Source organism: Leclercia sp. LSNIH8 (genome assembly GCF_002920195.1).
Lineage (GTDB): Bacteria > Pseudomonadota > Gammaproteobacteria > Enterobacterales > Enterobacteriaceae > Enterobacter.
In genome coordinates this window covers 1-56,978 of the sequence record NZ_PQJY01000001.1, presented here as the reverse complement: position 1 = coordinate 56,978, position 56,978 = coordinate 1, and the positions used below count along the sequence as shown (strand labels likewise).

52 protein-coding genes, 3 tRNA genes, 1 rRNA gene and 1 pseudogene (1 of these 57 running past the window's edge) are annotated in these 56,978 nt (G+C 54.7%); 27 read left to right on the top strand and 30 right to left on the bottom strand.

All coding sequences use genetic code 11. From position 1 onward, the window contains the following. Nucleotides 1–617, bottom strand: the start of a protein-coding gene (gene mmuP, locus C3406_RS00285; RefSeq protein WP_103823977.1) for an S-methylmethionine permease. It extends 781 nt beyond the left edge of the window; only the first 617 of its 1,398 coding nucleotides appear in the window; the start codon lies at nt 615–617; its stop codon lies off the left edge, out of view. 477 nt (nt 618–1,094) lie between these two features. Between mmuP and C3406_RS00280 the strand changes: the two genes are divergently transcribed. From C3406_RS00280 to C3406_RS00270, 3 genes are all read left to right on the top strand, one after another. After that, nucleotides 1,095–2,204, top strand: a complete 1,110-nt coding sequence (locus C3406_RS00280) for an AI-2E family transporter (protein WP_103823976.1) — start codon at nt 1,095–1,097, stop codon at nt 2,202–2,204. A gap of 14 nt (nt 2,205–2,218) precedes the next feature. Beyond that, entirely contained in the window at nt 2,219–4,003 is a 1,785-nt protein-coding gene (locus C3406_RS00275) for a diguanylate cyclase (RefSeq protein ID WP_103823975.1), read from the top strand. Nucleotides 4,004–4,173: 170 nt separating this feature from the next. Beyond that, nucleotides 4,174–5,859, top strand: a complete 1,686-nt coding sequence (locus C3406_RS00270; RefSeq protein WP_103823974.1) for a DUF262 domain-containing protein — start codon at nt 4,174–4,176, stop codon at nt 5,857–5,859. 109 nt (nt 5,860–5,968) lie between these two features. Here the strand turns inward: C3406_RS00270 and C3406_RS00265 are convergent, their stop codons facing one another. Continuing rightward, complete coding sequence (locus C3406_RS00265) at nt 5,969–6,244, bottom strand: hypothetical protein (RefSeq protein WP_103823973.1); 276 nt, start codon at nt 6,242–6,244, stop codon at nt 5,969–5,971. A gap of 446 nt (nt 6,245–6,690) precedes the next feature. Between C3406_RS00265 and C3406_RS00260 the strand changes: the two genes are divergently transcribed. Together C3406_RS00260 and C3406_RS00255 are read left to right on the top strand one after the other, a co-directional pair. After that, complete coding sequence (locus C3406_RS00260) at nt 6,691–7,029, top strand: DUF1294 domain-containing protein (protein ID WP_103823971.1); 339 nt, start codon at nt 6,691–6,693, stop codon at nt 7,027–7,029. 141 nt (nt 7,030–7,170) lie between these two features. Continuing rightward, nucleotides 7,171–8,994, top strand: a complete 1,824-nt coding sequence (locus tag C3406_RS00255; protein ID WP_103823970.1) for a glycoside hydrolase family 15 protein — start codon at nt 7,171–7,173, stop codon at nt 8,992–8,994. A gap of 72 nt (nt 8,995–9,066) precedes the next feature. Here the strand turns inward: C3406_RS00255 and C3406_RS00250 are convergent, their stop codons facing one another. Beyond that, nucleotides 9,067–9,333, bottom strand: a complete 267-nt coding sequence (locus C3406_RS00250) for a DNA repair protein (RefSeq protein WP_103823969.1) — start codon at nt 9,331–9,333, stop codon at nt 9,067–9,069. Between the two features lie 310 nt (nt 9,334–9,643). On the opposite strand from C3406_RS00250, the gene paoA reads away from it, so the two are divergent. The 4 genes from paoA to C3406_RS00230 are packed head-to-tail and all read left to right on the top strand — an operon-like array spanning nt 9,644 to nt 14,402. After that, nucleotides 9,644–10,333, top strand: a complete 690-nt coding sequence (paoA, locus tag C3406_RS00245; RefSeq protein ID WP_103823968.1) for an aldehyde dehydrogenase iron-sulfur subunit PaoA — start codon at nt 9,644–9,646, stop codon at nt 10,331–10,333. After that, nucleotides 10,330–11,286, top strand: a complete 957-nt coding sequence (locus tag C3406_RS00240; RefSeq protein WP_103823967.1) for an FAD binding domain-containing protein — start codon at nt 10,330–10,332, stop codon at nt 11,284–11,286. The genes paoA and C3406_RS00240 overlap by 4 nt, the downstream gene beginning before the upstream one ends. Continuing rightward, complete coding sequence (gene paoC / locus C3406_RS00235; protein ID WP_103823966.1) at nt 11,283–13,481, top strand: aldehyde oxidoreductase molybdenum-binding subunit PaoC; 2,199 nt, start codon at nt 11,283–11,285, stop codon at nt 13,479–13,481. Before C3406_RS00240 ends, paoC begins: the two co-directional genes overlap by 4 nt. A gap of 9 nt (nt 13,482–13,490) precedes the next feature. Continuing rightward, on the top strand, nt 13,491–14,402 hold the full coding sequence (locus C3406_RS00230) for an XdhC family protein (RefSeq protein WP_103823965.1): 912 nt from the start codon (nt 13,491–13,493) through the stop codon (nt 14,400–14,402). A gap of 141 nt (nt 14,403–14,543) precedes the next feature. Here the strand turns inward: C3406_RS00230 and C3406_RS00225 are convergent, their stop codons facing one another. Then, a complete protein-coding gene (locus C3406_RS00225) occupies nt 14,544–15,596 on the bottom strand; it encodes a LacI family DNA-binding transcriptional regulator (RefSeq protein ID WP_103823964.1) in 1,053 nt (350 codons plus the stop codon). 222 nt (nt 15,597–15,818) lie between these two features. On the opposite strand from C3406_RS00225, the gene C3406_RS00220 reads away from it, so the two are divergent. The 7 genes from C3406_RS00220 (at nt 15,819) to C3406_RS00190 (ending at nt 20,723) form a co-directional block, all read left to right on the top strand. Beyond that, nucleotides 15,819–16,259, top strand: a complete 441-nt coding sequence (locus C3406_RS00220; protein ID WP_103823963.1) for a PTS sugar transporter subunit IIA — start codon at nt 15,819–15,821, stop codon at nt 16,257–16,259. Nucleotides 16,260–16,269: 10 nt separating this feature from the next. Then, complete coding sequence (locus tag C3406_RS00215) at nt 16,270–16,536, top strand: PTS sugar transporter subunit IIB (RefSeq protein WP_103823962.1); 267 nt, start codon at nt 16,270–16,272, stop codon at nt 16,534–16,536. Nucleotides 16,537–16,567: 31 nt separating this feature from the next. Next, a complete protein-coding gene (locus C3406_RS00210; RefSeq protein ID WP_103178395.1) occupies nt 16,568–17,830 on the top strand; it encodes a PTS ascorbate transporter subunit IIC in 1,263 nt (420 codons plus the stop codon). Nucleotides 17,831–17,851: 21 nt separating this feature from the next. Beyond that, complete coding sequence (gene alsE / locus C3406_RS00205) at nt 17,852–18,529, top strand: D-allulose 6-phosphate 3-epimerase (protein ID WP_103823961.1); 678 nt, start codon at nt 17,852–17,854, stop codon at nt 18,527–18,529. A 192-nt stretch (nt 18,530–18,721) separates the two neighbouring features. Beyond that, nucleotides 18,722–19,192 carry a PTS sugar transporter subunit IIA gene (locus C3406_RS00200; protein ID WP_103823960.1) on the top strand — a complete coding sequence of 157 codons (471 nt, stop codon included), beginning with the start codon at nt 18,722–18,724 and terminating at the stop codon, nt 19,190–19,192. Between the two features lie 71 nt (nt 19,193–19,263). Then, nucleotides 19,264–19,575 (top strand): PTS fructose transporter subunit IIB, encoded by a 312-nt coding sequence (locus C3406_RS00195; protein ID WP_103823959.1) that lies wholly within the window; start codon nt 19,264–19,266, stop codon nt 19,573–19,575. 41 nt (nt 19,576–19,616) lie between these two features. Further along, entirely contained in the window at nt 19,617–20,723 is a 1,107-nt protein-coding gene (locus tag C3406_RS00190; RefSeq protein ID WP_103823958.1) for a PTS fructose transporter subunit IIC, read from the top strand. Between the two features lie 215 nt (nt 20,724–20,938). Here C3406_RS00190 and C3406_RS00185 read toward each other — a convergent pair. Beyond that, nucleotides 20,939–21,014, bottom strand: a tRNA-Thr gene (locus tag C3406_RS00185). Between the two features lie 296 nt (nt 21,015–21,310). Here C3406_RS00185 and C3406_RS00180 point away from each other — a divergent pair. Continuing rightward, nucleotides 21,311–23,959 carry a bifunctional diguanylate cyclase/phosphodiesterase gene (locus tag C3406_RS00180; protein ID WP_476629920.1) on the top strand — a complete coding sequence of 883 codons (2,649 nt, stop codon included), beginning with the start codon at nt 21,311–21,313 and terminating at the stop codon, nt 23,957–23,959. Between the two features lie 18 nt (nt 23,960–23,977). Here the strand turns inward: C3406_RS00180 and proA are convergent, their stop codons facing one another. Together proA and proB are read right to left on the bottom strand one after the other, a co-directional pair. Next, the gene (gene proA / locus C3406_RS00175) at nt 23,978–25,231 is read right to left on the bottom strand and encodes a glutamate-5-semialdehyde dehydrogenase (RefSeq protein ID WP_103823957.1); all 1,254 of its coding nucleotides are present in this window, start codon (nt 25,229–25,231) and stop codon (nt 23,978–23,980) included. A 10-nt stretch (nt 25,232–25,241) separates the two neighbouring features. Beyond that, entirely contained in the window at nt 25,242–26,345 is a 1,104-nt protein-coding gene (gene proB / locus C3406_RS00170) for a glutamate 5-kinase (protein WP_103823956.1), read from the bottom strand. A 304-nt stretch (nt 26,346–26,649) separates the two neighbouring features. On the opposite strand from proB, the gene phoE reads away from it, so the two are divergent. Further along, the gene (gene phoE, locus C3406_RS00165) at nt 26,650–27,702 is read left to right on the top strand and encodes a phosphoporin PhoE (RefSeq protein ID WP_103823955.1); all 1,053 of its coding nucleotides are present in this window, start codon (nt 26,650–26,652) and stop codon (nt 27,700–27,702) included. A gap of 62 nt (nt 27,703–27,764) precedes the next feature. On the opposite strand, the gene crl is transcribed toward phoE, so the two are convergent. The 3 genes from crl to gpt all read right to left on the bottom strand — a co-directional run bounded on the left by crl (nt 27,765) and on the right by gpt (nt 30,025). Then, on the bottom strand, nt 27,765–28,166 hold the full coding sequence (gene crl / locus C3406_RS00160) for a sigma factor-binding protein Crl (RefSeq protein WP_103823954.1): 402 nt from the start codon (nt 28,164–28,166) through the stop codon (nt 27,765–27,767). 57 nt (nt 28,167–28,223) lie between these two features. After that, nucleotides 28,224–29,468, bottom strand: a complete 1,245-nt coding sequence (frsA, locus tag C3406_RS00155; protein WP_103823953.1) for an esterase FrsA — start codon at nt 29,466–29,468, stop codon at nt 28,224–28,226. 98 nt (nt 29,469–29,566) lie between these two features. Beyond that, nucleotides 29,567–30,025, bottom strand: coding sequence for a xanthine phosphoribosyltransferase (gpt, locus tag C3406_RS00150; RefSeq protein WP_032616685.1), 459 nt, complete (start codon nt 30,023–30,025; stop codon nt 29,567–29,569). Between the two features lie 260 nt (nt 30,026–30,285). Here gpt and pepD point away from each other — a divergent pair, with 260 nt between their 5' ends. Then, nucleotides 30,286–31,743 (top strand): cytosol nonspecific dipeptidase, encoded by a 1,458-nt coding sequence (gene pepD / locus C3406_RS00145; protein ID WP_103178385.1) that lies wholly within the window; start codon nt 30,286–30,288, stop codon nt 31,741–31,743. A 139-nt stretch (nt 31,744–31,882) separates the two neighbouring features. Here pepD and dinB read toward each other — a convergent pair whose 3' ends face one another. Further along, complete coding sequence (gene dinB, locus C3406_RS00140; protein ID WP_103823952.1) at nt 31,883–32,941, bottom strand: DNA polymerase IV; 1,059 nt, start codon at nt 32,939–32,941, stop codon at nt 31,883–31,885. Between the two features lie 159 nt (nt 32,942–33,100). Here dinB and C3406_RS00135 point away from each other — a divergent pair, with 159 nt between their 5' ends. After that, entirely contained in the window at nt 33,101–33,946 is an 846-nt protein-coding gene (locus C3406_RS00135; protein ID WP_103823951.1) for a glycerophosphodiester phosphodiesterase family protein, read from the top strand. A 30-nt stretch (nt 33,947–33,976) separates the two neighbouring features. On the opposite strand, the gene nqrM is transcribed toward C3406_RS00135, so the two are convergent. Genes nqrM through C3406_RS00100 form a run of 7 tightly spaced genes read right to left on the bottom strand, consistent with a single transcriptional unit; the run spans nt 33,977 to nt 40,033 of the window. Beyond that, the gene (gene nqrM, locus C3406_RS00130) at nt 33,977–34,192 is read right to left on the bottom strand and encodes a (Na+)-NQR maturation NqrM (protein ID WP_199182738.1); all 216 of its coding nucleotides are present in this window, start codon (nt 34,190–34,192) and stop codon (nt 33,977–33,979) included. Next, complete coding sequence (nqrF, locus tag C3406_RS00125; RefSeq protein WP_103823949.1) at nt 34,192–35,415, bottom strand: NADH:ubiquinone reductase (Na(+)-transporting) subunit F; 1,224 nt, start codon at nt 35,413–35,415, stop codon at nt 34,192–34,194. The genes nqrM and nqrF overlap by 1 nt, the downstream gene beginning before the upstream one ends. An 11-nt stretch (nt 35,416–35,426) precedes the next feature. Further along, nucleotides 35,427–36,023, bottom strand: coding sequence for an NADH:ubiquinone reductase (Na(+)-transporting) subunit E (nqrE, locus tag C3406_RS00120; protein ID WP_103823948.1), 597 nt, complete (start codon nt 36,021–36,023; stop codon nt 35,427–35,429). A gap of 6 nt (nt 36,024–36,029) precedes the next feature. Beyond that, on the bottom strand, nt 36,030–36,668 hold the full coding sequence (locus tag C3406_RS00115; protein ID WP_103823947.1) for an NADH:ubiquinone reductase (Na(+)-transporting) subunit D: 639 nt from the start codon (nt 36,666–36,668) through the stop codon (nt 36,030–36,032). Beyond that, on the bottom strand, nt 36,661–37,455 hold the full coding sequence (locus C3406_RS00110; protein ID WP_103823946.1) for a Na(+)-translocating NADH-quinone reductase subunit C: 795 nt from the start codon (nt 37,453–37,455) through the stop codon (nt 36,661–36,663). The genes C3406_RS00115 and C3406_RS00110 overlap by 8 nt, the downstream gene beginning before the upstream one ends. Continuing rightward, nucleotides 37,448–38,686, bottom strand: coding sequence for an NADH:ubiquinone reductase (Na(+)-transporting) subunit B (locus tag C3406_RS00105; protein WP_103823945.1), 1,239 nt, complete (start codon nt 38,684–38,686; stop codon nt 37,448–37,450). The genes C3406_RS00110 and C3406_RS00105 overlap by 8 nt, the downstream gene beginning before the upstream one ends. 3 nt (nt 38,687–38,689) lie before the next feature. Further along, nucleotides 38,690–40,033, bottom strand: coding sequence for a Na(+)-translocating NADH-quinone reductase subunit A (locus tag C3406_RS00100; protein WP_103823944.1), 1,344 nt, complete (start codon nt 40,031–40,033; stop codon nt 38,690–38,692). A 424-nt stretch (nt 40,034–40,457) separates the two neighbouring features. Between C3406_RS00100 and dpaA the strand changes: the two genes are divergently transcribed. Further along, the gene (gene dpaA, locus C3406_RS00095; protein ID WP_103178375.1) at nt 40,458–41,198 is read left to right on the top strand and encodes a peptidoglycan meso-diaminopimelic acid protein amidase; all 741 of its coding nucleotides are present in this window, start codon (nt 40,458–40,460) and stop codon (nt 41,196–41,198) included. Here dpaA and C3406_RS00090 read toward each other — a convergent pair. Both C3406_RS00090 and lpcA read right to left on the bottom strand, forming a co-directional pair. After that, a complete protein-coding gene (locus tag C3406_RS00090) occupies nt 41,169–41,936 on the bottom strand; it encodes a class II glutamine amidotransferase (protein ID WP_103823943.1) in 768 nt (255 codons plus the stop codon). The genes dpaA and C3406_RS00090 overlap by 30 nt on opposite strands. A 46-nt stretch (nt 41,937–41,982) precedes the next feature. Next, on the bottom strand, nt 41,983–42,561 hold the full coding sequence (lpcA, locus tag C3406_RS00085; RefSeq protein ID WP_103178373.1) for a D-sedoheptulose 7-phosphate isomerase: 579 nt from the start codon (nt 42,559–42,561) through the stop codon (nt 41,983–41,985). Between the two features lie 238 nt (nt 42,562–42,799). Here lpcA and fadE point away from each other — a divergent pair, with 238 nt between their 5' ends. Together fadE and C3406_RS00075 are read left to right on the top strand one after the other, a co-directional pair. Beyond that, the gene (fadE, locus tag C3406_RS00080; RefSeq protein WP_103823942.1) at nt 42,800–45,244 is read left to right on the top strand and encodes an acyl-CoA dehydrogenase FadE; all 2,445 of its coding nucleotides are present in this window, start codon (nt 42,800–42,802) and stop codon (nt 45,242–45,244) included. 110 nt (nt 45,245–45,354) lie between these two features. Continuing rightward, the gene (locus tag C3406_RS00075; protein WP_103823941.1) at nt 45,355–46,125 is read left to right on the top strand and encodes an amidohydrolase; all 771 of its coding nucleotides are present in this window, start codon (nt 45,355–45,357) and stop codon (nt 46,123–46,125) included. Between the two features lie 110 nt (nt 46,126–46,235). Here C3406_RS00075 and C3406_RS00070 read toward each other — a convergent pair whose 3' ends face one another. The 3 genes from C3406_RS00070 to dnaQ all read right to left on the bottom strand — a co-directional run bounded on the left by C3406_RS00070 (nt 46,236) and on the right by dnaQ (nt 48,122). Beyond that, a complete protein-coding gene (locus C3406_RS00070) occupies nt 46,236–46,763 on the bottom strand; it encodes a cytochrome b (protein ID WP_103823940.1) in 528 nt (175 codons plus the stop codon). Nucleotides 46,764–47,171: 408 nt separating this feature from the next. After that, nucleotides 47,172–47,248 (bottom strand) — tRNA-Asp (locus C3406_RS00065). Nucleotides 47,249–47,378: 130 nt separating this feature from the next. Further along, on the bottom strand, nt 47,379–48,122 hold the full coding sequence (gene dnaQ / locus C3406_RS00060; protein ID WP_103823939.1) for a DNA polymerase III subunit epsilon: 744 nt from the start codon (nt 48,120–48,122) through the stop codon (nt 47,379–47,381). 145 nt (nt 48,123–48,267) lie between these two features. On the opposite strand from dnaQ, the gene rnhA reads away from it, so the two are divergent. Beyond that, on the top strand, nt 48,268–48,735 hold the full coding sequence (rnhA, locus tag C3406_RS00055; protein WP_103178368.1) for a ribonuclease HI: 468 nt from the start codon (nt 48,268–48,270) through the stop codon (nt 48,733–48,735). Here rnhA and C3406_RS00050 read toward each other — a convergent pair whose 3' ends face one another. Continuing rightward, a complete protein-coding gene (locus C3406_RS00050) occupies nt 48,736–49,452 on the bottom strand; it encodes a class I SAM-dependent methyltransferase (RefSeq protein WP_103823938.1) in 717 nt (238 codons plus the stop codon). A gap of 32 nt (nt 49,453–49,484) precedes the next feature. Between C3406_RS00050 and gloB the strand changes: the two genes are divergently transcribed. Together gloB and mltD are read left to right on the top strand one after the other, a co-directional pair. Further along, nucleotides 49,485–50,240 carry a hydroxyacylglutathione hydrolase gene (gloB, locus tag C3406_RS00045; RefSeq protein ID WP_103823937.1) on the top strand — a complete coding sequence of 252 codons (756 nt, stop codon included), beginning with the start codon at nt 49,485–49,487 and terminating at the stop codon, nt 50,238–50,240. Between the two features lie 71 nt (nt 50,241–50,311). After that, nucleotides 50,312–51,679 (top strand): murein transglycosylase D, encoded by a 1,368-nt coding sequence (gene mltD, locus C3406_RS00040; RefSeq protein ID WP_103823936.1) that lies wholly within the window; start codon nt 50,312–50,314, stop codon nt 51,677–51,679. Between the two features lie 52 nt (nt 51,680–51,731). Here mltD and C3406_RS00035 read toward each other — a convergent pair whose 3' ends face one another. The 3 genes from C3406_RS00035 to C3406_RS00025 all read right to left on the bottom strand — a co-directional run bounded on the left by C3406_RS00035 (nt 51,732) and on the right by C3406_RS00025 (nt 54,713). Further along, a complete protein-coding gene (locus C3406_RS00035) occupies nt 51,732–52,502 on the bottom strand; it encodes a class I SAM-dependent methyltransferase (protein WP_103823935.1) in 771 nt (256 codons plus the stop codon). A 76-nt stretch (nt 52,503–52,578) separates the two neighbouring features. Continuing rightward, nucleotides 52,579–53,379 carry an endonuclease/exonuclease/phosphatase family protein gene (locus C3406_RS00030; RefSeq protein ID WP_039032074.1) on the bottom strand — a complete coding sequence of 267 codons (801 nt, stop codon included), beginning with the start codon at nt 53,377–53,379 and terminating at the stop codon, nt 52,579–52,581. Between the two features lie 158 nt (nt 53,380–53,537). Further along, on the bottom strand, nt 53,538–54,713 hold the full coding sequence (locus C3406_RS00025; protein ID WP_103823934.1) for an MFS transporter: 1,176 nt from the start codon (nt 54,711–54,713) through the stop codon (nt 53,538–53,540). Between the two features lie 104 nt (nt 54,714–54,817). On the opposite strand from C3406_RS00025, the pseudogene yafC reads away from it, so the two are divergent. After that, nucleotides 54,818–55,749, top strand: a pseudogene (gene yafC, locus C3406_RS00020) (DNA-binding transcriptional regulator YafC). A gap of 1 nt (nt 55,750) precedes the next feature. Here yafC and dkgB read toward each other — a convergent pair. The 3 genes from dkgB to rrf form a co-directional block, all read right to left on the bottom strand. After that, the gene (dkgB, locus tag C3406_RS00015; protein WP_103823932.1) at nt 55,751–56,554 is read right to left on the bottom strand and encodes a 2,5-didehydrogluconate reductase DkgB; all 804 of its coding nucleotides are present in this window, start codon (nt 56,552–56,554) and stop codon (nt 55,751–55,753) included. Between the two features lie 164 nt (nt 56,555–56,718). Continuing rightward, a tRNA-Asp gene (locus C3406_RS00010) sits at nt 56,719–56,795 on the bottom strand. 55 nt (nt 56,796–56,850) lie between these two features. After that, nucleotides 56,851–56,966: ribosomal RNA gene (gene rrf / locus C3406_RS00005) — 5S ribosomal RNA — on the bottom strand. Nucleotides 56,967–56,978: the final 12 nt, after the last annotated feature.

The following is a 56,978-nucleotide window of genomic DNA, read 5'->3' as shown; positions in this document are numbered from 1 at the left end:
AGGATCGGCAGCCCGCCATGCGGGAACCAGCCTTCGGCGGTGATATTCGTCAGCCCCGGCGCGGGAGAACCGTCCTGCATCGGGATAAAGCCGAAGATGGCCGCGCCGCCCAGAACAATAAAGGCGATGATGGTGATGACCTTCACCAGCGAGAACCAGAACTCCCCTTCGGCAAAGAAGCGGGTCGAGATGACGTTGAGGGCAAAAATGACCGCGCAGAAGATCACGCACCACACCCAGACCGGTACCTGCGGGAACCAGTACTGCATGCAGAATCCGGCGGCGGTAAAGCTCGATCCCAGCGCTACCGTCCAGGTGAGCCAGTAGAGCCACGCCACGGTATAGCCGGTTGCCGGGCCGAGATAGCGTGCGGCATAGACGTGAAAGGCGCCGGTCTCCGGCATCGCCACAGAGAGTTCGCCGAGGCACTGCATCACCAGCCAGACCACCAGCGCGCCAATCAGATAGGCCAGCAGCGTGCCCGCCGCCCCGGTGGTGGAAATAATGTAACCCGTATTAAAAAAGAGCCCTGTGCCAATCACGCCGCCAAGCGACAGCATGATCAGATGGCGAGTCTTCATGGTGCGCTGTAGCTGCCCGTTTTGTTCTGTTTGCATATCACCTTCTATACGTATGGACATCTAAACATCCAAAAGAAGGTATGTTTATACCGCGATTGTTAACAAATTGCTAGCCATGCACCAGACGAAGACGCGCGCGACGGGCGCTCAGCCGGGGCCGCACCGTGTAAATCACGTAGAGATAGGGTCGCCATGCCATAGGACACCTCCTGCAAACCGGTACTTACAGCATGTACCGCGCCGGGCCCCGCGTCGGTCAGGCGAAAGTGGGATCTGTTTTTCACGCGCTAAACTGGTGGGCTGTGCGGCCTGATGCCCGGCGGCGCTGCGCTTGCACGGGCCTACGGACTGGCGGGTGGTGCGGCCTGTTGCCCGGCGGCGCTGCGCTTGCGCGGGCCTACTTATCCACGTAGGCCGGGTAAGGCGCAGCCGCCACCCGGCAGCAGACCGCAATATGTTAAATTACGCAAAACACTCTATAGTCGTAGTGTTTCATTAAAAAAGGATGAGCTGATGCGATTTAACGGACTGACCAAAGGTTTCTTCATACTGATACTGCTGATGGTCTCATGGGCGTTTTTTGATGTGCTGTCGCCCTACTTCTCGGCCATTCTGTGGGCTGCTATCCTGGCGGTGATTTTCTATCCGGTCAAAAACACCCTGCGTATCAAGCTGGGGGATCGCAACGGGCTGGCGGCGCTGCTGAGCGTACTGCTTATCTGCCTCATCGTCTTTATTCCGCTGATGGTGATCTTTTCCTCGTTAGCCTTTGAACTCAATATTGTTTACACGCGCCTGCAGCAGAACGACACCCAATTTTCCGGGGTGCTCGCTGGTCTCTTCTCTCATCTGCCCGACTGGCTGCGTGCGCTGATGATCGAACACGATCTGGATACCGCCGCGCAGATCCAGCAAAAGCTCTCTGAAGCGGCGTTACGCGGCGGGCAATACCTTGCCGGCAGCGCCTTCCTGATTGGTAAAGGCACCTTTGGCTTCGCCATCAGCTTTGGCGTGATGGTCTATCTGCTGTTTTTCCTGTTGAAAGATGGCCCGTGGCTGGTGCGCCAGATCCTCGACAGCCTGCCGCTGTCGAATTTCGCCAAACAGCATCTGTTTGCCAAATTTGCCGGCGTCGCCCGAGCAACGGTAAAAGGCACGGCCGTGGTGGCCCTGGTCCAGGGTGTGCTGGGCGGTATCGCCTTTTGGATAGTCGATATTAATGGCAGCATCTTGTGGGGCGCGCTGATTGCGTTCCTGTCGCTGATCCCGGCGGTCGGCTCGGCCATCGTCTGGGTACCGGCAGCCATTTTCCTCTTCGCCACCCATCAGCTATGGCAGGGGCTGTTTATCGTCGGCTTCTTTGTGCTGGTGGTGGGGCTGGTGGATAACCTGCTGCGTCCGCTGCTGGTGGGTAAAGACACCAAAATGCCCGATTATCTTATCCTCATCACCACTCTCGGCGGGATGGAGATTTACGGTATCAACGGCTTTGTGATTGGTCCGTTGATCGCCGCGCTGTTTATCGCCTGCTGGAATCTGCTTTCGGGTCGCGATCATGCCGGTAATGCCGAAGAGATTGACGATGCGATTATCGAGGAAGGGAAAAATTCGCCTGATCTATGAAGAAGGAATAAACCGTGCGCATCGCCACTATTACTAACTGGGCATACGGTGCCACGGTTTGTCTGACTATCGCTTCCGGCGTGGCTATGTTGATGGCCTCCAGCGCCGAAAGCGTTGAGCGGCAGGCCGTTGAACAGCGCTACGTCTTCGATCAGCTCACCGAAGAGGTGGAAGTTGACGCCTGGGCGCTCTCCGACCTGGCGCGGTTGTACGTCATTAAACAGGATCCCGCGGTGGCAGAGGAGTACCGCCAGAAAGCGGAAACGATGGTCAGAATTGAGCATCGCCTGCAAAAGCTGAAAGACGCAGGTGCCAGTGAGGAAGAGCTGGCGCTGCTGCACGAAGGTTTGCAGGTGGCCGATGCGCTGCAGGATGAGCAACAGAGCGCCATCGCCAGCGCCGGGCGCGGGCAGCAGCCTCAGGCCATTGAGCTGCTTTATGGCGAGCGTTATGAAAATGAGCTGGAGCAGGTCCAGAACCAGCTCGACCATTTTCGTCAGATGCTGGACAGGCGTACCGACGCGGCCATTGACGATGCCACGGTAAAATCCCGCGGGCTGCGTACCCTCTCCGAAGTGATGGTCGGCCTGACTGCGCTGATGTTTTTATTTGTGCTCGGTTTTATCCTCAAACGCCGGGTGCTGCGCCCGGTGGTGCGCCTGAGCGACGTAGTCAACCGGCTGGCCTCCCAGGATTATGGGGTCGAAGCCCCGGACTATCGCCAGATCGATGAGATTGGCGATATGGCCCAGGCGATTCGGATCTTCCGCGAGAACGGCCTGGCACGGCAGCGGCTGGAAAAAGAGCGTGATGCCGACTGGGCGATCCGCGAGCTGCTGGCGCGAATGACCCAGCGCCTGCAGGGGTGCGAGTCCATTGAGGATGTGCTGAACGTGGCGCGGCTGTTCGCCCCCAGCATTGCGCCGGGTATCGCCGGGCGGATCTGGCTGCTTGAGCACGATCCGTGGCAGATGCGCTGTGTCGCCGAGTGGCTCGATCCGCAGGGGGACGCCGATCCCTTCCATCCGGACCAGTGCTGGGCGGTGCGCCGCGGGCAGAGCCATCCGCCGGTCAACGGCGAGCCGGATATCGCCTGCTACCATCTGCCGGACAACAGCGCCCCTCACGCGCTCTGTGTGCCATTGATTGCCCAGGGTGAAGCCATCGGTTTGCTCTCGTTCCAGAACCTGACCCCGGAGATGGCGCCGTCCCGCGCCTATCTGGAGTTGATGGCCGAGGCGCTCGGTCTAGCGCTGGCTAACCAGCGGCTGCGCGATGCCCTGCTGGAAAAAGCGCTGTTCGATCCGCTGACCGGCCTGCGCAACCGCCATCATCTGGAAGATGCTCTGCGCACCCAGATGAACCAGGCGATGCACAGCGGTACGCCGTTAAGCTGCCTGATGATCGATATCGATTACTTTAAAGCCATCAACGACAGACTGGGTCACGATGCGGGCGACCAGGTGATTAAAAGCGTGGCGGCTATTGTCCAGCGTGCAGTAAGCGACAAGGGCATGGCGTTCCGCTATGGCGGCGAGGAGTTTCTGGCCCTGCTGCCGGGGGCGGATGAAGAGACGGCGTTTACCTGCGCCAGTGAAATTCATACCGCTGTGCATAACCTGACGCTGCGTTATGAGCTCTCGGAGATCGGCCCGGTTGATGTATCGATCGGCATTGCCAGCTATCCGCAGCATGCTCAGGGCGATAACCTGCTGCGCGCCGCCGACGTGGCGCTCTACCGGGCGAAAGAGCTGGGGCGTTCAAGGATCGTCAGCTTTGGGATGCTGGAAGGGGGTTAATGCTTTATCAGCAGGAAATGATGGGGATAAATTATATCCGCCCAGTAACCTGGAGAACCTTTTTCCGCTTTCATGCTAAGTATTTTCTTGCCGCTGCCGATAATCCCCCTTGATACCCTTAAGCCAAATTCAATGCCGCACTTGTGCGCGCAACGACAAGGAAAAGTGCAATGCCCAGTAAATCAATCAAGGCGATGATTCAGGAAATTAATAATAACGAGGCCGACGGTGGCGGGCTTTGGTTGCCAAACATTCAGCGGCAGTTTGTCTGGAATACCGATCAAATAGCCCGCCTGTTCGACTCAGTTATGCGGCAATATCCCCTTTCCTCCCTGCTGTTCTGGAAAACCCGTGATGAAATTAAGCACCGTAAATTTATAGAGAACTTCAACGACGGCAAGGTCGATTTAAAAGATCACTATCATCACGGTAAAACCAGATCGAAATGGTTGGTGCTGGACGGCCAGCAACGCTTACAAAGTTTTTATCTGGCGCTAAAAGGCAGCATTGACGGCAAAGTGCTTCATTTTAATGTGCTGAGCGGTACAACGACAAGCAACGAAGAAATTCGCTATCAGTTTGAATTTCAGGATGCCGCCACCAGTTCCTGGCCGTGGATGGCCATGTCGGACATTATCTACACAAAAAAATTACCCGAACAGATTCTCAGCCATCGCATTGAAGAAGAAGAGCTGGAATTAAGCGCGAAAGAGCGCGAACAGGCGACCATCAACATCAGTCGTGCAGGTAAAGAGTTTAGCAATGAAGGTAAGTTACTTTATCACGTGATTGACAGCAGTGAAGACGACAGCGAACTGAATTTTGATGATGTGGTTGAGGTCTTTATTCGGGCGAACTCAGGCGGTACAAGGTTAAGCAAATCAGATCTGATGTTTACGCTGCTCTCCACCGAGTGGTCTGACGCTGATGTTATCTTTGAGGACTTTCTGGAGAAGATTAATGATAATGGCCGCTTCAACTTCTCCCGCGATTTTCTGATTAAACTTAGCACCACGCTGCTGGGCTTTGGTGCCAAATATGATGTGGATAAACTGCGTGATGATAATGTGCGTAACCAGATCAGTGAAAACTGGCCGGCTATCGCCAAAGCGCTTATGTTTGTGAAAGATGAGATTGTCAGTAAAACCTATATTCGATCCGGCAAAGCACTCACCTCTTATAATGCGCTGATTCCTTTAGTATATCTGCAATATCGCTTCCCGGGGAAATTAGCGAGATCGCAAGCATTAAAGCAGTATCTGTTGCCTGCTCTGCTGAATGGTGTCTTTTCTGGTCAGCCAGATGGCATTATCGATAAGCTGGTAAAAGTGATCGACGACCAAGAGAGCTTCGATCTGAAAAAGATCCGTGCGGCGATCTTTTCGGCCAATCGTAACCTGCATTTAACCGAAGAGCGCCTCTTCGGTTGGTGCGGCTACGGTAGCGGGCACATCCACCTGCTGTTTAACTTGTGGTATGGCGGAGAATACAAATCTTCAGGCTTTCAGCATGAACCGCAGATTGACCACATTTTTGCCCGTAGCCTGTTAAAAGAAGAGAAGATTTTAAACGAAGAAACTGGCCGTATGGTACGCGTCTACGAAAACTGGGAAATCGACCAGCTGGCGAACTGCATGCTGTTACCTGCCCATCAGAATGGCGCAGGCGATAAAGGCGCCCAGTCGCTCGATACATGGCTAAGAGATCAATCCCCGGAATTTTTGGATCTGCACTGTATTCCCAGCAGCCCCAAGACTTTATGGAAGCTGGAAAATTACCGGCGCTTTATTGAGAAACGCAAACAGTTGATCCAAGCGCGTATCGCCGAAATGGGATTACTGGAGAACGAAGAGTAAGCCGTGTGAAACGCGGTGGCATAGTGCCACCGCCATTTCAGTTTAAGGGAAAAGGGCATTCGAATATCTAAGCGTATCAGGGACAGTTATTTAAATTCCGGAAGCAACGTTAGATCTGATTTTGTTCACGCCATCGCTTAACCATATCGGCAGTGACTTCTTTTTCGTAGCAAATCGGTGAATACCCTCCTGCTTTGCTCCACGCACTGCGTCTGCCGCATGCACTTCCATTTCTCGTCTGATTAAAAGGGCAGGCACATACCCCAGGATACGAAGCGATTGATTCAGCGATAATCTTTTTTTTAACCGAAGCATCAGAGATCGCATTATCTTTTGCTACTGCATGAGCCGCCATAAAAAAAGCACATGCAGTAAACATCATCATTAGTAATTTTTTATTTTTCATATTATTCAAGTAGCGATTGTGTATTTAGCTAAAAATAATTCACACTTATTTCAAAGAGTTTGATTTAAAGCAAGATCATGTATAAATAAAATGACGTTGTTGCAAATGAGATATTCTCATCACAAATTAAATTTTCCTGTGCTCATACACAGCCAGACGGTGTACTCGTCGAACCTACTACCGCTCCTGCAAAATGATAACAATAGAAAAATCCTGCATGCCTCTACCGACTCTAAGACGCTCATTGAACAGATCTCCGCGGAGCTTGGGGCGATACCGGCGACAGCGGAAAAAGCCACTTCGGCCCGTACGTCAGGCGTTAAGAGGCGATTTGATTTGCCAAACGGTTAACCGGCTAGCCCGGTTACACTCCCGGCAGGATCGCGTATCATCGCCCTTCGGCTTGATGACTGATACTGCCTCCCATGAACCTCAATTTCCTCTGTTATCTCCTTCTGGCCCTGGCCGCTGCGGGCAGCGCCTTGTCCCCTCACCCTTTTGCGATGTGGTTTCTGCTCGCCAGCGCGCTGACGTTTATGATCTACGGCGCCGACAAAATGGCGGCCCGCAAAGCCTGGCGCCGGGTTCCGGAGTCGACCTTGCTGGTCTGCGGGGTAGTCGGCGGGTGGCCGGGCGCCATCTTCGGCCAGCAGCTGTTTCGCCATAAAACCCAAAAACAGCCTTTCAAAACGTATTTTATGGTCAGCGTGATCCTTAACCTCGTGGTGCTGATCCTGGCGGCATGGCGCCTCCACAATTATTAAAATAATGATAAATGCGGGTGGCAATAGATCAGCCTTTGTGAAAGAGGTGCATGCGAAGAGAGACATACAGCATTGGTGAAAGCGCGATATTCATCGCATTATGCCAGGCTTTATGTTCATCAAAGAAAAGGGATCACTCATTTGAAAAATGCGAAATACGATATGCCGATGCGTGATAACGGGTTCGTTGGCCTCGGGGACTATGCTGCTATCGGTGAAGGACGCTCGGTAGCGCTTATCGCCCCGGATGGCTCAATCGACTGGTGGGGCGCGCCCAATCTCGATTCCCCGCCCCTCTTCGATCGGCTACTGGATCCCAACATTGGCGGTTTTTTCAGCCTGACACCTGCGGATGAATACACCGTCTCGCGCGCCTATCGCGATGACAGCAACATTCTGGAAACCCGCTATGAGACAAAAGCCGGCACAGTTCTGTTAACCGAATCCATTAACAGTACCCTGGCAGGCCGCCTGCCCTGGAGTGAGCTGGCACGCCGTCTGGAGGGCCTGCGCGGCACCGTGACGTTCAGGCTTCATCTGCGATTCGGAACGATGATCGAAACGCGCTCGCCCTGGCGTTCAGATACCTTCAAAGGCAGCGTTTATCATATTGGCGATCTGATGGCGATGCTGCACACCAGCGAAAACGTGGTCATTACCCATGCGGATGATGAAGAGGTCGAGGCGGAGATCGTCCTGAAGAAAGGGAGCCGGGAGGTGGTTGCTCTGCTGGTGACGCAGAGTGAGCCGCTGGCGGTGCCCGATATCGAGGCGATTGATAACCGCATTGAGACCAGCCACACCGCGTGGCAGGACTGGGTGAAGGGGCTGAAATACGATGGCCTGTATAAAGATCACGTTATCCGCTCCGCGCTGGCCCTGAAGTTCCTCTGGTATTCGCCTACCGGCGCGCTGGCGGCGGCGGCCACCACCTCTCTGCCGGAGGGGCCCGGTGGCAGCAAAAACTATGATTACCGATTTGCCTGGGTGCGCGATGCCTGCCTGATTATCAAAGCCTTTACCTATCTTGGCCCCCTTGAAGAGTGTAAGGCGGCCTTCTCCTGGCTGTCGAAAACCATCATCAAACACGGCCCGGAGATGCGGGCCTGCTATACCCTCGACGGTGAGCTGGTGCCGGAAGAGAAGTACGCCGAGCTCCAGGGCTACCGGGATTCGCAGCCGGTACGTCTGGGTAATAATGCCCGCACCCAGCGCCAGCTGAGCATGTATGGCGATATGCTGGGAGTGGCAAAACTGTTCGTCGAGGCGGGCCATATTCTGGATACGGGCACGTCGCGCTTTTTAGGCCATCTTGCCAATCAGTGCGCCGACCGCTGGCGCATGAAGGATTCCGGCATCTGGGAGCTGCCGGAAGAGCGGCACTATACCCACTCAAAAATGTCCTGCTGGCTGGCGCTGGACTGCGCCGTGGTACTGGCGGAGGGCAGCCATATCGAACCCACATGGAAGGCTCGCTGGGCGCGGGAGCGGGACAGGATCCGCGACTGGATTGAAGAGCACTGCTGGTCTGAAACCCATCAGGCTTACTGCTTTTACAGCGGCGATGGCGGGCTGCTGGATGCCTCGCTCACCCTGGTGTCACGCTACGGTGTGAAGGTGAACCCAAAGCGCATGAAGCTCACCTATCAGGCAATCTATCGCGAGCTGGGCCATAACAGCGCAATGATCTACCGCTACAGCGGCGTTGAACAGGAGGAGAGCACCTTTATCGCCTGCGCCTTCTGGCTGGCTGAGGCCTGGGCCTCCATGGGCGAACCGGCGCAGGCGGAAGCGAACATGGATGAAATTCTCAACACACTGTGCCACCGCGGCAATGTCGAAACCTTCAATGAGATGTTCGATACCCGCACCGGCGAATGGGTCGGCAATATGCCCCAGGGGTTAAGCCATCTGGCGCTGATCTGCGCGGCGCAGGCCATCAGCGATCACCGGCAGGATAAATAGCGCGGGCCGACGAAGCGCAAAGCAATATTGCCTGCCTGACGGACCATCAGGCAGGCATAAAGGCAAGCAGAATCAATGCAGAATGGCTTTCAGCCGTTGCAGCGCCATTAAAGGCCGCAGGGTTCGCTGCTGGAAGGGTTTAACGCCGGTGATGGAGCAGGCGTTCAGATAGCTATCCAGCGCATCCCGGGCGGCAACTTTCAGCTCTTTGACATTGCTCGCCATAAAGCGGGCTTCACTTTTGGTATTCAGAAATACGCCACGGAACATATCAACCACCGGATCGTAGGTCACCCGGGCTTTATGTCCGTCGATTAAGAGTGTATTTGAACGGCTCATCCTTGAGAATCATCCTAATCAACTTAATTGTTATGGATATTACGCTCCATAAATCAAATTAAAAAGTAGTTTTGAAGTTAAAAAAATTTTTGAATATGGCCAGGTAGCTTTACGGTTTGTAAGGGCATACGGCCAGGTCAGAGACGATCCCTCTGTTCGCAAAATCACTTATTAAACCGCCTCATAACTGCATTCACCTTTTGAGAATAATCCCACCGACATCGCCGTCTATGCTTAACGTTTAAAAACAGACGACAACGTCGCGCCCTCTTTGAACGTTATTTCCCCCTTTGCATACCGGAGGCCTGGCATGAGCAACCAAGGCGAATACCCCGAAGATGGTGAGTTCGGGAAGCACGAACAACAAGATTTTAGCCTATCCCGACGGGCCCTTTTAAAAGCCAGCGCCGCAGCGGCGGCGACCGCGGCGGTCTATCCCTGTTCCGCCCTGGCCGAGGGCGAACCCGCCGTCACCCCTGCACCGGAGAAGATGCCGGTAACGTTTCGCGTTAACGGCGAGGAGCAGCAGCTGGAGGTGGATACCCGCACCACCCTGCTGGATGCCCTGCGCGAGAACCTGCACCTGACCGGCACCAAGAAAGGCTGCGACCACGGACAGTGCGGCGCCTGCACCGTCATCGTTGACGGGCGCAGGATCAATTCCTGCCTCACCCTGGCCGTGATGCACCAGAACGCCGATATCACTACCATCGAGGGGCTGGGCACTCCTGACAATCTGCACCCTATGCAGGCCGCGTTTGTTAAACACGATAGCTATCAGTGCGGCTACTGTACGCCGGGGCAAATTTGCTCCTCGGTGGCGGTGCTGAAAGAGATTGAAGAGGGCATCCCCAGCCATGTGACCCTCGATCTGGTCTCCCCTCCCGAAATGAATGCGCAGGAGATCCGCGAGCGCATGAGCGGCAACATCTGCCGCTGCGGCGCGTACGCCAATATTCTCGCTGCCATTGAGGATGTCGCCGGAGGGCAAAAATCATGAAAGCCTTCACCTATGAGCGGGTAAAAACCCCGGCTGAAGCCGCCGCCAGCGCCCAGCGTACGCCTGGCGCCAAATTTATCGCGGGCGGCACCAATCTGCTGGATCTGATGAAGCTGGAAATCGAGACTCCAGGGCATCTGATCGACGTGAACGGTCTGGGGCTGGATAAGATTGACGCCACTGACGAAGGCGGGCTGCGCATCGGCGCCCTGGTGCGTAACACCGATCTGGCCGCAGATGAGCGCGTGCGCCGTGACTATGCCGTGCTTTCCAGAGCACTGCTGGCCGGGGCGTCTGGTCAGTTGCGCAACCAGGCCACCACAGCGGGCAATCTTCTGCAGCGCACACGATGCCCCTATTTTTACGATACGAACCAGCCCTGCAATAAGCGTCTGCCCGGCAGCGGTTGCGCGGCGCTGGAAGGTTTTAGTCGTCAGCATGCGGTCGTCGGGGGGAGCGAAGCCTGTATTGCCACCCACCCGGGCGACATGCCCGTCGCGATGCAGCTGCTGGACGCGGTGGTAGAAACCATCGCCGCGGACGGAAAGACGCGCAACATCCCCCTCGCCGACTTCTATCGTGCGCCGGGAAAAACGCCCCATATTGAGACCGTCCTGACGCCGGGAGAGCTGATTACCGCCGTCACCCTGCCGCCGCCGGTGGGTGGGCAACACATCTACCGTAAGGTTCGCGATCGCGCCTCCTACGCCTTTGCGCTGGTCTCGGTGGCGGCGATTGTCCAGCCCGATGGCACCGGTCGCGTCGCGCTGGGCGGCGTCGCCCATAAACCCTGGCGGATGGCGCAGGCCGATGCGCAACTCCCCCAGGGCGCACAGGCGGTGTATAACGCGTTGTTTGCCGACGCGCATCCGACGGCTGAAAACAGGTTCAAACTTACCCTGGCGAAGCGAACGCTTGCCTCCGTGCTGACAGAAGCGAGGGCTCAGGTATGAAATTTGAGAAACCGGCAGGGGAAAACCCAATCGATCGGTTACAGGTGGTTGGACAGCCCCATGACCGTATCGACGGCCCGTTAAAAACCACCGGCAAGGCGCACTATGCCTACGAATGGCACGACACCGCACCCAACGCGGCCTATGGCTATGTAGTCGGTGCGGCGATTGCCAAAGGCGAGATTGCCGCCATCGACACCCAGGCCGCGAAAAACGCGCCGGGCGTGCTAACGGTCGTGACGGCCAGCAGTGCCGGCGAGCTCGGCAAAGGCGAGCGAAACGCGGCCACCCTGCTGGGCGGCCCGAAAATAGAGCACTACCATCAGGCCGTTGCGCTGGTGGTGGCAGAGACGTTCGAACAGGCCCGGGCCGCGGCGTCGCTGGTGCAGGTCCAGTACCGGCGTGAAAAGGGTGCCTGGTCGCTGGCGGAGGAAAAACCCGCCGTCAACCAGCCCCCGGAGAAGACCCCTGACAAAAACGTCGGCGATTTTGACGCGGCCTTTGCCGCCGCCGAGGTGAAGATAGATGTGACCTATACCACCCCCGATCAGAGCCATATGGCGATGGAGCCGCATGCCTCTATGGCGGTCTGGGACGGCGACAAGGTGACCGTCTGGACCTCCAATCAGATGGTCGCCTGGTGCCGCACCGATCTGGCGGCGACGCTGAAGATCCCCGAGGAGAACGTGCGCATCATCTCCCCGTATATCGGCGGAGGCTTTGGCGGCAAGCTGTTCCTTAGGAGCGATGCGCTGCTGGCCGCGCTGGCGGCCCGCACTCTGAAGCGCCCTGTAAAGGTCATGCTGTCGCGCCCGACCATCCCCAACAACACCACCCACCGCCCGGCTACCATTCAGCATATTCGCATCGGGACCGACAAGGCAGGCAAAATTACCGCCATCGCCCATGACAGCTGGTCCGGTAATCTGCCCGGCGGCACGCCGGAGACGGCGGTGCAGCAGACCGAACTGCTTTATGCGGGCGCCAATCGTCATACCGGCCTGCGGCTGGCAAAACTGGATCTGCCCGAGGGCAACGCCATGCGCGCCCCCGGCGAAGCGCCGGGCATGATGGCGCTTGAGATCGCCATTGATGAGATGGCGGAGAAAGCGGGCATCGATCCTGTCGAATTTCGCATTCTCAATGATACTCAGGTCGATCCGGCCGATCCCAACCGCCCTTTCTCCCGCCGTCAGCTTATCGAGTGCCTGCGTACCGGCGCCGAGACGTTCGGCTGGAAGCAGCGCAACGCAACGCCCGGCCAGGTTCGCGACGGGCGCTGGCTGGTGGGCTACGGCATGGCGGCCGGTTTTCGCAATAACCTGTTAGAAAAATCTGGCGCCCGGGTGCATCTGGACGCGGACGGAAACGTGACGGTAGAAACCGACATGACGGACATCGGCACCGGGAGCTATACCATCATTGCCCAGACGGCGGCGGAGATGCTGGGCGTGCCGCTGGACAAGGTGACGGTGCATCTCGGTGATTCGAACTTCCCGGTATCGGCCGGTTCAGGCGGCCAGTGGGGGGCGAACACCTCCACGTCGGGGGTTTACGCCGCCTGCGTGAAGTTACGCCAGACCATTGCCACGAACCTCGGTTTTGATCCGGACCAGGCGCAGTTTAGCGACGGGAAGATCACCCTTGATACCCGCAGCGTGGACATTCGCGAGGCCGCAGCCAACGGCACGCTGACCGCTGAAGACAATATCGAGTTTGGCGATCTGGATAAGCAGTATCAGCAGTCGACCTTTGCCGGTCACTTTATCGAAGTGGCGGTAGATAGGGCGACAGGTGAAGTCCGGGTCCGCCGCATGCTGGCGGTCTGCGCCGCAGGCCGGATCCTGAACCCGAAAACTGCCCGCAGCCAGGTAATCGGCGCGATGACCATGGGACTCGGCGCGGCGCTGATGGAAGAGCTGGCGGTGGATACCCGCCTGGGCTACTTCGTCAATCATGATATGGCGGCGTATGAAGTGCCGGTTCATGCCGATATCCCGGAACAGAAGGTGATTTTCCTCGACGATACCGACCCCATCTCCTCGCCGATGAAGGCCAAAGGGGTGGGTGAACTGGGGCTGTGCGGCGTCGGGGCGGCCATCGCCAATGCGATCTATAACGCCACGGGGGTGCGGGTGCGGGAGTATCCCATCACCCTGGATAAACTGATCGATGCCCTACCCGATGTGGTGTAAGGAGAGAGCATGCTGCAAGGCGCTGCGCTAAGTGAACAGATTATCCCCGAGCAGGCTTTTGCTACCGACGACAGCGTGGCGGTGCTGCGCTTCGCGGCAGAGGCGTTTACGGCAGGCATGGCGGTAGCGCTGGTGACCCTGGTGGAGATCCGCGGCGGGGCCGCCAGGCCGCTGGGGGCGCAGATGGCCGTTCGCGAGGACGGCCTCTATTGCGGCTATGTCTCCGGAGGCTGCGTGGAGGCCGCTGCCGCGTATGAGGCGCTGGAGACCCTCGCCTGCGGCACGGACCGTCAGGTGAAGTATGGCGAGGGATCGCCGTGGTTCGATATTGTACTCCCCTGCGGCGGCGGGATTACGCTGAACATCCATAAAGTGCGCACGGTACAGCCGCTGCTGGCGGTGCTGAACAGCCTCGCCCAGCGCAAACCGGTGGGACTGAGCTATCACACCTCCTTCCAATCCTTGCAGTCGGCGCCCTGGTCACTCAGGACAGGCTGGAAGAACGATCGCTTCGAGCAGGGTTATCGTCCCTGCCCGCGGCTACTGATCTATGGCGGGTCGGTGGAGGCGCAGGCGACAGCCAATGTAGCGCAGGCGGCGGGATACGAGGTGCATTGCAATCCCCCCACGGTTGAGCTGATGGATGCGGACACGGCGGTAATTTTGCTCTGGCACGATCAGCACAAGGAGCTGCCGGTGTTACAGGCCGCGCTGGAAGCGGCACCGTTTTATATCGGTGCCCTCGGCAGCCAGCGCACCCACCAGCGGCGGGTGGACAAACTGCGTGAGCTGGGCTGGAAGGATGCGGATATCGCGCGGATTAAGGCCCCGATTGGGATCTTCCCCAAGGCGCGGGATGCCAACACGCTGGCGCTGTCGGTAGTGGCGGACGTGGCGGCGGTAAGGGCCCACACAGCTTGATCCTCTACGGGCATCTGGCGTCAGATGCTGCTGGCGTGTACGCCTGGTAATGTTCGTGAGTGGCGAGTAAGCATGGCGGGAATGTCAGTGACCAACAGTTACCCTGCCGTATGCGGCGGCATAATCAATTTTGTGCCGACCCTAATGCTTTCTGGTGCTGGCGCGAACTTGTAACGTTGAGGGTAATTCAATGACTTTATCTGTCGATTTATCCGCCAGCAGATCAAGCAGCGTTTTTCCTGCCACCGTTCCCGTTTCACTCCAGGGGAATTCGACCGCCGTCAGCGCCGGGGAGCAAACTGCTGCAAGGGTTCCTCCACTCAAACTTGCCAGTGCCAGTGCGTCGGGCACTTTTTGCCCCGCACCGTTGCAGGCCATAATGCAGCCGCAGGCAATTTCATCAGAGGTGCAAATCAGCGCATCCAGCTCTGGCCAGGTGATACGAATATCGCCCAGCAGGTTTAAACCGGTCGTAATACCTGCGGGCAGGTGAGAGGTCACCACGCGATGGGGAGAGTGGTTTACGGAGAGCATGGCGCTGTTCCAGCCGCTCAGTACCTGGCGAAACATAATGTTATTGGACGCCGTGCAAAGCAGGCCGATATTCTTATATCCGGCCTGTACAAGCGATGTGACCAGCTTTTTGATGGCGGCAGCGTAGTCAACGCCAATACTGACCCAGCCTGCATCGCGATTGATAGCGCCAATCTCAACCACCGGCACCCCGGTGTTACTGATCATTTGCGAACAGCTGCTGATGTTATCAATGTTGAACTGAACAATCGCCGCCGGGTTATAGGCGAGCATTTGCGCAAAAGCGCGCTCTTCGCTCTGCCCTCCCTGACCGGACTCAATAAACATCATGCTGTAGCCCTGAGTCGCGAGCACGGTCTGCAGGGTTTCGGAGACGGCAAGAAAGCCCGGAGAAGAAAATGTGGGCACCACGCCCATCACCAGGCTGGAGTCAGCAGAGGCGAGGCTACGTGCCTGGAGATTGGGTACATAGCCCAGCTCACTCACTGCCGCTTCGATGCGGTTACGTAGTTCAGGATTCACTTTTTCAGGCATACGTAACGCGCGCGACACGGTCATCGTGCTAACGCCGACCAGTTTTGCAACTTCAGCGAGCGTAATTTTACCGGTGTTTTTCCTGCGTTTTTCTCTCGCGCTATCGTCCGCTTCTAACGTCTGCACTGATCTCCTCCTTTCGCCTGACTGGGCAACCATTGTAAATGATGTTTAGCGTTTTTCGCATTGCCCAACTGCAAAGTAATTACAAGTATCGATAATAAAGTTAGCGGTAACAAGGATTTTAACATTATTGCCGTGTTAGCGCTAACTTTGCGATACAGATCACGGTAAGCCGCGAAGTCATTCCACTATAGTAAGTTCACTTTCAACGCTATCGGGGTATTTATGATTACGACCTGGCTACCTGCAGAAAATATCCAGATTGTGGATTCAGTCAGCGACTGGAAACAGGCCATTAGGTTATCGGCTCAGCCCTTATTAGCGAAAGAGACGATTACTGAAGAGTATATTGAAGCCATTTTTAACAGCCATCAGGAGCTGGGTCCTTATTATGTATTAGCTCCCGGCCTGGCGATGCCACATGCTCGCCCGGAGCAAGGGGCAATTAAAAACGGGCTGTCGCTTTTACATATTAAACAAGGGGTTTCTTTTAACGCCGAAGAGAATGACCCTATTTACGTTGTGATGATGTTGTGCGCGCTTTCAGGAGACGAGCACATCAATATGATTACCGCCCTGGCGGAGATTTTTAGCGATGATGAACGACTCTCAGCACTGCTGAAAGCATCAACAATGGAAACAATTCAAACTGTTATCAACGGATAAAGAGGTGAAGATGAAAAAGGTTCTGATTGTTTGCGGTAACGGTTTAGGCAGCAGTTTTATCGTCGAAATGAACGTAAAAAAAATAATTAAAGAGCTGAATAAAGAAGCAGAAGTTTCTCATACCGATCTGACTTCGGCAAAAAGTGAAACTGCCGATATTGTTCTTAGCGCCAGGGATATTGCCGAACATCTCTCCAGCCATTCTGCCCAGGTCTTTGGCTTATCTAACCTGCTGGATAACAATAAAATCAAAGAAATTCTTTCCGAAAATCTCTGATTAATTATTTGCGGCCTTACGGAGTTATTCTATGCTGCAGTTTATTATTCATGATGTGTTGGGCACACCAGCAATACTGGTCGGTCTGTTTTCCCTGATCGGCTTATTATTGCAGAAAAAAGCGTTTTCCGATGTTATTTCCGGAACCCTCAAAACCATTATGGGTTTTGTGATATTAACATCCGGGGCGGCGATTATCGCCACGACATTAACGACCTTTAGCCAGCTGTTTGAGCACTCATTCCATATTCAGGGGGTAGTGCCTAATACGGATGCTATGGCGGCGCTGGCCCAGAAAAACTACGGTACCGCAACGGCAATGATTATGGTCCTGGGGATGTTGTTTAACATTGTCCTGGCCCGTATTACGCCGCTGAAGTACATCTTCCTGACGGGGCACCACACGCTCTATATGTCGGCGATGCTGGCCGTTATCCTCTCAGTCGGCGGTCTGTCACCCTTGTGGGTGGTGCTGGTGGGAGCGGTGATCCTCGGCATCATGATGGTGGTCTCTCCGGCCATTCTGCAGCCGTTCACACGCAAAATAACTGGTACTGATGACCTGGCACTGGGCCACTTTGGTTCAACCGGCTATCTGCTGTCGGCGCTGGTGGGAAAAGCGATCGGTAAAGGCAGCCCGTCGATTGAAGAGCTGAAGGTACCGAAGTCACTGAACTTCCTGCGTGACTCCTCGGTCGCCATCTCACTGACGATGATGATCCTGTTCGTGATTCTGGTGCTGGTAGCAGGCAAAGAATTTGTCGAAACCAGTATCAGCGGCGGTCAGAACTTTATCATCTTCGCCATTATCCAGTCGCTGACCTTCGCGGCAGGCGTGTGGATCATCCTGGCGGGCGTACGCATGATTATTGCCGAAATTGTTCCGGCCTTTAAAGGCATCGCCGACAAACTGGTGAAAGACGCCAAACCGGCACTCGACTGCCCTACCGTCTTTCCATTCGCTCCAAACGCGGTGATCGTCGGATTCCTGTCAAGCTTTGCCGCCGGTCTGGTGAGTATGTTCCTGTGCCCGCTCTTTGGTTTAAGCGTCATCGTTCCAGGCCTGGTGCCGCACTTCTTCTGCGGGGCGACGGCGGGCGTTTACGGCAACATCTGCGGAGGTCGCCGCGGCGCGGTGGTGGGTGCATTTGCTCACGGTCTGCTGATTTCGTTTTTGCCTGCAATTTTACTGCCTCTGATGGGCGACCTTGGCTTTGCATCCACCACCTTTGGCGATGCGGACTTCGGGGTGGTGGGCATCATTCTTGGGCATGTCGTATCACTGTTTAACTAATTGATTCTTTTGGAGGTAAGTATGGCGGCTAAATTTTCGCCCTCGTTAATGTGTATGGATTTAACGCAATTCAGAGAACAAATTACGGCAATGAACGGACGCGCTGATTTTTATCACGTTGATATTATGGACGGCAGCTATGTGAAAAATATTACGCTGTCACCGTTCTTTATCGAAAACCTGAAGAAAATCACCGATGTGCCAATTGATGTGCACCTCATGGTGAACCACCCGGAAGATATTATTCCGATGTGCATTGATGCAGGGGCCGATATTATCAGTTTCCACCCGGAGACGGCGAATAACAAAATATTCCGTCTGCTGAACCAGATTAAAGATGCGGGCCGTCGCTGTGGCGTGGTATTGAACCCTGCTACCCCGGCTGATGCCATTAAAGAGTACGCGCATCTGCTGGATAAAGTGACCGTCATGTCGGTTGACCCAGGCTACGCCGGGCAGAAGTTTATTCCGGAATCACTCAACAAAATCAGACAATTGATTGCGATGCGTGAAGCGCATGGTTACCACTATCTGACCGAGATTGACGGCTCCTGCAATGAGAAAACCTTTAATGTGATCGCTCAGTCCGGAGTTGACGTCTTTATTGTAGGGACCTCTGGCCTGTTCTCCCTGGCGGATAATGTCAGCGATGCCTGGGATAAAATGGTCGATATTTACCAGCGCGAAGTCGCTGCCTGAAAATTGCAGTGCGCTCAGCCGTATTAAGCCATCGCGCAGGGTAAAGGTCTATTTAACCGGTCTGTCTCTTTATCCACGCTCTTGATTAGTACGGTTGAGGGCGCTGTAACCTTCTTAGCGCGTAGTTGCCAATGCAAGAAGCATTTTTTATCCCCTCTTATTTCAGTGCTTGTTTATTATCGAAGGTGAATTATGGATATTTCGGAAGTTCTTAACGTAAAAAATATCAAGTTAAACATGAGTGCGAAAAGTAAGGAAGAAGCCATTGAAGAGTTAACGGACTTATTGGTGCAGGATGGCGCGGTCATTAATAAAGATGAATTTATTCGGGATGTCTGGTTGCGCGAGGAGCAGGGATCAACGGGATTCGAAAATCATATTGCAATCCCGCACGGTAAATCCTCGGGTGTCGCCCATACGGCATTGGCCATTGGACGTACCCAACACGACATTCCCTGGGAAACGATGGATGGTAGCGATGTCCGCTGTATTATTTTATTTGCCGTTCGTCTGGCAGATCAGAATACAACTCACATCCGTTTATTATCACATGTCTCAGGCTCATTAGCCGACGAGGATATTATCGCTAAGTTGCTGGTAGAAACTCATCCTCAAAGAATCATTGAACTATTAAACTCAGAAGCTGAAGACCAGACCGTTTAATTCCGGAAATTATTACCTCTTTTATTATCTGATAAGTTTGAACATCTCAAAGTAAATTATGGAGAGCACCCATGAATATCGTTGGAATTACAGCCTGTACTGTAGGCATTGCACATACATACATTGCGCAAAAGAAAATTGAAACAGCAGCAAAAAAGGCAGGTCACAATGTCAAAATTGAAACACAAGGCACTATTGGTATCGAGAACGCCTTAACCGCTGATGAAATTGCACAGGCCGATATTGTCCTGCTTGCCGCCGATGTTAAGGTATCTGGAGAAGAACGTTTCGCCGGAAAGAGAGTAGTTAAAGTTCCAACAGAAATGGCGGTTAAATCTCCTAATAAGCTTATTGAAAAGCTCAGTGAATTAGTGAATTCATAACTTTTACCTGTGCGTATCCTATAAATTAAAGGGCGTAATTTATGAATATAAAAGAAATATGGAAAGCAGCCAACCCTAAAGGCCATCTGCTTACTGCTATCTCGTTCTTAATTCCCATTGTCTGTGGTGCTGGATTTATTATTGCCATCGGCATGGGCCTGGGGGGTACGGTTCAGGACGCTTTAGTGCCGGGCCAGTTTGATCTGTGGCAGGCCTTAGCAACAATGGGCGCAAAGGCCCTCGGACTTTTGCCCGTCGTTATCGCTATCGGGATTTCCGGCTCGATCGCTGGCAAACCCGGTATTGCCCCGGGTTTTATTGTGGGCCTGGCGGCTAATGCTATTGGTGCAGGTTTCATCGGCGGCATGATCGGCGGCTACATTTCCGGGTATATTGCGCTTGCCATCATTAAAAATGTGAAGGTTCCTGGCTGGGCTCGTGGCTTAATGCCTACACTGATTGTGCCGTTTTTTGCCTCTATTATCAGCGCCCTGATCATGGTCTATATCATCGGTACGCCTATCGGTATTTTTACCGATGCTCTCACCTCTTTCCTGAGAAGTATGGGTACCTCCTCTAATTTAGTCTTAGGTGCTGTGATTGGCGCATTGTGTATTGTTGATTTTGGCGGGCCGATCAATAAAACCTGCTTCGCATTCGTCTTAACGCTCCAGGCGCAGGGTATAAATGAGCCCATTACTGCACTTCAGTTAGTTAATACCGCAACCCCTATCGGCCTGGGACTGGCATTTTTTATCGCCAAACTTCTTCGCAAGAACATCTATAACAACGAAGAGATCGAGATGTTGAAATCTGCGGTGCCTATGGGGGTGGTGAACATCGTCGAAGGTTCTATACCGATCGTGATGAATGATATCATTCGCGGCATTACCGCTGCTGCAATCGGTGGCGCCTGTGGTGGTGCAGTTACCATGGTATATGGTGCTGACGCAACCGTACCTTTCGGCGGCGTGTTGATGATTCCAACCATGTCACACCCCATGGCGGGTATTATGGCGTTACTGGTAAATATATTCGTTACGGCAACTGTCTATGCCGTCATCAAAAAGGATGTTCCTCGCGACGTGGTTATAAACCACGATGATGAAGAGGAAGATATTAATCTGGATGACATCAAAATAAGCTAAGCCTGGACGAATAAAACGCAGGTTAGATTGGCAACATTCTATGTTTCGCTGGGCGGTATCCAGGCTACTGGTGCCGCCCGGACACTTCTCAGGCCTATGTAAGCGGTCCAGGCTAAAAATGTTCGCATCGCTTATGGAACGAGTATGTTCTGTTGATGATACCTGGAACTCACATCCCTGAAGGGTGAATTTTAGAGTTAACGCGTTGATTTAGATGGTGCCGATAATAGGAGTCGAACCTACGACCTTCGCATTACGAATGCGCTGCTCTACCAACTGAGCTATATCGGCTTTCAGGAGAGGTACTGCGGTGTAAAAGGGTAAGAAAAAGAGCCCACCTCGTCAACCCCTCCTCTTTTAGTCGTTGATTTTTACACCAACCCGCGCAAAAACCATTCAATTTAAAGGGCCATTTTCGCCTTTCTTCACATTTTGCGGCTATTTGCCCCCATCGGAAATGCCATCTTTCCCCGTTTCCCTTCAGAATCGGCTATCTTGAGTTTTACATTTTGACATCAAGCCCCGCCAGAACAGGTCGATACTAATTCTAATCGGAACACAGAAATGCCTGAGAGAGTGGGTACATAATGAATAAATTTTTTGTCACCGATGACATAGGCGGCACGGCCCTTGAGCCGAGAAGAACCGCCAGCTTTATCAAGCGCGCCCTGCTGCTGATGTTTTCCCTGCTGGCAATGCTGTTTATTATCGCCATCATCGCGTTGCTGACGATCGTGCGAAATATCAATGAAGACAGCGATAAGCACAGCGCCATGCTGCTGCAAAAGGCCATCCATAACCGCGTCGATACCCTCACGACCCACATCAAAGATTACGCCTGGTGGGGCGAAGCCTACCAGCATCTGCACCCGAAGGTGGATACCGACTGGGCGTACACCCGTCAGAATATGGGCGCGACCCTCTGGCGCGATTTTGAGTACGAAGGGGTGTTCGTACTGGATAGCAGTGGGCAGACCCGCTACAGCGTCATCAACGGCAAGCTGGGGACCCGCTCTCTGCAAGCCTGGCTGGGAGACGATCCCCTGCCCGAGCTGATGCAGAAAATAAACAAGCCGGACGCTATGCCCGTGTCCAGTACGGTGGTGATGAAAGGAGGCTATCCGGCGCTGGTGGCGGCGGCAAACATCACTACGGGTGACGACTCAAGCATCTCTGCTGCCCCTGGTCCGGCCTCGGTGCTGGTGTTTGTGGACGTGCTGGATGAGCACAAGCTCGCCGCGCTGGGTGAAGAGTACGGTATCGCCCAGACTCGCGTGCAGCATACGGGCGCCCCAAAGCTGGAAGGACGACGCGGGGTAGCCACCCTTCCTGTTGATGGTCAGCAGGTTACATTTGAATGGAAAAGCGAAAATCCGGGGCGGGAACTGCTGCGCTATATTCTGCCGCTGCAGATCCTGCTGGCGCTCTGCACCGCGATTCCCGGCGTGATGCTGGGACGTAACGCGCTCAAAAAGGCGCGCATGTATGATGAAAACACCTATCTGCTGGCGCAGAACCGTCTGGCGCTCACTGCCAGCGAACGGCGTTTTCGTGATGTTGCCGAGGCGACCACGGACTGGATCTGGGAGACGGACACCGAGCTGCGCTTTACCTGGCTTTCGGAACGTTTTCCGGGGATCACCGGGCACAGCATATCGGCCTGGATTGGCCGCCCGCTCAGCGAGCTGATGGAGGCCGAAAACCAGTCGCTGGCGGATTGGATCACCCTTCCCGGCCAGACGGGCCATCGCCGCCTGCTGCACTGCCGTTATCTTTCGGCGATGGGCCACCAGCGCTACTGCCATATTGCCATTAAACCGGTTATCGCGCCGGAAGGGATCACCGGCTACCGCGGCACCGCCACGGATGTCACTCTCGAAGTGGAGGCCCAGGCGCGCGTGGAGTACCTCTCCCGGCACGACGATCTCACCGGACTGCCCAACCGGGTGCGGATGCGCGAGTTCCTGGAGGGCAAGCTGCGGGCGCAGCCTACGCAGATGCATCCGCTGGCGATGCTCAGCCTCGATCTCGATAAGTTCAAACCGGTCAACGATCTGTTTGGTCACAGTGCCGGCGATAGCGTACTGCATGAAGTCTCGACCAGGCTACGGGCCTGTATCCGCGATTACGATCTGGTGGCGCGCCAGGGCGGAGACGAGTTTATCCTCATTATCTCCGACATTCGTGACAGGAAGTACATTGATACCCTGTGCGAACGTATCATTGCCGAGATTACGCGACCCTTCCTGATCAACGGGCATGAGATTGTCATCGGCGCCAGTATTGGCGTGGCTATCGCACCGCACGATGCTGTCGACGCGAGCGAGCTTCTGCGCTTCTCAGACATCGCATTGTACAAAGCGAAAAGCACCGGGCGTAGCAAGTGGATGTTTTATACGCCCGAAATGGCCGAACAGATGGTACAGCGTCGCGAGATGGAAGAGAGTCTGCGCGAAGGGATTAAAAAAGAGCAGTTCCGTCTGGTCTATCAGCCGCGCTATGGTCACGACTCCTCGCGCATCATTGCCGTGGAGGCGCTGGTCCGCTGGGATCACCCTGAGCTTGGCCTGATCATGCCGGATCAGTTTATCTCCCTGGCCGAAGAGACCGGGCTGATCATTCCGCTGAGCGACTGGGTGCTGAAAACCGCCTGTCGGGACGCACAGCAGTCACTGCACGGCCTCTCCGTGTCGGTGAATATCTCTGCCGTCGAGTTCCAGTCCTGGCAGGTCGTGGAGCGCATCAAAGACGCGCTCCAGATGTCGCAGTTAGATCCTTCCCGGCTGGAGATTGAAATCACCGAAAACGCCACCCTGTGGAATCCGGAAAACAGCCTTGAAATCATGCTGGCACTGAAGAAACTGGGCGTGAAGCTGCTGATGGACGATTTCGGCACCGGCTACTCCTCCCTGAGCTACCTGCGCAATTTCCCGTTCGATGGCATCAAGCTGGATAAATCGTTTATCGACGGCATGCCAGAGAGCGACAGCGCCAATACCATCGTCGAAAATATTATCGGTCTGGGTAAAGCGTTCTCGCTGAGTATTACGGCGGAAGGAGTGGAGACCGAAGGACAACTGCAAAAACTGATGATGATGGAGTGCGATGAAACGCAGGGCTATTTAATCAGCAGGCCGCTCAGTCTGACAGCGCTACAACAGCAAATCGCCGCGCTGGACTCGGCGGCACAGGAACGGGCAGGTCATAACACCAGGAGTAGCGCGGGCAGCAGCTGAGGCTGCCCGCGAGGGCAATCAGGCGCGAACGGTATCGTCGCCGAAGCCAATCCACTTGTAGGTGGTGAGCGCTTCAAGACCCATCGGGCCGCGGGCATGCAGCTTCTGGGTGCTGACTGCCACTTCGGCGCCGAGGCCAAACTGACCGCCGTCGGTGAAGCGGGTGGAGGCGTTGACGTAAACCGCAGACGAATCGACCTCGTTGATAAAGCGACCGGCATTGCTCAGGGTGCGGGTAAGGATCGCATCTGAATGCTGGGTGCCGTGTTCACGGATGTGCGCGATAGCATCGTCGAGATCGGCCACCACCTTCACGTTCAGATCCAGCGACAGAAACTCGTCGTCGTACTGCTCCGCTTTCACCGGTTCAACCTTCGCCGGGCCGTTCTGCAGCTGCATCAGCGCGTTGGCATCGGCATGCAGAGTCACGCCGCTTTCCGCCATCTGCTTGCTCAGTGCCGGCAGGAAGGTATCAGCGATGCCCTGGTGTACCAGCAGCGTCTCCACCGTGTTACAGGTACTTGGGCGCTGGGTTTTGGCGTTCACGATGATCTTCAGGGCCGGATCGAACTCGGCTGTGTCATCCACAAAAATATGGCACACGCCGATACCACCGGTGATCACCGGGATCGTCGACTGCTCGCGGCACAGCTTATGCAAACCTGCGCCACCGCGGGGGATCAGCATGTCGATGTATTTGTCCATGCGCAGCATCTCGTTGACCAGGGCACGATCCGGGCTTTCAATCGCCTGTACCGCACCGGCTGGCAGGCCGCACTCTTCCAGCGCCTGCTGGATCACTTTTACCGTGGCGGCGTTGGTGCGCCAGGTCTCTTTCCCGCCGCGCAGGATGGCGGCATTGCCGGTTTTTAGGCACAGCGAGGCGACATCTACGGTGACGTTCGGGCGGGCTTCGTAGATCACACCGATCACCCCCAGCGGCACGCGGCGACGTTCGATGCGCAGGCCGCTGTCCAGCAGTCCGCCGTCAATCACCTGCCCTACCGGATCGGCCAGACTGCATACCTGACGCACATCGTCAGCAATGCTTTTCAGACGCGCGGGGTTTAATGCCAGGCGATCGAGCATCGCCTCGCTCAGGCCGTTACGGCGGGCGTCTAAAAGATCCTGTTCATTGGCGAGCAAAATCTCGTGGGACTGGGCTTCCAGATACTCTGCGATTTTTTCCAGCACGCGGTTTTTCTCGCGGCTGGAAAGGAGCGCCAGTTTGTACGAGGCGGCTTTGGCGGCGGCGCCCATTTGTTCCAGCATGTCCTGCTCCTTAACGGGTGATCATATCGTCGCGATGGACAGCAACCGGGCCGTACTCATAGCCGAGAATGGCATCGATCTGCTGTGAATGGTGGCCTGCAATACGGCGCAGCGCGTCGCTGTTGTAGCGGCAAACGCCGTGGGCAATGTCGCGCCCTTCCAGATTGCAGATACGAATCACTTCACCACGGGAGAAGTTACCTGTCACGCTTTTAATTCCTTTTGGAAGCAATGAGCTGCCTCTTTCCAGAATAGCGGCGGTGGCGCCCTCATCCACGGTAAGCTGCCCGGCGGGTGGCGCGCCGAAGATCCAGCGTTTGCGGTTTTCCAGCGGCGTGGCTTCAGCATGGAAACGGGTGCCCACCGAAATGCCTTCCATCACATCGCCAATCACGCCCGGACGGCTGCCCGCGGCGATGATGGTGTCGATGCCCGCGCGGCAGGCCACATCGGCGGCCTGCAGTTTGGTCCCCATGCCGCCGGTGCCGAGGCCAGAGACGCTGTCGCCCGCGATGGCGCGCAGCGCATCGTCGATACCTTTTACATCGGTGATAAGTTCCGCCTGCGGGTTGGTACGCGGATCGGCGGTGAAGAGCCCCTGCTGGTCGGTCAGCAGCAGCAGCTTGTCTGCGCCTGCCAGAATGGCGGCCAGCGCCGAAAGGTTATCGTTATCGCCGACTTTGATTTCTGCGGTGGCGACCGCATCGTTTTCGTTAATGACCGGCACGATGTTGTTATCCAGCAGCGCGCGCAGGGTGTCGCGGGCGTTCAGGAAACGCTCCCGGTCTTCCATATCGGCGCGGGTCAACAGCATCTGCCCGACGTGAATGCCATAGATGGAGAACAGCTGTTCCCAGAGCTGAATCAGACGGCTTTGTCCTACCGCCGCCAGCAACTGCTTGGAGGCAATAGTGGCCGGGAGTTCGGGGTAACCCAGGTGCTCACGCCCGGCGGCAATCGCCCCGGAGGTGACAATCACAATACGGTGCCCTGCGGCGTGCAACTGTGCGCACTGGCGCACCAGTTCGACAATGTGGGCGCGATTAAGGCGGCGCGATCCGCCTGTTAACACACTGGTACCGAGTTTTACCACCAGCGTCTGGCTGTCACTCATGATTCTCTGCCATTCAACAATAAGGGAAATGATATCAATCAGACTTTTTATCAGGACTGGGGCCCGTTGCCAACCGCCATAACGCAGAGGTAACCACTTTGTTGCGCAGGATCAGGAAGCGTAGCGGCAGAATTTGACGGTTTTATTACTGAAATAAAAAAATACCCTTTTTTAAACTTATTCTGTATTTGTCATAAAACGTTCATTTCATCACGTTAAAACCCTTCCTGTTTTTTCACGGAACAAAAGCATGAGCTTACTGTTCAGCGAATATTAGCGCGTTTATAAGAAACCAGGATTGAAAATGAAAAAGAGTACTCTGGCATTAGTGGTAATGGGCGTTGTAGCAACTTCATCTGTACAGGCAGCCGAAGTGTTTAATAAAAACGGCAATAAACTGGACGTGTACGGAAAAGTGAAAGCGATGCGTTATATCAGTGATGATGATGCCAAAGATGGTGACCAGACTTATGTGCGTTTCGGCTTTAAGGGCGAAACTCAGATTAACGATCAGCTCACGGGTTATGGTCGCTGGGAAGCTGAGTTCTCCGGCAACAAAGCCGAAAGCGACTCTTCTCAGAAAACCCGTCTGGCCTTTGCCGGTATTAAGCTGAAGGATTTCGGCTCATTCGATTACGGTCGTAACCTCGGTGCGCTGTATGACGTTGAAGCCTGGACCGATATGTTCCCGGAATTCGGCGGCGACTCTTCTGCGCAGACCGACAACTTCATGACCAAGCGCTCCAGCGGCCTGGCAACTTACCGTAATACCGACTTCTTCGGCGCCATTGATGGCCTGGATCTGACCCTGCAATATCAGGGTAAAAACGAAGGCCGCGAAGCCAAAAAACAGAACGGCGACGGTTTCGGTACCGCTCTGACCTATGATTTCGGCGGCAGTGATTTCGCCATCAGCGGCGCCTACACCAACTCTGACCGTACCAATGCCCAGAATCTGCTGGCGCGCGGCGAAGGTAAAAAAGCCGAAGCCTGGGGTACCGGTCTGAAATATGACGCGAACAATATTTATCTGGCAACCATGTACACCGAAACGCGTAATATGACGCCAATCTCCGGTGGCTTTGCCAATAAAGCGCAAAACTTCGAAGCCGTTGCGCAATATCAGTTTGACTTTGGTCTGCGTCCATCCCTGGGTTATGTCCAGTCAAAAGGCAAGGATATTGAAGGCATCGGTGATGAAGATATCGTGAAATATATCGACGTCGGCGCGACCTATTATTTCAACAAAAATATGTCCGCGTTTGTTGATTATAAAATCAACCAGATTGATGACGATAATAAACTGGGCGTGAGCAGCGATGATATCGTCGCACTGGGTATGACCTACCAGTTCTGATTTATTCCGATAAAAAACCCGGCTAAGCGCCGGGTTTTTTTATTGTCTTTTTTACGCCGGGCTTATGCCGTCAGCTTCACCGGTTCATTGGTGAAATCATCAGCAGGCTCAAGTTTCAGTTCGAACGTTGCCAGCAGCGTACGGGCTTTTTCGTGGAATTCACGCAAGGTGTGCTCAAGGCGCTGGATCACTTCCGGATCCTTAATGGCCATCGCCTGCCAGTGACCCTCTTTATTGAACAGGCCAAACTGATAGTTGTAGGTGAAGCGTGACTCTTCTGCTTCCATTTCCATCCACCATCCCCAGAATTCGCGCTTCTCCGGCGCTGGCTTTACGTTAACGCAAACAGCCAGGCAATCGAAAAAGAAGCGATTCTCTTCGCACTGCTCTTCGCGGATGTAGGGGCCAAGAGCCATAAACTTCTTGATCATCCTACTTTTCGGATGTCCACTCGGTAACGTCATTGCGATCTCCTTTTGTGAAGCCACTGTTTTACCAAACCCAAAAAAATTAGCAATCTCTTAACTCAATCTCTGATGGATCCAGCGCGTGATCTGCTGCAGTGCTTTGTCAAAATTCTCATACACCGGGCTGAACGGCACCTCCAGCAGCTTGCCATCCACAGATGACGAGGTGATTAAGCGGGACTCCTCTTCCGGGCTGAAGGGATCGTTTTTCCAGAAGCCAGAGAGCATTGGCGTAGGGCAACGGCGTCCCAGCAGCCCCTGCATTTTCAAAGAGTAGCGGTTGAGCTCTACGCGCAGTGCCTCGTCCGAGGCATCGTGCATACCCAGCCGGCTGGCCAGCACATCAAGGTACATTTCCGGCACGCTGCCCTGCCGGGCTGGTTCACTTAACAGGGCGTGAACCACCGGCCCCAGACAGGCCACCGCCTTCAGCCGTGAAGATTCGAGATAGGCGAGACGGACAGCGACATTGGCGCCAAAGCGGAAACCAAACGCCGCTACGCGGGTGTGATCCACCCACGGGTTTTGCTCCAGCGCTTTCAGGGCATGCTGGTGGAGTAAGCTGGAATCCTGGGTCAGTTTCCATTTTGACGAGAAGCCAATAGAAGGCATGTCGAGGGTCAACATCGCCAGCCCTTTTGGTGCAAAGTAGCGCTCATACAGGCTGTAGTAATCGGTCTGCAGGGAGTCGAGGCCGCCGCACATCATCACCGTCGGGAAGGGACCGTCGCCCGCTGGCATATGCAGGAAGCCGGTGACCGCCGGGCCACCGGGGATGGTAAAGCTGATTTCGCGCATCCGGCCTGGCAGGTGCTGGGCCGCCTCCTGATAGGCGCGGTTTGCCAGCGCCTGGGCCTGCTCTGCCAGTTCATCGCCTTTCAGGTGCGGGTAAGCCGCAATGCTGTAGAGATTAGAGGCGTGCAGCCAGTGCTGGCCGCTTAACAGAGGATCCTCCTCCTGGCTCGCCTTTTGCTGCCAGATCATCGCCTGTTTTGCCCATTCGTAGATCCAGTTGCCGCCGCGATAGCCCACCACCGTGTCGTACAGTTCGCTGTCGGTGCGCTCGGCCTGGCTCATGACGATACGCGCCTGCACGTCGAGAATTTCGCGGGGATCGACACCGCGCCAGATCCACATCAGGCGGTTAACCATGCGATACCAGTGCGGGACATTTTTGCCATCCAGCGCCGACTGCACTGACGGCTGTACACCGCTGTTAAAACGACGAACCAGCGTCGACGTTTCGGGGTGCTTGAATTTGGGCTTGAAGAGAATTTCGCTGAGATTCGCCTGGGACATTGCGCGCTGCCTCTATAAATACGTCAGAGAGGGTCATTGTAACGCGCCAGTGGCGAAAACAATAACGCCCGGCATCACCGGGCGTTAAAAAATCTGGATTAGCGACCAGAAATAGGTGGGACGAATACGACGCCCATATCCCATGGCTGTTCGATCCAGGTATCCTGTGGGATATCAATGACATAATCGTCAACCAGCGGCTTACCGGCCGGTTTCGCGAAGATAGTGACGAAATGCGCTTTTGGATACATTTCGCGGATAGCCACTGCCGTACCGCCGGTATCAACCAGATCGTCAATCACGATGAAACCTTCACCATCGCCTTCAGCGCGTTTCAGCACTTTCAGCTCACGCTGGTTGTCATGGTCATAGCTGGAGATGCACACGGTATCGACATGACGAATACCCAGCTCACGTGCCAGCAGTGCCCCTGGTACCAGGCCGCCGCGGCTGACAGCGATGATGCCTTTCCACTGTTCGGATGGCATCAGGCGTGCAGCCAGTTTACGTGCATGAATCTGCAACATGTCCCAGGTGACGATGTATTTTTCGCTCATGTGAATTGTCCCAGCCTGTGTTTATACGGCTTAAAAAGTGTTCGAGGGGGAAAATGGTTGCGCGAGATTATAGAGATCTGAAGCACTAAAAACCAGTGCTAAGCGGTTACAGCGGGAGTTTTTACTTGCTTACCCCTACCAGCCGACAGAGAAAGTGGTATTCTCAAACCCACCTCGCAAGTCTGACTTGTGGTAACTCTAAACCTGCTAACCCCGTGACCTGCAAGATTGTCTGCAGGAGATCGACAAGGAGACTTACTGTGTCTGAACTGTCTCAACTATCGCCACAACCGCTGTGGGATATTTTTGCCAAAATTTGCTCCATTCCTCACCCTTCCTATCACGAAGAACAGCTTGCCGAACACATCATGGGCTGGGCGAAGGAAAAAGGGCTGCACGCCGAACGCGACCAGGTTGGCAACATTCTGATCCGCAAACCTGCCACTGCAGGCATGGAAAACCGTAAACCGGTTGTGCTGCAGGCGCACCTGGACATGGTGCCACAGAAGAACAACGACACCGTTCACGACTTCACCAAAGATCCGATTCAGCCTTACATCGACGGCGAGTGGGTTAAAGCCCGCGGCACCACCCTGGGTGCGGATAACGGCATCGGTATGGCCTCTGCGCTGGCGGTGCTGGCTGACGATAGCGTTGAGCATGGTCCGCTGGAAGTGCTACTGACCATGACCGAAGAAGCCGGTATGGATGGCGCGTTTGGTCTGCAACCGAACTGGCTGCAGGCGGATATCCTGATCAATACCGACTCCGAAGAGGAGGGCGAAATCTATATGGGTTGCGCAGGCGGTATCGATTTTATCTCCACGCTGCCACTGACCCGTGAAGCGATCCCGGCAGGGTTCCAGACCTTTAAGCTGACGCTGAAAGGGCTGAAAGGCGGCCACTCCGGCGGTGACATCCACTTAGGTTTAGGCAACGCCAACAAACTGCTGGCCCGTTTCCTGGCCGGTCATGCTGCCGAGCTGGATCTGCGTCTGGTGGATTTCAACGGCGGTACGCTGCGTAACGCTATCCCACGTGAAGCGTTCGCGACCGTGGCGGTTGCCGCAGACAAAGCCGATGCGCTGAAAAAGCTCTCCGCCGTTTATCTGGACATCCTGAAAAACGAACTGGACGCCAAAGAGAAGAACCTGACCGTGGTTCTGGAAGCGAGCACCAGCGATAAAGCCGCGCTGACTGAACAGTCCCGCGACCGCTTTGTTCAGCTGCTGAACGCCACGCCAAACGGCGTGATCCGCAACTCTGACGTGGCGAAAGGCGTGGTGGAAACCTCCCTGAACGTCGGTGTGGTGACCATGGCTGACGACAGCGCAGAGATCATCTGCCTGATCCGCTCCCTGATCGACAGTGGGAAAGATTACGTGGTGAGCATGCTGGAATCTCTGGGCAAACTCTCTGGCGCGCAGACCGTCGCCAAGGGCAGCTACCCGGGCTGGCAGCCAGATGCGAGCTCGCCGGTGATGGCGCTGGTGCGTGAAACCTATCAGCGTCTGTTCAACAGCACGCCGAACATTCAGGTGATCCACGCAGGTCTGGAGTGCGGTCTGTTCAAAAAACCGTACCCGGATATGGATATGGTGTCCATCGGACCAACCATTACCGGTCCGCACTCTCCGGATGAGCAGGTTCATATCGAAAGCGTGGGCCATTACTGGACCCTGCTGACGGAACTGCTGAAAGCGATCCCGGCGAAGTAATCAGCCAACTGATGCCCGGCGGCACTGCGTTTGCCGGGCCTACAAGGTCAACGTCGTTTGTCATTTGTAGGCCCGGTAAGCAAAGCGCCACCGGGCAGTAGTTTGTAGGCCCGGTAAGCGCGAGCGCCACCGGGCTTTTTTACAGCCCCAGCACCAGCTGCCGCTCCAGCTGTGGATCCAGCAGCGTGACATGTAATCCCACCAGTCGCACCCCGCGCCCTGCCCGACGCTCTTCCCAGGTTTTCTTCGCAGTGGCGATCAGATCGTCCTTATTGAGCCGCGGCCAGACGTGCTCCTGCGTGGTTTGCTGAAAGTCGTTGAACTTCAGTTTTACCCCCTGCCGGGCAATCAGCAGATCCGGTTTGACCTTCGCCAGCCGCCGTTCCAGTTCCGGATAAAGCTGTTCGACAATGATGGTTTCACAGGCTGCCCACTCGTGGATATCCTCCGCCAGGGTCCGTTCCACACCGACCGATTTACGCAGCCGCTCGCTGTTAACGTTGCGCTCGTCAATGCCCTGGCTTCTCTCCCAAAGTACCCGGCCAAACTTACCAAAGCGCTTAAGTAACATGCCCAGATCGCTGTTCTGCACATCCTCGCAGGTGCGCAGTCCCATCTTCTCCAGCTTTGCCGCAGAGACTTTACCCACGCCGGGGATCTTGCTGAGCGGTAGCGTTTTGATAAACGCCGGGACCTCGTCAGGGGTAATCACATACTGACCGTTGGGCTTATTGAGATCTGAGGCAATTTTGGCGAGAAATTTTACCGGGGCGACGCCCGCCGAGGCGGTGAGCTGCAGTTCAGCGAAAATCGTCTGGCGGATCTCCTGCGCCATCAGCGTGGCGGAGCCGTGACAGTGCAGGCTGTCGGTGACATCCAGATAGGCTTCATCCAGCGACAGCGGTTCAATCAGAGAGGTGTAGCGGGAAAAGATGTCGCGGATATGGCTGGAGGCTTCTTTGTAGGCATCGAAGCGTCCCGGTAATAAGGTGAGATGTGGGCAGAGTTTTAACGCCATAGCGGTTGGCATGGCGCTGCGCACGCCAAACTTACGCGCCGGATAGTTAGCAGTACTGATCACGCCACGCCGCTCGCGACTGCCGCCAATGGCAATGGGGATATCCCGCAGCGCCGGGTTATCCCGCATCTCCACCGCAGCAAAAAAACAGTCCATATCGACATGGATGATTTTGCGCATCGTCTTCACCACACCTGTAATTACATCCAGTATAACAAAGTACAAAAAATGCGTCAGCAGTTTTACTGTCTCACTTCTGTCATTAAATCGTGTTACAAGATAGAGCCAATAAACGCTTTAAATTCATCAAGTTAATGCATTTAAAATGGAAATTTATTCATGAAAAAGATGATTATCGCTTCACTGCTGATCGCCTCTAACGCCTGGGCTGACCCGCAGATTATTGCTCACCGCGGCGGAACCGCCGACGCGCCGGAGAATACGCTTCCGGCCATCGCGCTGGCGCTGGAAAATCATGCTCAGGCTATCTGGATAACCGTGCAGCTCAGCCGTGACGGCGTTCCCGTTCTGTATCGTCCCAGCGATTTGAGCGCGTTAACCCCCGCGAAGGGAAAAGTGTCCCAGTATACTCAGGCAGAGCTGGCGACATTTAACGCAGGTGCGAAATGGAAAGAGAATGTTACCGGCGCCACTATTCCAACGCTGAAAGCCGTGCTTGAACGCTGGCCTGAGACCCGCTTCTATATTGATATCAAATCCCCGGATGCCGATGCGGCCGAGATGGGCAAGCAATTGTTGACCGTGCTGAAAGAGACCAACAGCCTGAACCGCGTGCGCGTGTACTCTACCGAAGATCGCTATCTGGATGCGCTGCCTGCAGAAATACCGCGTTTTGTCACCCGCAGTGAAACGCGTACCCGGCTGGCAAACATCTCGCTGAACCACGTGTGCCAGGCCCCAGCAAAGACAATGGATGCATACTGGTATGGGCTGGAGCTGAACCGCAAGGTCGAGGTGGTGGAGAAATTTACCCTGGGAGAGGGGATCTCTCCGGCAACCCTGACATGGGACAAAGAGGCGATGGACTGTTTCCGCTCGCAGGGTAATGGTCATATTATCCTGCTGGGGGTAAATTCCGCCGAGGATTACCAGAAAGCAAAAGCGCTGGGGGCCGATGGGGTGATGGTCGATTCCCCAGCCCAGGCGCGGGAGTGGCTTAAATAAAAAATCAGGCCGCTTTATGCGGCCTGTTTATTAGAGGATCCGGTTTTGCTGGCACTGCGCCTCACGCGCCATACGCTTTTTACGCGCATCGCACGGCTCAGGGCAATCGCAAACTTTCTCCATACCCAGGGAAGAGATGCCACCACAGCTGCCCTGAATGCTTTTGCGCTTAATCAACCAGCCGAGGGACATGCCGAAGATCACCAGCACAAAAACGGCAAAGGTCAGCACGAAGGTCATCATCATCAGCCTCCAAAATCATCCAGCATGATGTTCTCATCTTCCACGCCCAGCTCCTGCAGCATTTTAATGACTGCGGCGTTCATCATCGGCGGACCACACATGTAGAATTCACAGTCTTCCGGCGCGGCATGGTGTTTCAGATAGTTTTCATACAGGACGTTATGAATAAAGCCGGTATAGCCGGTCCAGTTGTCTTCCGGCTGCGGATCGGAAAGCGCAATGTGGAAGGTAAAGTTCGGGTTATCCCGCGCAAGCTGTTCAAACTCATCCTGATAGAACATTTCGCGCAGCGAGCGGGCACCATACCAGAAGCTGATTTTACGCTTACTGCCGAGGCGCTTAAGCTGGTCGAAAATGTGCGAGCGCATCGGCGCCATGCCAGCGCCCCCGCCGATAAAGACCATTTCGGCGTCGGTATCTTTAGCAAAGAACTCACCAAACGGACCGGAGATAGTGACTTTATCTCCCGCTTTCAGCGACCAGATATAAGAAGACATGATCCCCGGTGGTGCGTCCGGCACGTTTGGTGGCGGCGTGGCAATACGCACGTTGAGCATGATGATGCCCTTCTCTTCCGGGTAGTTGGCCATTGAATAGGCGCGCAGCGTCGGCTCTTTGACCTCAGAGACAAAGCGAAACAGGTTGAATTTATCCCAGTCACCGCGGTACTTCTCAGGCACATCAAAATCTTTATACGCGACAGTATGTTCCGGGCACTCAATCTGAATGTAGCCGCCCGCACGGAACGGCACGTCTTCCCCGTCGGGAACCCGTAGTTTCAGCTCTTTAATAAAGGTGGCTTTGTTATCGTTAGAGATAACTTCACACTGCCACTTCTTAATGCCGAAGATCTCCTCCGGCAGCTCAATCTTCATGTTCTGGCGAACCGCCACCTGACAAGCCAGACGACAGCCCTCTTTCGCCTCGCGCTTGCTGATGTGCGACAGCTCGGTTGGCAGAATATCGCCGCCGCCCTCTTTGACGGTCACACGACATTGTCCGCATGAACCGCCGCCACCGCAGGCAGAGGAGATAAAAATGCCATTGCCAGAGAGGGTATTCAGCAGCTTGTCGCCCGCAGGCGTCAGGATCTGCTTATCTGCCTCATCGTTAATCTCAATGATCACATCGCCGGAATTGACCAGCTTTGAGCGCGCTACCAGAATCAGCCCCGAGAGCACCAGCACGATCAGCGTGAACATCACTACGCCAAGAATAATTTCCATAGATTTTGCCCTTACAGCTGCACACCGGAGAAGGACATAAAGCCCAGCGCCATCAGACCGGTGGTGATAAAGGTGATCCCTAAGCCGCGCAAACCAGCCGGCACGTTGGCATACTTCATTTTTTCGCGCAGGCCCGCCATCGTCACGATAGCCAGCATCCAGCCAATACCAGAGCCAAAGCCGTAGACCACCGACTCGCTGAAGTTGTAATCACGCTGAACCATGAACGACACACCCCCGAAGATGGCGCAGTTCACCGCAATCAGCGGCAGGAAGATGCCCAGCGCCGTGTAAAGTGATGGGAAGTATTTATCGAGGATCATCTCGAGGATCTGCACTAACGCCGCAATCACACCTATGAAGGTGATGAAGTTGAGGAAGCTCAGATCAACGCCCTCAACCAGCGCCCCATCGCGTAGCACCAGGTTAAATACCAGGTTGTTGATCGGGACCGACAGCCCCAGCACCACCGTGACGGCAATGCCCAGCCCGAAGGCGGTCGATACCTTTTTGGAGACCGCGAGGAAAGTACACATCCCGAGGAAAAATGCGAGCGCCATGTTTTCGACAAACACCGCGCGCACAAACAAGCTAATGTAGTGAGCCATTGTCGGTTACTCCTTTTCCTGCTGCTCAGGACGCCAGGTTCTCACCGCCCAGATCAGCAAACCGATAATGAAGAACGCGCTGGGGGCCAGCAGGAACAGGCCGTTTGGCAGATACCAGCCACCGTTTTGAACCGTCTCAAGGACCGGGATACCAAACAGTTTGCCGCTGCCGATCAGCTCGCGCAGGAAACCGACCGTCAGCAGGATCACGCCATAGCCAAGACCGTTACCGATACCGTCCATAAAGCTGGCCAGCGGCGGCATTTTCATCGCATAGGCTTCTGCACGTCCCATCACGATGCAGTTGGTGATGATCAGGCCAACAAAGACCGACAGCTGTTTTGAGATTTCGTAGGCAAATGCCCGCAGCAGCTGATCCACTACAATTACCAGCGAGGCGATGATCGCCATCTGCACGATGATGCGCACGCTGTTGGGGATGTGGTGGCGGATCATTGAGATGAACATGCTGGAAAACGCCGTCACCAGCGTCACGGCCAAGGTCATCACCACGGCGGTCTCCAGTTTTGTGGTAACCGCCAGCGCCGAACAGACTCCCAGCACCTGCAGGGTAATCGGGTTGTTGGCGATGAGCGGCCCAATAAGCACCCGTTTAACTTCTTTCAGTTCGCCCACATCAGCCATTGTTCAGCTCTCCTTCACGTACCTTTTTAAGAAAAGGACCAAAACCCATCTCGCCCATCCAGAAATCAAAGCTATGCTGCACACCGTTTGAGGTCAGCGTAGCACCCGACAGGCCATCGACGGCGTACTCATCACCCGGACGTGCGCCCCCTTTCACCACTTTCAGCGCTGGCTGGCCGTTATCATCCAGCACTTTTTTGCCGACAAACTGCGCCCGCCAGGCTGGGTTTTCTACTTCGCCGCCCAGCCCCGGGGTTTCGCCCTGATCGTAGTAGGTGATGCCCTTGACGGTGCGTCCATCGGTGTTGAGAGCCACGAAGGCATACATCATCGACCACAGACCATTGCCATAGACCGGCAGAACCAGCTCCTGAACACGGTTTTGTTCATCGCGCACCAGGTAAATTTCCGCCGTATTGCTGCGGCGTTTAATGCCTGCCGGGTCCTGGCTGGCGTCCAGTTCGGTGCTGCGCTGCGGATCTTTCAGCGCCTGGGCCTGATTGTAAGTGGACGGATCGGTCTCCAGCAGCTCGCCAGTATTGAGATCCACCAGACGTGGCGTGATGCGTGAAGCGAAGGTCTGCGCCACATCCTCAGCGCTCATTTCGCCGTTCATCAGCCCGGCGACGGCCAGAATGTTACGTTGTTTATCCAGGGCACGTTGCTCCTGCTGACGGGACTTAAGGCCCACCGCAGATCCTGCAACCACAATGGAGCAGACCAGGCAAAGCACCACCACCACCATCAGCGTCTTGCCGATAGTGTCATTATTTTTAATCTCAGCCACGCGCCTTCCTCCGTTTGATGTTGGCACGCACCACCAGGTAATCGAACAGCGGCGCAAACAGGTTGGCGAACAGGATCGCCAGCATCATCCCTTCCGGATAGGCCGGGTTCACCACGCGGATAAGGACGCACATCGCACCAATAAGCGCCCCGTAATACCACTTTCCTTTATTGGTAAAGGACGCAGAAACCGGGTCTGTCGCCATAAACATCATGCCGAAGGCGAACCCGCCCAGCACCAGATGCCAGTACCACGGCATGGCGAACATTGGATTCGTCGCCGAACCAATCAGGTTGAACAGCGTCGCGGTGAGGATCATGCCAAGCATGACGCCTGCCACGATGCGCCAGGAGGCGACACGGCCAAAGAGAATGATGGCCCCGCCAATCAGGATCATCAGCGTGGAGACTTCGCCGACTGATCCCGGAATGGTACCGATAAAGGCATCGAACCAGCTAACCGGCTGTCCGGTGGCGTTGTTGACCAGCGCCTCACCGCCGCGAGCGGCCCACTGGGAGAGTGGCGTTGCGCCGGAAAAGCCGTCCGCCGCGGTCCAGACCAGATCGCCGGAGATTTGCGCCGGATAAGCAAAGAACAGGAACGCGCGCCCGGCGAGGGCCGGGTTAAGGAAGTTGCGCCCGGTACCGCCGAAGATCTCCTTCGCCATCACCACACCAAAGGTGATCCCCAGCGCCGCCTGCCACAGTGGCAACGTCGGTGGCACAATCAGGGCAAACAGAATGGAGGTGACAAAGAAACCTTCGTTGATTTCGTGTTTGCGCACGATGGCAAACAGCACTTCCCAGAAGCCGCCGACCAGAAAGACCGTCATGTAAATGGGCAGGAAGTAGACCGCCCCCAGCGTCATCATGCTGATCCAGCCGGCATCAGGCGCAAAGCTCACGCCCAGCATCTGCGCCACCCGGTAGTGCCAGTCGCCAGCGATGACCTGCTGAAGCTGCTGCGTATCGTACAGATGGTTAAGCGCGGGAATGGTTTGCAGACCGACGTTGTACATGCCCCAGAACATCGCCGGGAACACAGCGAACCAGACGAGGATCATCATACGTTTGAGATCAATGGCGTCGCGCACGTGCGCGGCCCCTTTCGTCACCTGCCCTTGCGTATACAGGAGCGTCGCGGTCGCTTCAAACAGCGGGTAGTACTTTTCCAGCTTGCCGCCGTGGGTAAAATGCGGCTCCAGTTTTTCAATGAGATGTTTCAGGCCCATCAGTTATCCTTCCTGCTCAATGCGGGTTAACACCTCGCGCAACACCGGTCCGTATTCATATTTGCCGGGGCAAACGTAGGTGCAGAGCGCCAGATCTTCTTCATCCAGCTCCAGGCAGCCCAACGCCTGAGCTCCGTCAGTATCACCCGCCAGCAGATCGCGCAGCAGCACGGTCGGCAGGATGTCGAGCGGCATCACCCGTTCGTAGTTGCCGATAGGCACCATCGCCCGTTCGCCGCCGTTGGTATCGGTGGAGAAGTTGAACAGCTTGTTACGCAGGAAATGGCCCAGCGTCGTACGGGTAATGGAGAACTTCTCTTTGCCCGGCATCACCCAGCCAAAGAGCTCTTTCTCACGCCCTTCCTTCACCACGCTGACCTGCAAATGGAAGCGCCCGAGGTACGCCTGCACCCCGACGGCATGTCTGCCGCTCAGCACAGAACCCGAAATATGACGGTTTTCACCTTCCAGGGTTTCGTCCACCAGCAGCTCGTTGATATCTGCGCCCAGGCAGGTACGTACCAGACGCGGATTGCGCATCTGCGGGCCGCCCAGGGCGATAACCCGCTCGGTGCAAAGCTGGCCGGTAGTAAACAGCTTGCCGATAGCGATAACGTCCTGGTAGTTCAGATGCCAGACTTGTTTGGTCAGGCTGACCGCCTCCAGGAAATGGATGTGCGTACCCACAAGCCCTGCCGGATGCGGCCCGGCAAAGGTATTAAAGGTGACTTGCCCCTGCGGGTGTCCGCCCAGTTTGCCGCCGCTTGCCTGGCAGACATGCACCTTGCCCTCCGTCAGACGCGTGAGCAGGGTCAGCCCGGCATCAAATGCCTGACGCTGCGCCAGAATGAGCGGCTGCGGGTCGGCGCAGAGCGGGTTGGTGTCCATGGCGGTGACAAAAATGGCTGCCGGGACGGTGCCGGGCACCGGGGTTTTGCTGAAGGGGCGGGTACGAAATGCCGTCCACAGTCCCGACTCCAGCAGTTGAGATTGCACAGCCTCACGGGTGAGGGTGGCGAGCGCCGTCGCATCGTGACGGGTAAATTCGCGCTCACCCTCCCCTTCGATGCGGATTACCACCGATTGTAATACCCGGCGTTCGCCACGATTGATGGCGACCACCGTCCCGCTGGCGGGTGCGGTAAAGAAGACCCCAGGATTTTTTTTGTCCTCGAATAGCGGCTGCCCCTTGATGACGCTGTCGCCTTCCTGTACCAGCATCGTGGGGCGCATGCCCACGTAATCGTCCCCCAGAAGCGCAACATGGCGAGGCATCGGACCGGGCGAAATCTGCTGATCGGGAATGCCAGAAATCGGCAAATCAAGTCCTTTTCTGATTCTAATCATAGTGTTAGTTGTTATCCATGAAAAATCGTTCCGGCCAGGTAGCCGGACGAGTCAGAAGTCGTTTCACAGGAGAAGAAAGGCGGTGAATGCTCACTCATATTACTTGCAGGATCGTGGCTGACCCTGAGAAAAGCATCCTTTCTTCACCTTCGGTCGTAAGACGCGGGGAGTGTACCATTTCTGCCAATCAGGCGGCAGCGATAACGCAGCGGCGGGTGCTAAAATGCGACCGATTACGCAAAGTTCTCAATGCCAGCACGGCCAATCCAGGTTATAAGGAAAACTATTTTGTAAACCGACGCGCTGGCGCTTGCGAAAAAATGCAGTGGTGCTAATGTGAGCGCTCCTAATGCAGATTAATCTGATTTCGGGTCTCTTTTGCCGTCCTGGCAAGTTGGTTAGGTTTTATCAAGGAACATGTAGTATGCGTAAAATCGCATTGTTCATTGCGATGCTTCTTATTCCGTGCGTTTCGTTTGCCGGGCTGCTCAGCAGCAACAGCTCAACAACGCCGATTAGCAAAGAATACAAACAGCAGTTGATGGGCTCTCCGGTCTATATCCAGATCTATAAGGAAGAGCGCACGTTAGACCTGTTCGTGAAGATGGGTGAGACGTATCAGCTGCTCGACAGCTATAAAATCTGCAACTACTCCGGCGGCCTTGGCCCGAAACAGCGTCAGGGCGATTTCAAAAGCCCGGAGGGGTTCTACAGCGTTCAGCGTAACCAGTTAAAACCTGACAGCCGCTTCTATAAAGCGATCAACATCGGTTTCCCGAATGCCTTTGACCGTGCGCACGGCTATGACGGTAAATATCTGATGATTCATGGTGCCTGTGTGTCAGTGGGTTGCTACGCCATGACCGACAGCGGTATTGATGAGATCTTCCAGTTTGTAACCGGCGCGTTGGTCTTTGGCCAGTCTGCGGTACAGGTTAGCATCTATCCGTTCCGCATGACCGATGCCAATATGCAGCGTCACAAGAGCTCATACTACGCCGATTTCTGGAAACAGCTGAAGCCGGGTTATGACTACTTCCAGCAGACGCACAAGCCGCCGACCGTTTCGGTGGTAGATGGACGTTACGTGGTCAGCAAGCCGCTGAGCCACGAAGTCGTCCAGCCACAGCTGGCGTCAAACTACGCGCTCCCCCAGACAAAATAAGATCCACTCGCCTGGCATGATTCTTTGCCAGGCTTCATTGCCCGTCAGCGGCTGAGTGGCGATGACCGTGACCACATCGTTGGGTGTGGTTTCGGTCTGAAAATCGATTTCCACATCCTGATCCAGCAGTTTTGCCACGCCGAACGGCGCCCGCCGGGTGATCCAGAACAGGTTCGTCGAACAGAACGCCATCACATACCGCCCGTCCGACAGCAGCATATTAAAGACCCCTTTCTCCCGCAGCTCCGTCGCCAGCGAGGCCACGTATTTAAAGACCGCGGTCATGTTGCCTGGCGTACGTGGGTAGCGTTCAGTCAGCTTATGCAGCAACCAGCAAAAGGCCTTTTCGCTGTCAGTTTCGCCCACCGGGCGGAAGTTGCCCGTTTCAAGCGACTTATAGCCGCTCAGCTGGCCGTTATGGGCGTAAGTCCAGTTGCGTCCCCACAGCTCACGGGTAAACGGATGGGTATTTTCCAGCGCCACTTCACCGCGGTTGGCCTGGCGAATATGCGCCACCACCGAGCAGGATTTAATCGGATAGTCCTGCACCAGTTTGGCAATAGGGGAATTGAAGCTGGGTTGTGGGTCCTTGAACGTGCGACAGCCTTTTCCTTCATAGAAGGTGATACCCCAGCCGTCTTTATGCGGCCCGGTTCCTCCACCGCGCTGTACCAGCCCGGTGAAACTAAAGCAGATATCGGTTGGCACATTGGCGCTCATCCCGAGCAGTTCGCACATATCTCACCTCCACAACAGCGGGGGGCATTCACCCCCCAGCGAAGTCTTACTTAACCATCTCTTTTTCAATCAGCTGGATCAGGATATGGATCACTTTGATGTGAATTTCCTGAATACGGTCAGCGTAACCGAAGTGAGGCACTCGAATTTCGATATCTGCGGTGCCTGCCATTTTGCCGCCATCTTTGCCGGTGAGGGTGATGACTTTCATCCCCTTCTCACGCGCCGCTTCAATGGCTTTAATGACGTTGCCGGAGTTGCCGGAGGTGGAGATCCCCAGCAGGACATCCCCTTCACGCCCTACCGCTTCAACATAGCGGGAGAAAACATAATCGTAACCAAAGTCGTTGCTCACGCAGGAGATGTGGCTGACGTCAGAGATCGCGATCGCCGGGTAGCCCGGACGGTTTTCACGATAACGCCCCGTCAGCTCTTCGGCAAAGTGCATGGCATCACAATGTGAACCACCATTGCCGCAGGAGAGCACTTTACCGCCCGCTTTAAAGCTGTCGGCCAGCAGGACCGCCGCGCGCTGAATAGCGTGGATATTGGCTTCATCTTTCAGAAAGTTGGCCAGCGTTTCCGCCGCTTCGTTCAGTTCGTTACGAATAAGATCCTGGTACATGAGGATAATCCTTCAGTATTGATGAAATAACAGAGCAAGTTTACCGGATAGCGGTAAAAGCGAGAAGCTAAAGCCATGGGAATCGTCAGGCGTTTTGCGTTTTTGTGCCGGGTAAAACCTGAACAATGTGAACCAGGTTGTAATTATTTTGTGAATGCATTGCTAAAAGAAATAACATCCACTACAACCATATCATCACAAGTGGTCAGACCTCCTACAAGACAGGGAGCAATTCTTTATGATGATTTTAAGTATTCTGTTAACCGTTGTTCTGCTCGGGGTGTTGTTCTATCACCGGGTCAGCTTAATGCTGAGCAGTCTTATCTTACTGGCCTGGACCGCTGCCCTTGGCGTGACCGGCATCTGGAATATCTGGGTGCTGGTTCCGCTGGCAATTATCCTGGTGCCGTTCAACGTGCGCTCAATGCGTAAGTCCCTCATTTCTGCACCGGTCTTCCGTGGTTTCCGTAAGGTGATGCCGCCGATGTCGCGTACCGAAAAAGAGGCGATCGACGCGGGTACCACCTGGTGGGAAGGCGAGCTGTTCCAGGGCAACCCTGACTGGAAAAAGCTGCATAACTATCCGCAGCCGCGCCTGACTGCTGAAGAGCAGGCGTTTATTGACGGTCCGGTTGAAGAAGCCTGCCGGATGGCGAACGATTTCCAGATCACCCATGAGATGGCCGATCTGCCGCCGGAACTGTGGGCATTTTTAAAAGAGCATCGCTTCTTCGCGATGATCATCAAGAAAGAGTACGGCGGGCTGGAATTCTCTGCGTATGCCCAGGCTCGGGTGCTGCAAAAACTGTCCGGCGTCTCCGGGATCCTGGCGATCACCGTCGGCGTACCTAACTCATTAGGCCCGGGCGAACTGCTGCAACATTACGGTACTGAAGAGCAAAAAAATCACTATCTGCCGCGCCTGGCCCGTGGTCTGGAAATCCCTTGCTTCGCACTCACCAGCCCGGAAGCGGGTTCCGATGCGGGCGCTATCCCGGACACCGGCGTAGTTTGTATGGGTGATTGGCAGGGTGAGCAGGTTCTGGGTATGCGTCTGACCTGGAACAAACGCTACATTACGTTGGCGCCAATCGCCACCGTGCTGGGCCTGGCCTTTAAACTCTCCGACCCGGACAAGCTGTTAGGCGGCGAAGAGGATCTGGGCATCACCTGCGCGCTGATCCCTACCACCACACCTGGCGTAGAGATTGGTCGTCGTCACTTCCCGCTGAACGTACCGTTCCAGAACGGTCCGACCCGCGGTCAGGATATCTTTGTGCCGATCGATTACATCATCGGCGGCCCGAAAATGGCTGGTCAGGGCTGGCGCATGCTGGTTGAGTGTCTGTCTGTTGGCCGCGGTATTACCCTGCCGTCGAACTCAACCGGCGGTCTGAAATCGGTGGCGATGGGGATTGGCGCTTACGCCCACATCCGCCGTCAGTTCAAAATCTCTATCGGTAAGATGGAAGGAATTGAGGAGCCGCTGGCCCGTATCGCAGGTAACGCTTACGTGATGGATGCCGCCGCTTCCTTAATTACCTATGGCATCATGCTGGGTGAAAAACCGGCCGTGCTGTCCGCCATCGTGAAGTACCACTGTACCCACCGTGCGCAGCAGTCGATCATTGATGCGATGGATATTGCCGGCGGTAAAGGCATTATGCTGGGTGAAGGTAACTTCCTGGCGCGTGGCTATCAGGGCGCACCGATTGCCATCACCGTTGAAGGGGCGAATATTCTGACCCGCAGCATGATGATCTTCGGTCAGGGGGCAATCCGCTGCCATCCATACGTGCTGGAAGAGATGGCCGCCGCGCAGAACAACGACGTGGATGCCTTCGATAAACTGCTGTTTAAACACATCGGCCATGTCGGTAGCAATAAAATGCGCAGCCTGTGGCTGGGTCTGACCCGCGGCCTGACCAGCGCCACGCCAACCGGCGACGCGACCCGTCGTTACTACCAGCACCTGAACCGTCTGAGTGCCAACCTTGCGCTGCTCTCTGACGTGTCAATGGCGGTGCTGGGCGGTAGCCTGAAACGCCGGGAACGCATCTCCGCCCGTCTGGGTGATGTGCTGAGCCAGATTTTCCTCGCCTCGGCGGTACTAAAACGCTACGACGATGAAGGCCGTCATGAAGCCGACCTGCCGCTGGTCCACTGGGGCGTTCAGGATGCGCTGTATCAGGCGGAACAGGCCATCGACGATCTGCTGGTGAACTTCCCGAACCGCTTTGTGGCTGGCGCTATGCGTGTGGTGATCTTCCCGACCGGTCGCCACTATCTGGCGCCGTCCGATAAGCTGGATCATAAAGTGGCGAAGATCCTGCAGATACCGAGCGCAACCCGCTCCCGTATCGGTCGTGGTCAGTATCTGACCCCAAGTGAGCATAACCCGGTCGGTCTGCTGGAAGAGGCGCTGCTGGATGTGATGGCGGCCGACCCGATTCACCAGAAAATCTGCAAGCAGCTGGGTAAAAACCTGCCCTTCACCCGCCTGAACGAGCTGGCTAAAGAGGCGCTGGCGGGCGGCATCATCACCAAAGATGAAGCGGATCTGCTGATTAAAGCGGAAGAGAGTCGTCTGCGTAGTATTAACGTTGATGATTTTGACGCAGAAGAGCTGGCGACACAGCCGGTAAAGCTGAACGAGATCGTACGTAAACCTGAAGCTGCATAAGCCGTTTCAACCCGCCAAAACCCCGCCTCGTGCGGGGTTTTTTATTGCCACCCGTTTCTCTGCTTGTCGTGCTACAGTGTCAAAATGGGGTTATTCGAGGAGTCTTAACTGTGCCTGGTTTGAAGATTACGCTTTTGCAACAACCGCTGGTGTGGATGGATGGTCCGGCCAACCTGCGCCATTTTGATCGTCAGCTGGAAGGGATCGCCGGACGGGATATTATTATCCTGCCCGAAATGTTCACCACTGGCTTCGCCATGGAGGCGGCTAAACAGTCCCTGCCGCAGGACGAGCTGGTTGTCTGGATGCAGGCCAGAGCGCAACAAACCCAGGCGCTAATCGCTGGCAGCGCAGCGTTGCAGACCGAACGCGGACCAGTGAACCGTTTTCTGCTGGTGGAGCCAGAAGGCAAGGTACACTTCTACGATAAGCGCCATCTGTTCCGCATGGCGGACGAGCACCAGCATTATGAAGCGGGTAACGAGCGGGTTGTCTTTGAGTGGCGTGGCTGGCGCATTCTGCCGTTGGTCTGTTACGACCTGCGCTTCCCGGTCTGGTCGCGCAACCGCGATGATTACGACCTGGCGATCTACGTCGCCAATTGGCCGGCGCCCCGCTCTCTCCACTGGCAGGCGCTGCTGACGGCACGTGCGATTGAGAACCAGGCCTATGTCGCTGGCTGCAACCGGGTCGGTACTGACGGCAACGGGCATCACTACCGGGGCGACAGTCGGGTGATCAACCCGCAGGGTGAGATTATTGCCACCGCTGAGCCGCATCATGCAACCCGGATTGATGCCGAGCTGTCACTGACGGCGCTGAGAGAATATCGGGAGAAGTTTCCTGCCTGGCAGGATGCGGATCCGTTTAGTATTGGCTGAAGGGCAAAGCCGCACTGTCCCTGTCCCCTCACCTCATCGGCATAAAGGGACAGGAGCGGTGCGGCTCTGCTGTTTGTTACTTCATCTAATGAAAGGCGTCAGCCTTTTTCTTACAGCATGCGTTGCAGGATTTCGCGCTGTCCCTTGAAGGTATATTTGATTACCGCCGCGACATGCCCAAGCAGAATCAGGCCCAGTAAAATGCAGCTAACGCGATGCACTTTAAAGAAGAATTCATTAACTTCAATCGTATTAATCGGATGAGTAATCGGCAGCAGCCCAAACAGGCTGTAATCTTTGTGCAGTATCAGGAAACCGCTGCCCAGCACCACCATAATGGTCAGATAAAACAGCTCATGGATGAAAACCACCATCTGCTTTTTCCGCCCCGCCACCGTTGCCGGATAAGGCACTGAAGGACGAAAGAAGCGCCAGACAAAACGCACCAGCATGATTGGCGTTGCAATGGTGCCAAGCGACATATTCAACACAGAAAAAAAGGTAAACCAACGGGTCCCTTCCAGCGCGTGAAGAATGTAGCCCATGCACATGGCGTAGATAATGACGACTGCAACCACCCAGTGCAAAAGGCGTGAAAAGCGATCGTAACGTGCGGGAATAACGGAAGAAGTTTGCATAATCCTTGTCCTCTAAAACGTAATAACCTGGCGTCCTTTGAAGCCATGCGTCCAGAAATCATTCGTCCTGCCCCGCTTTAATCCTGCGCCGGGTTTAACAATGAAATTCTGCCCCGCAAAATAGGATATTGCCCTGCCCCTTAATAGAAGAACGCAGACCATTTTTAACCTCTTCTTTTTTCCCGTTAACCGGTTGGGCGACTGGAGCGTTGTTGAATTGATTTTTTATGCGGGCCGGAATACGGATACGGGGGAAGTTATTGGTGCGAATGTACGGGATGAGAGTAACGGAACCTGGGCATTTTCAGGCTTAACGGCGTAAACCAGACGGAAGATGATGCAAGGAGAAGTTGCACAAGAAAAGAGATCGAAAAAAGGCCCATGTTATTGCTAACATGGGCCTGAATGTGGCGGAACGGACGGGACTCGAACCCGCGACCCCCTGCGTGACAGGCAGGTATTCTAACCGACTGAACTACCGCTCCGCTGTGTTCCCTTGGGAACGAGGCAGATATTACGGTTTACCCTCGATCCCGTCAATGCTTTTTCTCACCTTTTGAATCGTTTGCTGCAAAAACGATCCAAAAGGTTATTTTACCAGCATTTCCGCCGCTTTTAGCCTCGCCAGAGGCAGCTTCCACCCTTCTTCTGCACCAGATCCAGACGGGATTCATGCGCCATTAACTCTTCATCACTGGCGAGTATAACGCGCAGCGCGCTGGACTTACGAATAATGCGCTGGATTTCACTCTCGCCGGACTCTTGCTGCGTCTCGTTATCGGCGTTAAACGCCAGGGCGGTCTGGCCGCCCGTCATGATCAGATAAACATCCGCCAGGATCTGGGCATCGAGCAGCGCCCCGTGCAGCGTTCGTTTGCTGTTATCTATTTCATAGCGCGAGCACAACGCATCAAGGCTGTTCCGTTTGCCGGGGAACATCTTCCTTGCCATCGCCAGGCTATCTGTAACCTTGCAGAAGGCGTCTGTTTTCGGCAGGCCGCGGTTGAGCTTGCTGAATTCGTAATCCATAAAGCCGATATCGAACGAGGCGTTATGAATGACAAGCTCGGCGCCTTTGATGTAGTCGATGAATTCATCGGCGACGTCGGCAAAGGTGGGTTTATCCAGCAAGAATTCATCGGCAATCCCGTGAACGCCAAAGGCTTCCGGGTCCACCAGCCGATCTGGCTTCAGGTAAACGTGAAAGTTATTGCCGGTAAGACGGCGGTTAACCACCTCTACCGCACCGATCTCGATGATCTTATGCCCTTCATAGTGAGCACCGATCTGGTTCATACCCGTGGTTTCGGTATCGAGAACGATGATCCTGTCGGCGTTATGTGTGTCTGCAATACTCATTCTGTCAGCCTGTTCTTATTAACGACGACATTGTAATCAACCTGACCTGGCGTTCAAAGGCTAATTCACACGGACTTTATTTTGCCGTGCTGCCGGAGACCGTTTATGTCAGACTTACCGTTTTGATTACAGGATGTCTGCCAGGATGCGTAAACAGGTAGAGATTTACACTGATGGCTCGTGCCTCGGCAATCCGGGCCCAGGGGGTTACGGCGCCATTTTGCGGTATCGACAGCACGAAAAAACCTTCAATGAAGGCTTTCGCCTGACCACCAACAACCGCATGGAGTTGATGGCCGCGATTGTGGCCCTTGAGGCACTGAAAGAGCATTGCGACATTGTGCTGAGTACCGACAGCCAGTATGTCCGCCAGGGGATCACCCAGTGGATCCATAACTGGAAAAAACGCGGCTGGAAAACCGCGGACAAAAAACCGGTGAAGAATGTCGATCTCTGGCAACGCCTGGATGCGGCGCTCAGCCAGCATAAAATTCAGTGGGAATGGGTGAAAGGCCACGCCGGACACCCCGAAAACGAACGCTGCGACGAACTGGCGCGCGCGGCTGCGCTCAATCCGCAGCATGACGATGTGGGGTATAAACCGGAAGCCTGATCAGGGCTTTCGGTACTGCCGCGTGGCACCTACAGCGGGGCGTAACTGGGTCTTAGCTTTGCCTGGCTTCATGGGATTGAGCGTCAGGGGGATGGTTCTTTTGCGCGCCACAATCAGCTGCATACAGCCCAGAGCCGGAAAATGGGTGCTGAGCATCTTTCCGCCCTGCCGCGTCCAGGGTATCACCTGAAAACCGCTCTGGTGCATCACCTCAAAATTGAGCAGCGAGAGCCAGTCCAGCTGGCGCATCAGGGTGAACATGCGGCTGTTATACGGTGGGGTGCGACGCAGCACCGGCACCAGCTTTCTGAGCCCCATCAGACTCATCGGATTAAAGCCACTGATAATCAGCCAGCCATCATCAATCAAAACCCGATCGGCTTCCCGCAGTAAACGGTGCGGGTCATCGCACCAGGGCAGCGAATGTGCCAGCAGGCACGCGTCAACGGACTTCTCGGCAAAAGGAAGCTGCAGCGGATTGGCCTTCACCTGAACGGGTTCACCGCCCAGCGAAACATTGACCTGATGCGAGATGGCGCAGCTTTCAGAGTTGATTTCCGCGCTCAGATTACCAATCTTAAGCAAGTGAAAACCATACATTTTCGCAAACCAGGGCTTAAGCTGTAACTCGAGCGCTTCACGATAGTATTCACCCCAGGGCAACTCTGCCCAGTGTTTCGGTGCGGTAACAATCTGAGGTATCCTTGCCGGTTTCATCAAAACACCCGCCACGCTATGAGAGGTAATGTATGAATCTTAACAGTATTTCTGCTTTTCAGGACAATTACATCTGGGTTTTAAGCAATGATGAGGGTCGTTGCGTAATTGTCGATCCTGGCGAGGCGGAGCCAGTGTTAAACGCCATAGAGCAAAACCAGTGGCAGCCGGAAGCCATTCTGCTCACGCACCATCATCATGACCATGTGGGCGGCGTGGCGACACTCTGCGCAAAATTTCCGCATCTTGTGGTATACGGTCCTGCTGAGACACAAAATAAGGGGGCTACGCGCGTAGTAAAAGATGGCGAAAAGATCCTCATTCTTGCGTTGGAATTTTCTGTAATTGCCACACCGGGTCACACTTCTGGACATATTTCGTACTTTAGCTTCCCTTATCTTTTCTGTGGAGACACAATGTTTTCTGGCGGCTGCGGACGGCTCTTTGAAGGCACTCCAGCCCAGATGTACCAGTCCTTCCAGAAAATTAACGCTCTCCCCGACGACACCCTTATTTGTTGCGCACACGAATACACTTTAGCGAATATGAAGTTTGCGATGCACGTTCTGCCTGAGGATAGCGCGATTCAGGATTATTACCGCAAAGTGAATGAGTTACGTGCAAAAAACCAAAAAACACTGCCCGTAATTCTGAAAAATGAACGTAAAATTAATTTATTTCTTAGAACAAATGACATTGATTTAGTTAATAAAATTAAAGAAGAAACAAATATGTTACAACCTGAGGATTGTTTCGCGTGGTTAAGGGCAAAGAAAGATGACTTCTGACAATTGCATGTTGCCTTTTTAACTATTCGTCGTTATCATCGCTCGTCTTTTAAGCAACTATTGACACACACATGAAGGCAAAAGCGATATTACTCGCCTCTGTCCTGCTTGTGGGTTGCCAGTCGTCACAGAACACTGGCAACGTACAACAGCACGCACAGAGCCTTTCTGCAGCTGGTCAAGGGGAAGCAGGGAAGTTCACAAGTCAATCGCGATGGGCAGACGATGGGACGTCCTTCGCACAGGATCAAGACTTGTGGGTCTCTATTGGTGACGAGCTAAAGATGGGAATTCCGGAAAACAGCCGGATTCGCGAACAGAAACAGAAGTATTTAAGCAATAAGAGCTATCTCCACGATGTAACTTTACGGGCAGAGCCGTATATGTACTGGATAGCAGGGCAAGTTAAGAAACGTAACATGCCCATGGAACTGGTACTACTACCCATAGTGGAGAGCGCTTTTGACCCACACGCAACGTCTGGCGCCAAGGCCGCAGGTCTTTGGCAGATCATACCGAGCACAGGGCGCAATTATGGTTTAAAACAGACCCGCAACTACGATGCGCGTCGTGATGTGGTCGCCTCGACGACTGCCGCTCTCGATATGATGCAACGTCTGAACAAGATGTTCGACGGTGACTGGCTGCTGACTGTCGCTGCGTACAACAGCGGTGAGGGTCGTGTACTGAAGGCAATGAAAGCGAATAAAGCACGGGGTAAACCTACCGACTTTTGGTCGCTTCCACTGCCACGGGAAACCAAATTATACGTACCTAAAATGCTGGCTTTGAGTGAAATCTTCAAAAACAGCAAACAGTACGGCGTGCAGCTGCCGACCTCGGACGAAAGTCGTGCGCTGGCGAGAGTGCGTATCAACAACCCTGTTGAACTGAAACAGGTTGCGGATATGGCAGGTATCTCGGTGACCAAACTGAAAGCCTTCAATGCAGGTGTGAAGGGCTCTACGTTGGGTAGCAGCGGGCCAAAATACGTTCTGGTGCCGCAGAAACACGCTGAACAGTTACGGGTATCGTTAGCGTCGGGTGAGATAGCAGCGGTTCAGTCTACGCTTATTGCGGATAACACACCGTTAAATAGCCGTAGCTATCGGGTACGTACAGGCGATACGCTTTCAGGCATTGCTTCACGCCTTGGCGTGAGCACGAAAGATCTGCAGCAGTGGAACAAGCTGCGTGGCTCTACCCTGAAAGTGGGTCAGAACCTGACGATTGGTGCGGGTAACAGCGCACAGCGTCTCGCCAATAATAGCGATAGCATTACCTATCGCGTACAAAAAGGCGATTCGCTTTCCAGTATTGCCAAGCGTCACGGCGTGAACATCAAAGATGTGATGCGCTGGAACAGCGATACGGACAATCTGCAGCCTGGCGACCGGATAACGTTGTTTGTGAAAAACAACGCCACACCGGATTCCTGATTTCAGAGACCTGATGTAAAAAGGCACCGATTCCCCTCGGTGCCTTTTTTGTTTATCCCGCCTTTTGGGCTTCAGCCAGGAGGGTATCACTGGTAAAGGAGCCCTCTTCCTGCAGCTCAAAGTAGGCTTTGACCTCGGCCGAGGCACTCTCCTGATACAGCCGGATCGCCTGGCTCAACGCCTCTGGTGTGCGCATACGCGCAATCCACGAAGAAAACTCCAGCCTTAATCTGTCTGTCTGCAGCGACCGTGCAATCAGCCCGGCATCGGTGAACATGGACAACCACTCGCCGCTGGAGTAGTTGCGGACATGCGAGGTATCCCGCAACGCTTCTACCGTCTGTAACCAGATATCACGTACCGGATGACCCGGCGACATGATATCCATGATGATAACCAGCCCCCCCGGCTTCAGCACCCGCTTAACTTCGCGCAACGCCTGACCGACATCATGCCAGTGGTGCGCCGAGTAGCGGCTGATCACAATATCAAACATTTCATCGTCAAAGGGTAACGATTCTGCATAGCCCTGACGGGTAGCAATATTACTCAGTCCCTTCTCGCTGGCTGCGGCGGCAACCACCTCCAGCATCTGGCTGGATAAGTCATATGCCGTCACCTGAGCCACCTGCTGCGCTGCCACAAAGCTGGCATGACCTGCCCCGCAGCCTAAATCCAGGACGCTGGCTTTCGGAAAATCGGCCAGACGTTCAGCCAGACGCTGCAAATCGCGCCCCGATGCGTGAACCGCACTGGTGAGGTAAGCCTTAGCCTGAGAGCCAAACTGTTTTTCTACGTTGTCATGATGGGACTGTGTTGTCATTTTGCTGTCCTTCGGTTGATGAAAAATAAAGGGCAGCACCCGTACAGGCCTGCCCCAAGGCAGACCTGACGCACCTCTATCTCTCAGGTTTGCCGGGACTGAATTCAACGAGTAGCGGATTGTGATCGGATGCGCGAGTGACCAGCACAGAGGCTTCACTCACGTTCAGACCACGATAGAAGACAAAATCGAGGGGACGACCAAAGGCCTTGCGCCGCTGGTCATCGGTAAAGCGTACTTCGCGCAGCGACATCTCCCGCGCAAAGCGATAAAGCGCATTCATTCGCGGGCGGCTCCAGGCATTGAAATCGCCAGCCATAACCACCGGGCCGCTGTGATGGGCAATCTGATCGCCGATAGGCAGCAGCTGCTTGCTGTAGACATCCACGCCAAGGCTGAAGTTAACCGCGTGGATATTGACCACCATCAGCAGCCGGGTATCCGGCAGCGGGTAGACGGTGACTAGGGCGGATTTCGCCAGGCGCAGAAGCGGTTCACGCTCACGCAGTGGGCAGCAATAGACGGGATGAGCGGCAGAGAGCGTCATCACCCCTGACGGATGCTGGGGTAAGACAAATGCCGGCACCTGGTCAGCAGCGAGATAGTTAGTGGTCGCAAACCTGACCAGTTCAGGTGTGGTTTGCGCCTCCTGCAGCAGCACCAGATGGGCATCTTTACCAAAATTCTGCAGGACGGATAACCATTCGGCGCGTTGCTGTTTAAAGATATTCCATACCAGCACCCGAATTTTTTCGTCGCTGCTTAAAGGCGCACCCGCAGGCAATGCCTGGCCAATGCTCGCAAACGACCCCGGAGGTAAAATTCGCTCCGCTGGTTGTCCGGCAACATAACGCATGGCATAGGTATTTTTTCGCACGGTGTGAAACGACCCCTATCAACTAGAACCCGTCCAGAAACAGGAGCGGGTTCTAATGTTATAGGGTTTTCAGCTCACACTTTCAACGCTATTACTAAGAAACTACTGAGTAACTAAGAATCTGCTGAGCTGTTTTATCGGTAAGTACTTACATACAATTATCCGAGAGCAACGCGCGCGGGCTTATCCAGGCGACCGCTCAGCCCAATCAGCAGAAACGCCACGAGAACGATGACCGCCCCAATCCAAGGCGTTTGCGACAGACCAAAGTGCTCAACCGTCTGTCCACCAATAATGGAACCCAGTGCGATACCGACATTAAACGCGGCGATATTAAGACCGGAAGCGACATCCACGGCGTTGGGTGTATAGAGTTCGGCTTTCTGCACGACGTAGACCTGCAAACCCGGTACGTTGCCGAAGGCGAAGATCCCCATTACCAGTACCGTACCCAGCGCGGCATACTGTATGGAAGCGGTGAACTGGAAGACCAGTAAAAGCATAACCAGGGCAGCAAAGATAATTTTCAGCGCTGGGACAGCGCCATGCTTATCGGCCAGCTTTCCGCCCCAGATATTGCCGATCGCCACCGAAACGCCATAGCCCAGCAGGATCCAGCTTACTGCGCTCGGTGAGAAGCCTGCCAGATCCTGCATCATTGGTGCCAGGAAGGTAAATGCGGTAAACACGCCGCCATAGCCCAGCGCCGTAATGGCATAGATCATCAGTAAACGAGGATGAGTCAGCACTTTTAGTTGGTCGCGCAGCGTCGCTGCCGCGCGTCCCGGAATAGTGGACGGGATCAGCACCAGACTGCTAATCAGCGCAATCACGCCCAGCAGAGAGACCGCCAGGAAGGTTTCACGCCAGCCAAAATGTTGCCCAATAAAGGTGCCCAGCGGTACACCCGTCACCAGGGCTACGGTTAAACCGCCAAACATAATGGCAATAGCAGAGGCCGCTTTCTCTTTCGGCACCAGGCTCGTCGCAATTGTCGAGCCGATGGAGAAGAAGACGCCATGAGCCAGCCCCGTCAGGAGGCGGGCAATGACCAGGGTTGTGTAATCAGGTGCCTGCCAGGCAAGGATGTTGCCTGCGGTAAACAGCACCATCAACGCCATCAGCAGCTGTTTACGCGGCAGACGGCCTGTGAGTGCGGACAGTACCGGTGCGCCGATAGCCACACCGAGGGCATAGATAGAAACCAGTAAACCCGCCGAAGGCAGCGAGATGGCAAGTTGGTCAGCAATCGTAGGAACCAGACCTACAATAACAAATTCAGTCGTGCCGATTGCAAAGGCACTGATCGTCAGGGCAAGTAGCGCCAGAGGCATAAATAACTCCGTCTCATCAGGATTAAGATGACACGGAGTATGCGCCAGTGTTTAAATAACAAAAATGCTCAAAATATCAATATAATTTTGCGGATAAAGCAATAATGAAAGCAACGTCTGAGGAGCTGGCGATATTTGTCGCCGTCGTTGAGAGCGGCAGTTTTAGCCGTGCCGCGGAACAGCTGGGACAGGCTAATTCAGCCGTCAGCCGATCGGTGAAAAAGCTGGAGATGAAGCTGGGCGTCAGCCTGCTTAACCGGACGACCCGGCAACTGAGCCTGACCGAAGAAGGCGAACGCTATTTTCGCCGCGTGCAGTCTATTCTGCAGGAGATGGCCGCCGCAGAAACAGAGATCATGGAGACGCGCAGCACGCCACGTGGGCTTCTGCGTATCGATGCGGCGACGCCCGTGGTGCTGCATTTCCTGATGCCTTTAATTAAACCTTTCCGCGAACGTTATCCGGAAATGACGCTCTCTCTGGTCTCTTCAGAAACGTTTATCAACCTGATTGAGCGCAAGGTGGATGTGGCGATCCGCGCGGGGACGCTGACCGATTCCAGCCTGCGGGCACGCCCTCTGTTCACCAGTTATCGCAAAATCATCGCCTCCCCGGCCTATATTGCCCGTTTCGGCAGGCCTGAGACGATAGAAGAACTGAAGCAGCATCTCTGCCTGGGCTTTACGGAGCCGGTATCCCTTAATACATGGCCTCTCGCCTGCCATGACGGTCAGCTGCATGAAGTGGTTTGCGGTTTATCATCCAACAGCGGCGAGACGCTCAAACAGTTATGCCTTGAAGGAAATGGGATTGCCTGCCTGTCGGATTATATGATTGATAAAGAGATTGCGCGGGGGGAGTTAGTCGAGCTGATGGCAGACAAGCGCCTGCCGGTAGAGATGCCTTTCAGCGCGGTTTATTACAGTGACAGAGCGGTAAGCACCCGCATACGGGCCTTTATTGATTTTCTGAGCGAGCATGTAAAACAGCTCCCGAAGGAGCTGTGAGAGGGTTCAGGGTACAGAGGGCGGGTTAAATTAATCCCACTTCGGCGCCAGGCCTTCCGGGCTAACCAGACGATCGTTGCAGTCGAGTGCCGCGATCGCTTTTTTGTCATCCAGATCTAGCTTCAGATCCTGTGCCAGCAGATTGCTTGCCAGGTTTTCACGTTTGGTTGAAGATGGGATCACTGCATAACCCTCCCCCATCGCCCACGCCAGAATAACCTGTGCTGCGGTGGCATTATGTTTGGCAGCAATACGCAGAATGGTTTCATCTTTCAGCGCTTTACCGTAAGCCAGCGTCATGTAAGAAGTGATATGGATGCCGTGCTGCTGCGCCCATTCCACTACCTGCCGGTTTTGCAGATAAGGGGATAGTTCGATCTGATTGGTGGCGATATTTTCTGCGCCAACTGCGGCAATTGCTTTTCCCATCAATGGGATAGTGAAGTTGGAGATACCAATTTCACGCGTCAGCCCCTGGGCTTTGGCTTCCAGTAATGCCTGCATAAACTCTTCAACTGACACGGCGTCGTTTGGTGATGGCCAGTGGATCAGGGTCAGATCGACATAATCGGTGCGCAGCTTTTTCAGGCTCTCTTTCAGGCTTGGGATTAATTTCTCTTTGCTGAGGTTCTCAATCCAGATCTTGGTGGTAATAAAAAGCGCGTCGCGTGGTACGCCGCTCTCTGCGATCGCCTGACCTACAGCGGATTCGTTGTCGTAGATTTGGGCGGTATCAATCGTGCGATAGCCCAGTTCGAGGGCAGTTTTAACGGATGCGATAACAACGTCGTCTTTCAGGCGGAAAGTGCCAAGACCGAATGCAGGGATAGACATGAAATTCCTCTTTTCTTCATCATGTTTGTTAATGAAGAGGATTATCTCTGGCGGGGATATGTGAAAAAAGATCGTATTAAGCAGAGGATTTTTGCATTTACAGCAATAATCAAACAGCAGGCAAGAAAAAAGCCCTGAGCGTGAGCTCAGGGCTTCTTAATAAGTGGCGGAACGGACGGGACTCGAACCCGCGACCCCCTGCGTGACAGGCAGGTATTCTAACCGACTGAACTACCGCTCCACCGAATACTTCTGTAACTACCGGTTTATTGCCCCGGTTTACTACGTAATTTGATGCCTGGCAGTTCCCTACTCTCGCATGGGGAGACCCCACACTACCATCGGCGCTACGGCGTTTCACTTCTGAGTTCGGCATGGGGTCAGGTGGGACCACCGCGCTACAGCCGCCAGGCAAATTCTGTAA

What these genes read in the sequence shown, in the direction of transcription:
- C3406_RS00280 (WP_103823976.1), top strand. Translation starts at nt 1,095, where the DNA reads ATGCGATTTAACGGACTGACCAAAGGTTTCTTCATACTGATACTGCTG.
- C3406_RS00270 (WP_103823974.1), top strand. Translation starts at nt 4,174, where the DNA reads ATGCCCAGTAAATCAATCAAGGCGATGATTCAGGAAATTAATAATAAC.
- C3406_RS00265 (WP_103823973.1), bottom strand. Translation starts at nt 6,244, where the DNA reads ATGATGATGTTTACTGCATGTGCTTTTTTTATGGCGGCTCATGCAGTA.
- C3406_RS00260 (WP_103823971.1), top strand. Translation starts at nt 6,691, where the DNA reads ATGAACCTCAATTTCCTCTGTTATCTCCTTCTGGCCCTGGCCGCTGCG.
- C3406_RS00250 (WP_103823969.1), bottom strand. Translation starts at nt 9,333, where the DNA reads ATGAGCCGTTCAAATACACTCTTAATCGACGGACATAAAGCCCGGGTG.
- paoA (WP_103823968.1), top strand. Translation starts at nt 9,644, where the DNA reads ATGAGCAACCAAGGCGAATACCCCGAAGATGGTGAGTTCGGGAAGCAC.
- C3406_RS00240 (WP_103823967.1), top strand. Translation starts at nt 10,330, where the DNA reads ATGAAAGCCTTCACCTATGAGCGGGTAAAAACCCCGGCTGAAGCCGCC.
- paoC (WP_103823966.1), top strand. Translation starts at nt 11,283, where the DNA reads ATGAAATTTGAGAAACCGGCAGGGGAAAACCCAATCGATCGGTTACAG.
- C3406_RS00230 (WP_103823965.1), top strand. Translation starts at nt 13,491, where the DNA reads ATGCTGCAAGGCGCTGCGCTAAGTGAACAGATTATCCCCGAGCAGGCT.
- C3406_RS00220 (WP_103823963.1), top strand. Translation starts at nt 15,819, where the DNA reads ATGATTACGACCTGGCTACCTGCAGAAAATATCCAGATTGTGGATTCA.
- C3406_RS00215 (WP_103823962.1), top strand. Translation starts at nt 16,270, where the DNA reads ATGAAAAAGGTTCTGATTGTTTGCGGTAACGGTTTAGGCAGCAGTTTT.
- C3406_RS00210 (WP_103178395.1), top strand. Translation starts at nt 16,568, where the DNA reads ATGCTGCAGTTTATTATTCATGATGTGTTGGGCACACCAGCAATACTG.
- alsE (WP_103823961.1), top strand. Translation starts at nt 17,852, where the DNA reads ATGGCGGCTAAATTTTCGCCCTCGTTAATGTGTATGGATTTAACGCAA.
- C3406_RS00200 (WP_103823960.1), top strand. Translation starts at nt 18,722, where the DNA reads ATGGATATTTCGGAAGTTCTTAACGTAAAAAATATCAAGTTAAACATG.
- C3406_RS00195 (WP_103823959.1), top strand. Translation starts at nt 19,264, where the DNA reads ATGAATATCGTTGGAATTACAGCCTGTACTGTAGGCATTGCACATACA.
- C3406_RS00190 (WP_103823958.1), top strand. Translation starts at nt 19,617, where the DNA reads ATGAATATAAAAGAAATATGGAAAGCAGCCAACCCTAAAGGCCATCTG.
- C3406_RS00180 (WP_476629920.1), top strand. Translation starts at nt 21,311, where the DNA reads ATGAATAAATTTTTTGTCACCGATGACATAGGCGGCACGGCCCTTGAG.
- proA (WP_103823957.1), bottom strand. Translation starts at nt 25,231, where the DNA reads ATGCTGGAACAAATGGGCGCCGCCGCCAAAGCCGCCTCGTACAAACTG.
- proB (WP_103823956.1), bottom strand. Translation starts at nt 26,345, where the DNA reads ATGAGTGACAGCCAGACGCTGGTGGTAAAACTCGGTACCAGTGTGTTA.
- phoE (WP_103823955.1), top strand. Translation starts at nt 26,650, where the DNA reads ATGAAAAAGAGTACTCTGGCATTAGTGGTAATGGGCGTTGTAGCAACT.
- crl (WP_103823954.1), bottom strand. Translation starts at nt 28,166, where the DNA reads ATGACGTTACCGAGTGGACATCCGAAAAGTAGGATGATCAAGAAGTTT.
- frsA (WP_103823953.1), bottom strand. Translation starts at nt 29,468, where the DNA reads ATGTCCCAGGCGAATCTCAGCGAAATTCTCTTCAAGCCCAAATTCAAG.
- gpt (WP_032616685.1), bottom strand. Translation starts at nt 30,025, where the DNA reads ATGAGCGAAAAATACATCGTCACCTGGGACATGTTGCAGATTCATGCA.
- dinB (WP_103823952.1), bottom strand. Translation starts at nt 32,941, where the DNA reads ATGCGCAAAATCATCCATGTCGATATGGACTGTTTTTTTGCTGCGGTG.
- C3406_RS00135 (WP_103823951.1), top strand. Translation starts at nt 33,101, where the DNA reads ATGAAAAAGATGATTATCGCTTCACTGCTGATCGCCTCTAACGCCTGG.
- nqrM (WP_199182738.1), bottom strand. Translation starts at nt 34,192, where the DNA reads ATGATGATGACCTTCGTGCTGACCTTTGCCGTTTTTGTGCTGGTGATC.
- nqrF (WP_103823949.1), bottom strand. Translation starts at nt 35,415, where the DNA reads ATGGAAATTATTCTTGGCGTAGTGATGTTCACGCTGATCGTGCTGGTG.
- nqrE (WP_103823948.1), bottom strand. Translation starts at nt 36,023, where the DNA reads ATGGCTCACTACATTAGCTTGTTTGTGCGCGCGGTGTTTGTCGAAAAC.
- C3406_RS00115 (WP_103823947.1), bottom strand. Translation starts at nt 36,668, where the DNA reads ATGGCTGATGTGGGCGAACTGAAAGAAGTTAAACGGGTGCTTATTGGG.
- C3406_RS00105 (WP_103823945.1), bottom strand. Translation starts at nt 38,686, where the DNA reads ATGGGCCTGAAACATCTCATTGAAAAACTGGAGCCGCATTTTACCCAC.
- C3406_RS00100 (WP_103823944.1), bottom strand. Translation starts at nt 40,033, where the DNA reads ATGATTAGAATCAGAAAAGGACTTGATTTGCCGATTTCTGGCATTCCC.
- dpaA (WP_103178375.1), top strand. Translation starts at nt 40,458, where the DNA reads ATGCGTAAAATCGCATTGTTCATTGCGATGCTTCTTATTCCGTGCGTT.
- C3406_RS00090 (WP_103823943.1), bottom strand. Translation starts at nt 41,936, where the DNA reads ATGTGCGAACTGCTCGGGATGAGCGCCAATGTGCCAACCGATATCTGC.
- lpcA (WP_103178373.1), bottom strand. Translation starts at nt 42,561, where the DNA reads ATGTACCAGGATCTTATTCGTAACGAACTGAACGAAGCGGCGGAAACG.
- fadE (WP_103823942.1), top strand. Translation starts at nt 42,800, where the DNA reads ATGATGATTTTAAGTATTCTGTTAACCGTTGTTCTGCTCGGGGTGTTG.
- C3406_RS00070 (WP_103823940.1), bottom strand. Translation starts at nt 46,763, where the DNA reads ATGCAAACTTCTTCCGTTATTCCCGCACGTTACGATCGCTTTTCACGC.
- dnaQ (WP_103823939.1), bottom strand. Translation starts at nt 48,122, where the DNA reads ATGAGTATTGCAGACACACATAACGCCGACAGGATCATCGTTCTCGAT.
- rnhA (WP_103178368.1), top strand. Translation starts at nt 48,268, where the DNA reads ATGCGTAAACAGGTAGAGATTTACACTGATGGCTCGTGCCTCGGCAAT.
- C3406_RS00050 (WP_103823938.1), bottom strand. Translation starts at nt 49,452, where the DNA reads ATGAAACCGGCAAGGATACCTCAGATTGTTACCGCACCGAAACACTGG.
- gloB (WP_103823937.1), top strand. Translation starts at nt 49,485, where the DNA reads ATGAATCTTAACAGTATTTCTGCTTTTCAGGACAATTACATCTGGGTT.
- mltD (WP_103823936.1), top strand. Translation starts at nt 50,312, where the DNA reads ATGAAGGCAAAAGCGATATTACTCGCCTCTGTCCTGCTTGTGGGTTGC.
- C3406_RS00035 (WP_103823935.1), bottom strand. Translation starts at nt 52,502, where the DNA reads ATGACAACACAGTCCCATCATGACAACGTAGAAAAACAGTTTGGCTCT.
- C3406_RS00025 (WP_103823934.1), bottom strand. Translation starts at nt 54,713, where the DNA reads ATGCCTCTGGCGCTACTTGCCCTGACGATCAGTGCCTTTGCAATCGGC.
- dkgB (WP_103823932.1), bottom strand. Translation starts at nt 56,554, where the DNA reads ATGTCTATCCCTGCATTCGGTCTTGGCACTTTCCGCCTGAAAGACGAC.